Below are 54,545 nucleotides of genomic sequence, written 5' to 3'. Positions count from 1 at the left end.
CGAGCACTTCGAGTTCGGGAACGACAACCTGCTCTGCAGCATCAGCCGATTCGGCCGCCGCCGCTGCCGTTGCGGTCTCGGGCACCAGCGTCTCGTCACGCTTCACGAAGACGCGCTTCTTGCGCACTTCGACCTGCACGGTACGCGCACGCCCGGTAGAGTCGGTCGCCTTGATCTCGCTGGTCTGCTTGCGAGTCAGGGTGATCTTCGCCTTCGACGCCGAATCACCGTGGGCGCGACGGAGAAAATCGAGAAGACGATTCTTGTCTTGCTCGGAGAGCAGATCGGTTTCCTTCGCCTTGTCTACGCCAGCCTTCTGCAACTGCTCGAGCAACACGGAGGCCGGCATCTTAAGTTCGCCGGCAAATTGTGTAACGGTTGTCTGTCCCATCTTGATGAACCTCCGGGTATTACTCGAACCAGTGCGCGCGCGCCTTGGTAATCAGATTCTTCGCCCGCTCTTCGTCCAGCCCCGACATTTCCATCAGTTCATCCACTGCCAGATCGGCCAACTCATCACGGGTATGCACACCGCCCTGGGCCAGCTTGGCTGCCAGGGGCTTGTCCATCCCCTCCAACCCCAGCATGTCCTCAGCGACGGACTCCAACTGCTCTTCGGTCACGATGGCTTCGGTCAGGAGCACATTACGAGCGCGATTGCGCAGCTCATTGACCGTGTCTTCGTCGAACGACTCGATTTCCAGCATTTCAGCCAGCGGCACGTAGGCGATCTCCTCGAGGGACGAAAAACCTTCGTCGATCAGGATGTCGGCCACTTCCTCGTCCACGTCCAGCTTGGAAATGAACAACTGGCGAACCGTGCTGTGCTCAGCCTCGGACTTCCGCTCCGATTCAGCTTCGGTCATCAGGTTGATGGTCCAGCCAGTCAACTCGGAAGCCAGCTTCACATTTTGGCCGTTGCGCCCGATGGCGATAGCCAGATTGTTCTCATCGACGACCACATCCATCGCGTGGGCTTCCTCGTCAACGACGATCGATGACACCTCCGCGGGTTGCAGCGCGCCGATAACAAACTGGGCCGGTTCGGGCGACCACAGCACGATGTCGATGTTTTCACCGCCGATCTCGTTGCGGACCGCCGTCACGCGCGAACCGCGCAGGCCAACGCAGGTGCCGATTGGATCGATGCGGGGATCGTTGGACTTTACGCCGATCTTGGCGCGCAGGCCGGGATCACGAGCGCAAGCCTTGATCTCGAGCAAGCCGTCGTCGATCTCCGGCACTTCGAGCTCGAACAGCCGGATCACGAATTCGGGCGCAGTACGCGACAGGATCAGCTGCGGACCACGAGCACCGCGGTCGATACGAAGCAGATAAGCCTTGACCCGGTCGCCAACACGCAGATTTTCCTTGGGAATCATCTGGTCACGGGGCAGCACTGCCTCCAGACGACCCACTTCGATGATAGCGTTACCACGCTCCATGCGCTTGATGGCGCCGGAGATGATGAACTCCTTACGTTCCAGGAAGTCGCTGAGGATCTGCTCGCGCTCGGCATCGCGCACCTTCTGCAGGATGACCTGCTTGGCAGCCTGTGCACCGATGCGGCCAAAGTCGATGGGCTCCAGAGCCTCCTCGACATAGTCACCCACCTGGATTTCCGGGTACTCTTCACGGGCGTCGATCAGACCCATCTGGGCCTCGTCATTGTCCACATCCTCATCGGGCAGCACCTGCCAGCGACGGAAGGACTCGTAATCGCCGGTTTCCCGGTCGATGGACACACGCACGTCGGCTTCGTCGTGAATACGCTTCTTGGTTGCCTGAGCGAGCGCGGATTCCAGCGCAGAGAAAACGATTTCCTTCGAAACGTTCTTCTCGCGGGCCAGCGCGTCAACCAACAGCAAAATTTCGCGGCTCATACCTGCAAACCTCCAAATCCCTTAAAACCTGGGTACCAGGCGGGCCTTTTCAATTTCTTCAAACGGGATCTCCATCAACCCCTTTTCCGTCTCGATGACGACGGCGCCATCCTTCAGACCTTGCAACACGCCGGCAAAATTGCGCTGATTGGCGATCGGCATGCTCAGCCGCAACTGCACATCCTGCCCGGCAAAACGTTCAAAGTCGGCAGGCTTCTTGAGAGCGCGATCCAATCCGGGCGAGGACACCTCGAGACGGTCGTAATCGATATTCTCGACCTCAAAAATCCGGGTCAGCTGATTGCTCACAGTGGCACAGTCATCCACCGTGATTCCATTCGGCGAATCAATGAACACCCGCATCAGGCGCCCACGGGGCGAGGTTTCGAAGTCGACCAGCTCATAGCCAAGGCCTTCCGCGGTCTGTTCGATAAGTTTCAGCAACTCCATTTCCTAGCCCACAAATGAAAAATGGGCGAAACGCCCATCCCTGTTTAAATTCGACCGGATGTCGGTTCTTTCGAACCGGTAAAACGAAAGGAGTATACCAGCCCGCCGAAGCGGGCGCAATTTCAACTCTACGTCAACGGGACGAAGGCGCCTGGCGGCGGGGCTGGCGAACCGGCTTGCGCCCCTTGCCCCCCGCATCAACGGGCTTCGGCAGGCCGGCCAGTGCACAAACATCCGCCACCGGCATGTCTTCCCACATGCCACGTTTGAGTCGCGACGGCAGCACAACCGGACCGTAACGAACCCGCATCAGGCGACTGACCGTCAGGCCAAGAGCCTCGAACATCCGCCGCACTTCCCTGTTGCGACCTTCCGACAAGGTCACCCGATACCAGTGGTTGGCACCCTCACCACCTGCGTCGAGCAGGGTGTTGAACTTGGCCGGACCATCCTCCAGTTCGATCCCATCCAGCAGCGCACTCCGCTGCGCTTCGTCGAGTTCGCCGAGAATACGCACTGCGTACTCACGATCAAGCTCGTAGCGTGGGTGCATCAACTTGTTCGCGAGGTCACCGTCATTGACGAACAGCAGAAGCCCGGAGGTGTTGAAGTCCAGCCGGCCGACCGCGATCCAGCGCCCCTTGCGCAGCACCGGCAGATGGTCGAACACCGTCGGCCGACCTTCCGGATCATCCCGGGAAACGATTTCCCCTTCCGGCTTGTGGTAAAGCACCACGCGCGGAATCCGCGGCGCAAAGCGCAAGGGCATCAGCTTGCCATTGACGCGCACCCGATCTCCCGGCCCGACCTTCTGCCCCACATCGGCAGGCTCGCCATTGACGGAGATGCGGCCAGCAACGATCCACTCCTCGATCTCGCGGCGGGACCCCACTCCAGCAGCCGCCAGCACCTTGTGCAGGCGCTGCGGTTCGGTATAGGTCGTGTCCTGGGGTTTGCGGCGCCGCTCCCCCTCCTGTTGCGGCAGCAGTTCGCTACTCGCCAGCGGATAGGTATCAGCAGCGCCTGGAGCGGAACGCCGACCGCGCCAGCTCCCGCGCGCACCGCCGAGGTCGCTCAAGCCAATAGCCGAGGCATTGCTCTTCGGTTGGCGCCCGCCATCTTGCTCGGACTCACTCCGGGCGCGCCGTGGCGCCTCCGTGGAAGGCCCGCGCCCTCGACGCCCACCTGCAGGCGAGCCGTCCGGCGCTCCCGCCGGACGGCCAGCAGCCCCCGGCTTGCCGGTCTTGGGCCTAAACGGCCGGTTCTTCGGTTTTTGGGAGGTCGACAAGATCCATGATCCTTTCGATTTCAGTCAGCGGAGGCAGCTCGGTGAGACTTCTCAAACCGAGATCCTCCAGGAATTTTCTGGTCGTGGCGTACAAGCCGGGCCGCCCTGGCGTATCCCGGTACCCCACCACGTCCACCCACCCTCGGGATTCGAGGGTCTTCAATACACTGCTCGACACCATGACACCGCGAATATCCTCAATGTCGCCGCGTGTCACCGGTTGCCGGTAGGCGATGATTGCCAGTGTTTCCAGCACCGCCCGGGAGTACTTGGGCGGCCGTTCCTGCTTAAGCCGATCGAGGTACACCTGGAATTCCAGCCGGGTCTGAAACCGCCAGCCACCGGCGGTCTGCACCAGCTCCACGCCACGTCCCTGCCAAGCTTCCACCAGTTCAGCCAACAAGCGGCGGATCATGTCCGCCCCCGGATCCGGCTCAAACAGTTGCCTCAGCTCGCTTATCCGCAAAGGCGACGTTGCTGCCAGCAAAGCCGTTTCAAGCACCAGCTTGAAGTCCTCAGGCGTCTTCACGCTCACTATAGGCACGCTTCACGTAAATCGGCGCAAAGGCCTCGTTCTGGGTCACCACCACCAGGCGCTCCTTTACCAATTCAAGTGTCGCCAGAAAACTGACCACCAGTCCCGCGACACCCAGCCCAGGATCGAACAGGGATTCAAATACAACAAATGCGTCGTCCTGCAACTTGCGCAGGATCAAGCTCATGTGCTCGCGCACCGACAGCTCTTCCCGCTGGATCGTGTGATTCCGACGCAAGCGACTCTGCCGGGCGATCTTTAGCCAAGCCAGCTGCAGGTCATGCAAACTCACTTCGGGCAGGCGCTCAATGACTTTCTCGGCCACGAACACACCCACCCACTCGAAATCGCGCTCCACCCGCGGCATGGCGTCCAGCCTCACGGCCGCCACCTTGACCTGCTCGTACTCAAGCAGCCGGCGCACCAACTCCGCCCGCGGATCAATCTCTTCCGCCTCATCCTCCCGCGGAGGCCGGGGCAGCAGCATCCGCGACTTGATCTCCAGCAGCGTCGCCGCCATCAACAAGTAGTCGGCCGCGAGCTCCAGGTTGTGCTGGCGCATCGCCTCCACATATTCCAGATACTGAGCCGTCAACGGCACCATCGGAATGTCGAGGACGTTGATGTTGGCCTTGCGGATCAGGTACAGCAGCAGATCCAGCGGCCCCTCGAAGGCCTCGAGGATAACCTCGAGGGCATCGGGTGGAATGTACAGATCCTTGGGGAGGGCGAAGATCGGCTGGCCATACATCCGGCCAATCACCCCTTCCAGGGGGTCCGCGACAAGCGCCAGATCGAGCGGCGCGCTCAGCTCCCCGCCCATGCTGTGCACCTTAGCACGCCGGGGATACGCCCCCCAAGCCAGCCGCAGCCCCGCTTCGGCACCACCATCAGCTGTAGCTCAAGCCCATTGAATCGCGTACTTCGCGCATAGTCTCCTGGGCCAGCTTGCGAGCCTTGTCGCAACCGTCGGCAACAATGGCACGCACCAGCGAAGGATCGTCCAGATAGGGCTGGGCACGCTCGCGCATCACCTCCTGCTCCTTCAGCACCGCGTCGATGACCGGTTGCTTGCACTCGATGCAGCCGATGCCGGCGCTGGTGCATCCCTCGGTCACCCAATTGCGGGTCACATCGTCGGAGTAGATCACATGGAACTGCCACACCGGGCACTTCTCCGGATTACCGGGGTCGGTGCGCCGCACGCGCGCCGGATCAGTCTGCATGGTGCGGATCTTCTTGGACACCGAATCGGTTTCCTCACGCAGGAAAATCGTGTTCCCATAGGACTTGGACATCTTCTGTCCATCCAGGCCGGGCATCCGCGAAGCCTCGGTGAGGAGCGCATCGGGCTCAACAAGGATCACCTTGCCGCTACCTTCCAGATAACCGTACAGCCGCTCCCGGTCACCCAGCGACAGGTTCTGGGTCTCCTCCAGCAAGGCCTTGCCGAGGGCCAGACCTTCCTCGTCACCATTCTGCTGGAAGCGGGTACGGAATTCTTCGTACAGCTTGGCACGCTTGGAACCCAGCTTCTTGACCGCCTCCTTGGCCTTTTCCTCGAAGCCGGGCTCACGGCCATACATATGATTGAAACGACGGGCCAGCTCGCGCGTGAATTCCACGTGGGGCAGCTGGTCCTCGCCAACCGGCACCTTGTCGGCGCGGTAGATCAGGATATCGGCGCTCATCAGCAGCGGATAGCCGAGGAAGCCGTAGGTGGACAGATCCTTGTGCACCAGCTTCTCCTGCTGGTCCTTGTAAGTCGGCACCCGCTCCAGCCAGCCCAGCGGTGTCATCATCGACATCAGCAAATGCAGCTCGGCATGCTCGGGCACACGGGACTGGATGAAGATCGTCGCTTGGGACGGATCGACACCTGCCGCCAGCCAGTCGACGATCATGTCCCACACGCTGTTTTCGATGCCACGGGGATTGTCGTAATCAGTGGTCAGCGCATGCCAGTCGGCCGCGAAGAACAGGCAGGGATACTCGGCCTGCAGCTTGACCCAGTTTTTCAGCACACCGTGGTAGTGGCCGAGGTGGAGTCGCCCGGTTGGGCGCATGCCGGAAAGGACGCGTTCAGCGAACATGGGATATCAGAGTCCAAAAACGATTGCGATAGCAAAACGGAACAGGGCCACAAGCGGCCCGAGAATGTCGCCAAGGATACCGGTGAATAGCAACAACAGCAGGATCGGGAAACCATAGGGTTCGATCTGCGCAAACTTGTACGCTGATCGCGCCGGCAGCAGGCTGACCATGATCCGGCCGCCATCCAGCGGCGGCAGCGGAAGCAGGTTCAGGAACATCAGCACCGCGTTGATCTGAATGCCCGCATCGGCCATTTTTGCCATTGGCAACGCATAGACGTTTTCAGGCGCAGTCACCGCCAACCTGAAGAGCAGCGCCCAGCCCAGCACCATCGCCAGATTCGCCAGCGGCCCAGCCGCCGCGACCCACAGCATGTCTGCCTTCGGATTGCGCAGTCGCCCGAAGTTGACCGGCACCGGCTTGGCCCAGCCGAAGAGCATCGGCGAACCACCCGCCAACGCACTCACCGCAACGATCAATCCCGGCACCAGAACCGTCCCAACCGGATCAATGTGCCGCAGGGGATTCAAGCTGATCCGCCCGGCCAACTCCGCCGTCGCATCACCAAAGTGACGTGCCGCGTAGCCGTGCGCAGCTTCATGCAGCGTAATGGCGAACAGAACGGGCAAGGCCCAGATGGTCAGGGTGGAAATCAGTTCTTGCATGGTTCAGAACGCCAACGGCCGGCGATTCTATCAGAGCCGGACGCCGTCACCGGCCCCGCACACACGGCAAGGTCGGAACCCGGCTCCCGCCCACGACTCACAGACCGAAGGGCTCAAGACTGCCCCGCCCTTCGCGCACCAGTTCCGGCGCCCCGCTGGTCAGGTCGATGACCGTCGTCGCCTCCCCACGACAGGCGCCCGCCTCGATCACCAAATCGACATCCTTCTCGAGTCGGTCGCGGATCTCCTCGGCATCGGTCAGCGGATGCTCCTCGTCGGGCAGCAGCAAGGTCGAACTCAGCATCGGTTCTCCCAACTCAGCCAGCAGCGCCGACACCACGGGATGATCCGGAATGCGGATGCCGATCGTCTTCCGCTTAGGGTGAAGAACCCGGCGCGGCAATTCCTTCGTACCTTCAAGAATGAAGGTATAGGGCCCTGGCGTAGTGGCCTTGAGCAGACGGTACTGGGTGTTATCTACGCGGGCATAGGTGGCGATTTCCGACAGGTCACGGCACAGCAGCGTGAACTGGTGACGCTCGTCCACGTCGCGAATGCGTCGGATACGAGCCAGCAGCGGGCTGTCGCCAGTGCGCCCACCGAGGGCGTAGGCGGAATCGGTGGGAAAGGCGATGAGACCGCCATCCCGCATGATCTGCGCGGCCTGCTTGATCAGCCGCTGCTGGGGTTGTTCAGGGTGAACAGAAAAGAACTGAGCCATGATTCAGACTAGGACAATGAGATTTACTGCAGGCGCGTCCACACCGGAGTGAGGTCAGGAGGCAGAGGGGGGGCACGCCCCAGATCAATAGGGCTGTCTTCCGGCCCATGAAAGTCGGAAGCCCGCGATGCCAGCAGACCGAACTTCCGGGCGAGGCGCGCGAAGGCCAACACCTGCCCACCATCGTGAGCACCGCACGACACCTCCACGGCATCTCCCCCCTGGTCGCGGAAGGTCTCGAGCAAGATATCCATCTCCGCATGGCTCAGGCGATAGCGCCCCGGGTGCGCGATCACCGCCAATCCGCCAGCGCCCTTGATCCAGCCGAGGGCATCTTCCAGCGTAGCCCACACGTGCTCCACATAGCCCGGTTTGCCGCGGGCCAGATAGTGCAGGAATACGTCATGGACGTTCTTGGCACAACCTTTCTCGACAAGGAAGCGGGCAAAATGGGCTCGACTTAACAGCGCTGGATTGCCGGCGTAGGCGAGCGCACCTTCAAGTGCCCCAGGAATACCGATCCGCTCCAGTTCGGCAGCGATGCGCGCAGCACGGCCGTCCCGCCCGCCGCGCACCTGGGCCAGCCCCGCGATGAGTGCCGAGTTGGCGGGGTCGATGCCAAGCCCCACAATATGCAACGTCTGGTCCAGCCAGGACACCGATATCTCCACGCCAGGCACGAAACGCAGGCCGATTTCACGAGCCTCGGTCTCAGCTTCGTCAAGCCCCAGCAATTCGTCGTGGTCAGTCAGCGCAAGGAGGTCCACACCATTGGCCTTGGCGCGGCGAATAACGTCCGCCGGCGCCAGCGTGCCGTCGGACGCAGTGGAGTGACAATGCAGATCGGCGTTAAGAGCATTCATGGCTTGTTCGACAACAAAAAGGTCTCGATGATCCGCGCGACGAGTTCCGGCTGATCATGGTGCAGGTTGTGGCCGGAGTCGGAAATCTCGACCTCCTGAAAGGACCGGAAGCAGGCCTTGCCTTCCGCATGAGCCACATCGCTGACGCCGAGCCGATGGCGAAGAACGGGGTCGGCCGGCTCGACCCACAGGGTCGCAGCGGTCACGCGACGCCAGCATGCAAGAACTTCTGTCCTGCGATAAGGAATCGGATTGACCCGGCGATGGGCAGGGTCTCCCGCCATTCGGATACCACCCGCGCCATCAGGCTCGCCAAGGTGTCGGGCCAGGAACTCAGCCCTTTCCGGCGTGAGTCGTGGGTTGTCCGCCTGCAGCCTAGCAGCCAGCGCCTCCCGGTTAGGATAGCCGCGAAAGGTAGAGAGGTGCTCAAGCTGCGACAACCATTTTTCCATCCGCCCCGGCGCATCGTCCGCCCGGCTGTCTGCCAGGCCGAAGGCATCGAGAGCGATGAGCAAGGCGACCCGGCCAGGCCGAACGCCCGCATACTGGCAGGCGACATTGCCACCAAGACTATGGCCAATGAGATTGACCGGCTGATCAGGAGAAACGATGCGCAAGATCGCGTCTAAGTCGGCCAGATAGTCCGGATACCAATAGGCATCGCCCCCCGACCATTCCGTCTCCCCGAAACCGCGCCAGTCCGGGGCGATCACATGCCACTCGGCCTGCAACGCATCGACGATGAACTGGAAGGAGGCGGACACATCCATCCAGCCATGCAGAATGACGAGCTTGGGAGCGCCCTCGCGCCCCCATTCGCGCAGGTGGTAGCGCAGGCCGCGAATGCCGACGAAACGGCTTCTGGAAGGGATCATCTTTAATAGTGTATCAGACCCTTGTCGCGCCTCGCCCTCGATGGTAAGGTGCGCGCCGTCGTGTGGGAGAGCGTTCGCTGGCCTATTGCCGCGAACCGCCGAAGGCGCAACCCCCGGAACCGCTCAGGCAAAAGGACCGCCGACGAATCAAGAATCTGGAGAGCGATGCGGCCTGCCCAATGCGCAGGCCGCATCCACCGAAGGGGCACGCAGAGGGTCAAGACCGCTGCAATCTCTCAGGTACAAAGGACAGATGGGGCCGAGGCGAATTCACGTCGCATCGGCCCCTTTGCTTTTCTACACTGGAACGATTGTCACGGAGAGCCCCATGGCCCAACAAACCCCGCTTCACGCCTCCCATATTGCCGCCGGCGCCCGCATGGTCGATTTTGCCGGCTGGGACATGCCCGTTAATTACGGCTCGCAGATCGAGGAACACCACGCGGTGCGCCGCGACGCCGGCATGTTCGACGTCTCCCACATGCTTGCCCTCGACCTGGAGGGAGCCGACGCCAAGGCTTTCCTGCGCGGCCTGATCGCCAACGATGTGGCCAAGCTCACCGAACCCGGCAAGGCGCTGTACTCCTGCATGCTCAACGAACAGGGTGGCGTCATCGACGACCTGATCGTCTATTTCCTGTCCGACACGAGCTACCGCATCGTCGTCAATGCTGGTACCGCCGACAAGGACGTGGCATGGATGCAGCAGCGTCTGGCCGCCACCGGCACGCAGGCTACGCTCGCCGTGCGCCGTGACCTGGCGATGATCGCCGTGCAAGGCCCCAACGCACGCGCCAAGACCTGGGCGGCCCTCCCCGGCGCCGAGGCTGCATCCGCCGGCCTCAAAGTGTTCCAGGCCGCCGCGTTCGGCGACATCTTCATCGCCCGCACGGGCTACACCGGCGAGGATGGTTTCGAGCTGACCCTGCCGGCCACCAAGGCCGTCGCCGCCTGGGACGCCCTCGTCGCGGCTGGCGTCAAGCCCTGCGGCCTCGGCGCCCGCGACACCCTGCGCCTGGAAGCCGGCATGGCCCTCTACGGCAACGACATGGACGACTCCGTTTCCCCGCTGGATGCCGGACTGGCCTGGACGGTGGACTTCAAGGATGAAAACCGCAACTTTGTCGGCAAGGCAGCCCTCGTCGCCGACGGCGCCGGCAAGCAGACCCTCGGCCTGATCCTCGAAGACAAGGGCGTGCTGCGCTCGCACCAGAAGGTGATCACCGCCCAGGGCGAAGGCGAAACCACCAGCGGCACCTTCTCACCGACGCTGGAAAAATCCATCGCGCTGGCCCGCCTGCCCCTTGGAGTAGCGGCAGGCGACGCGGTCGAGGTCGAGATCCGCGGCAAGCGCCTCAAGGCGCGTGTGGTAAAAGCCCCCTTTGCCCGCAACGGCAAAGCGCTGGCCTGACGCCCGGCTCCGAACTTCATTCCCCAATTCTCTTCATCGACTTGAACAAGGACATACCATGAACACTCCCGCGAACCTGCGCTACACCGCCTCCCATGAATGGGTCCGCGTCGAAGCGGACGGCAGCCTCACTGTCGGCGTCACCGACCACGCCCAGGAAGCCCTCGGCGACGTGGTCTTCCTCGAGCTGCCGGAAGCCGGCCGCCTCGTGGCCAAGGAAGAGGCCATTGCCGTGATCGAGTCCGTCAAGGCTGCCTCCGACATCTACGCCCCTGTCGCCGGCGAGATCCTCGAAGCCAACCAGGCCGCCGTGGACGCCCCCGAGTCCGTCAATGCCGATGCCTACGCCGCCTGGCTGTTCAAGATCAAGCCGGCCAACCCCGCCGACGTGGACGGTCTGCTGGACGCCGCCGGCTACGAAGCCGCCATCGGCTGATCACCCCTTCGCGGGCGCGCCCGGTCGGCGCGCCCCACCCTGCTGTTGCTGTATCCCAACCCGAGTTTCTCCCATGTCGAAGACCCTTCTTTCCGCCCCGCTCGCCACGCTCGAACAGGGCGACGACTTCATTCGCCGTCATCTGGGCCCCTGTGCCAACGAGCTGCCGGCCATGCTCGCCGCCGTCGGCGTCGACTCTCTGGACACCCTGGTCGCCCAGACGGTGCCCGCAGGCATCCGCCTGCCGGCCCCGCTGGCGCTCGGCGAGCCGATGCCGGAACACGTCGCCCTCGCCAAGCTCAAGAGCATCGCCGGCAAGAACGTACTGAAGAAGTCCCTCATCGGCATGGGCTACTACGACACCATCACGCCGAAGGTCATCCTCCGCAACGTGATGGAAAACCCGGGCTGGTACACCGCCTACACGCCTTACCAGGCGGAGATCGCCCAGGGCCGACTGGAGGCGCTCCTGAATTTCCAGCAGATGGTCATCGACCTCACCGGCCTGGAGCTTGCCAACGCTTCCCTGCTCGACGAAGCCACCGCGGCAGCCGAAGCCATGGCGATGGCACGCCGTATCTCCAAGGTGAAGAGCCAGGCCTTCTTCGTGGATGAAGGCGTCTTCCCGCAGACTCTCGACGTGGTGCGCACTCGCGCCGCCTACTTCGGCTTCGAGCTGATCGTCGGCCCGGTGGCCGACGCCGCCCGCCACGAAGTCTTCGGCGCCCTGCTGCAATACCCCAATGAGCGCGGTGAAGTTGCCGACATCTCTGGCTCCATCGCTGGCCTCAAGGCCAAGGGTGCCGTCGTGGCCGTCGCCTCCGACCTGCTGGCGCTGGTACTCCTCAAGTCGCCCGGCGAATTGGGCGCTGACATCGCCCTCGGCTCGGCTCAACGCTTCGGCGTACCACTCGGGTTCGGTGGCCCCCACGCCGCGTTCTTCGCCACCCGCCAGGCTCACGTGCGCTCCATGCCGGGCCGCATCATCGGCGTATCGAAGGATGTCCGCGGCAAGACCGCCCTGCGCATGACGCTGCAGACCCGCGAACAGCACATCCGCCGCGAGAAGGCCAACTCCAACATCTGCACGTCTCAGGTGCTGCTGGCCAACATGGCCGGCATGTACGCTGTCTACCACGGCCCCGAGGGCCTTCGCACCATCGCCGCCCGCGTCCATCGCCTGGCTGCACTGCTGGCTGAAGGCCTCCAGCAGGCCGGCTTCGAACTCGCCTCCGACAGCTTCTTCGACACCCTGCAAGTAACGACCGGCGAACGCAGCGGCGCCATCTACACCGCCGCCCAGGCTGCCGGCTACAACCTGCGCCACGTGGACGGCAAGGGACTCGGTATCTCCATTGACGAGAAGACCACCCTCGCCGACATCGCTGCGCTGCTCGAAGCCTTTGGCGCCAAGGCCGACGTTGCAGCACTGGACGCCCAAGTCGCCAGCCGTGGCGGCAACCTGCCGGAAGCCCTGCTGCGCAGCGACGCCATCCTGTCCCATCCGGTGTTCAACACCCACCACACTGAGCACGAGATGCTGCGCTACCTCAAGCGCCTGCAGAACCGTGACCTGGCCCTCGACCATTCGATGATCTCCCTGGGCTCGTGCACGATGAAGCTCAACGCCACCAGCGAGATGATTCCGGTCACCTGGCCCGAGTTTGCCGACATCCATCCCTTCGCGCCGGCCGACCAGACCGCCGGCTACCTGGAGATGATCGACGGCCTCGCCGCGCAACTGCGTGAGATCACCGGCTTCGACGCCATCTGCATGCAGCCCAACTCCGGCGCGCAAGGCGAATACGCCGGCCTGGTGGCGATCCGCCGCTACCACGCGTCCCGTGGCGAACAGCACCGCAACGTATGCCTGATTCCCAAATCGGCCCACGGCACCAACCCGGCCACCGCACAGATGTGCGGCATGGACGTGGTGGTCGTCAATTGCGACGACAACGGCAACGTGGACCTGGCCGACCTGGAGGCCAAGGCCGCCCAGCACGCTGACAAGCTGGCCGCGCTGATGATCACCTACCCGTCTACCCACGGTGTTTTCGAGGAAGCCATCCGCGAGATCTGCGCCAGCGTGCACCAGCATGGCGGCCAGGTTTACATGGACGGCGCCAACCTCAACGCCCAGGTCGGTCTCACCTCCCCCGCCACCATCGGCGCGGACGTGAGCCACATGAACCTGCACAAGACCTTCTGCATCCCCCATGGCGGCGGCGGCCCGGGCATGGGTCCGATCGGCCTGAAGGCCCACCTGGCGCCGTTCATGGCCGACCATGCAGTCGCCCCGACCGGCACCGAGGACCGCCCCAACGCCGGCCAGGGCGCCGTGTCGGCCACCCAGTTTGGCTCCGCGAGCATCCTGCCAATCTCCTGGATGTACATCACGATGATGGGCGGCCGCGGCCTCAAGCGCGCCACCGAAGTGGCTATCCTCAACGCCAACTACGTGGCCAGCCAACTGAGCGCCCATTACCCTGTGCTGTACACCGGTAGCCAAGGCCGCGTCGCCCACGAGTGCATCCTCGACATCCGCCCGATCAAGGCCGTCACCGGCATCAGCGAAGTGGACATCGCCAAGCGCCTGATGGACTACGGTTTCCACGCCCCGACAATGTCCTTCCCGGTGGCTGGCACGATCATGGTCGAGCCCACCGAGTCCGAGGACAAGGGTGAGCTGGACCGCTTCATCGCCGCCATGGTGAGCATCCGCGCCGAGATCTGCGCAATCGAGGAAGGCCGCGTGCCGGCGGACAATAATCCGCTGAAGAACGCCCCCCACACTCAGGCCGATTTCCTCGGCGACTGGGATCGTCCCTACTCCCGTCAGGAAGCTGCCTTCCCGCTGCCGTGGGTCGGCGACAACAAGTTCTGGCCGAGTGTGAACCGCATTGACGACGTTTATGGCGACCGCAACCTGTTCTGTTCCTGCGTGCCGATGGACGCACTAGGCTGATGAGCGGCCAGAGCCTGGCACAGATACCGCCGGGCTCTCGTTAAAAGTCCCCTGCCCCGCGCACGAATTGCGCCGAGCAGGGCTTTTTTTGAGCCTCGCTCAGCCTCTCGCATACAATTCCAATCTGATTCGACTACTGCTGATGTCCGACTCCATGAACGCCGATCCCGCCGAACTGCAAAAATTCAGTGACCTTGCCCACCGCTGGTGGGACCCGGAGTCCGAATTCAAGCCCCTCCACCAGATCAACCCCCTCCGCCTCGACTGGATCGATGCAGCCACCGGCCTGACGGGGAAGCGCGTCGTGGACATTGGTTGCGGCGGCGGCATCCTGGCCGAGTCCATGGCGGCCCGCGGCGCTCAGGTCACCGGAGTGGACCTCTCCGAGAAAGCGCTTGGCGTCGCCCGCCTTCATCTTTACGAGAGCGGCCAGACCGTCGATTACCGACTCATTTCCGCCGAAGAAATGGCCCGCGAAAATCCTGAAGGTTTCGACGTCGTAACCTGCATGGAAATGCTTGAGCATGTTCCCGATCCCGCGAGCACCATCCGCGCTTGTGCAGCACTAGTCAAACCCGGTGGTCATGTGTTCTTCTCCACTCTCAACCGTAACCTCAAGTCCTACCTGATGGCGGTCGTCGGCGCGGAGTACATCCTCAAGCTGCTCCCCAAGGGCACCCACGAATACGCCAAGTTCATCAAACCGTCCGAACTTGCTCGCTACGTGCGCGAAGCCGGACTGGATGTGGAAGACTTGACCGGGATGCATTACAACCCCCTCAGCCAAGTCTATTCCCTCGGCCCCAATACAGACGTGAACTACCTAATGCGGACCTCCAAGCGTGGCTGAAGCCGTTTTTTTCGACCTAGATGGCACCCTCGCCGACACGGCACCTGATCTTATAGGTACGCTGCATCGCCTCCAGGTCGAAAACGGGCTACCGGAAACACCATTTGGGAAGTTGCGCCCGATGGTCTCCAATGGCGTGCGCGGCCTGCTCGGCTTAGGCTTCGGACTGACGCCAGATATGCCCGAATATCCGCAGATGGCCAAGCGCTTCCTGGACCTCTATGCCGACGCCCTGTGCATCGAGACCCGCCTCTTTGCCGGTATGGCTGAACTTCTCGATGCACTGGACGCCCATGGGCTCTCCTGGGGGGTCGTCACCAACAAGGCCGAGCGTTTCGCACGCCCCATCGTTGACACCCTTGGCCTCACCGCGCGCTGCAGCTGCGTCGTTGGCGGAGACACCGCTGCCCGCGCCAAGCCCCACCCGGATCCCCTGCTGCACGCCTGCCAGGTTTCCGGTACGAACCCACTGAATTGCCTCTATGTCGGTGACGACATCCGGGATATCACCGCAGGCCGCGCCGCTGGCATGAAGACCATTGCGGCGGCCTACGGCTATCTCGGCAATGGTGTTGAAATCAGCGCTTGGAATGCTGATGTAATCATTCAGCACCCATTGGAAATCCTGGAACTACTCGGCTCATCTTGAGTTTGTGATAGGATGTGGAACTTCTCAGGCTAGGCTGTGACTAACGCATGTAACAAAACTGGGGCCGACCTGGCTTCGACGTGGGTTACAAAGCAGATCAGTGCATACCGAGGACCAGTTACCTCGTAAATCCACTGGAAAACTACAAACGCCAACGACGAGCGTTTCGCTCTGGCCGCTTAAGGCCTAAGCCACTGCACTGATTCGTTCCTGGGTCAGGTGGGGTCAAACCCAATGCAGTGTCATTTACAGGAACTAGCAACAGATCGGGTTACTTGGTCTCGCGCGAAACTCTAGGTGACTCGCCCGTAGTCGGCCCGCCGACTGGCTAAACTCCGGGTTAAATTCAAATTAGTCGGCTAAGTATGTAGAACTGACTGTAGAGGGCTTGCGGACGGGGGTTCGATTCCCCCCGGCTCCACCAGAATCGAGTCCGGGATGTTCCGGAGAAGGCCAAGAAACCTAGTAAAATCAGGGTTCTTGGCCTTTTTTACGTCCATAGTAGTCCGGTGCAGACCATTGCAAGCCGGTACTCTTTGGGGGAACATCCAGGGGAACATGGAGCAACTGGCAATCCTTGTCCCCCCACATGCCTTTGGATGACTCTCAAATCGCATCACTGATGCCGGCAACCAAGCCCTACAAGATCGCAGATGGCTTAGGGCTGTACCTGGCTGTTTCCCCCAGCGGCGCCAAGCTTTGGAGGCTCAAATACCGTTTCAGCGGCAAGGAGGGAACGCTCTCGTTTGGCGCGTATCCTGAAACGGGGATAGATGCGGCCCGGCAAAAGCGAGACGAGGCCCGCCGTCTCTTGGCCGAGGGGATCAACCCCAGCGAACACACCAAGGCGATTCGCGCTCGTGAGCTTGCCGAACAGGAACAACAGCAGGCCGCCCGCTTCAGCCTTTCGAACGACGGGGCTCTATACATCCACTTGGGAAAGCGCCATGCCTACCTGACCCCATCCGAAACGGCGGAGCTACGCGACTTCCTTGACGCAACGCGAGCAGTAACGATGGAGGGCTGAAGCCATGCCGCTGACTGACACTGCAATCAAGAGCGCCAAGCCCACGGACAAGGCTCAAAAACTGGCCGACGAGAAAGGGCTGTTCCTGCTGCTTCACCCCAATGGTTCGAAGTACTGGCGGATGAAGTACCGATTCGAAGGTCGGGAGAAGGGCCTAGCGTTTGGCGTGTACCCCGATGTTTCTCTCAAGGCGGCACGCGACCGCCGCGACGAAGCCCGCCGCCTCCTGGCTGAAGGTATCGACCCGGGCGAGCACAAGAAGGTCCACAAGAACGCCCGCGCCGATGCCATGGCCAACAGCTTCGAGACAGTGGCCCGCGAGTGGTTCACCAAGATGCTCCCCACCTGGAGCCCCGACCACGCCGACAAGATCATCAAGCGCCTGGAGCGCGACGTGTTCCCGTGGATCGGCGGAAAGCCCATTGCCGACCTGAATGCCCCCGAGGTGCTGACCACGATCCGCCGCATTGAAGCCCGCGGACGGCTGGAGACGGCCCACCGTGCCCTGCAGAACTGCGGGCAGGTCTTCCGCTACGCAGTCGCGACCGGACGCGCCGAACGCGACCCGACCGGTGACCTACGCGGCGCCCTGCCCCCGACCCGTGAAAAGCACATGGCCGCGATCACCGCCCCGGCCGAAGTGGGCGCCCTACTCCGCGCCATCGACGCCTTCCGGGGCACCCTGATCGTTCAATCGGCCCTCAAGCTGTCGGCACTGGTGTTCGTCCGGCCTGGCGAACTGCGGCAGGCTGAGTGGGCTGAAATCGATCTGGACAAAGGCGAATGGAACATTCCGGCCAGCCGGATGAAGGGGTGGGCCCGCAAAGGCATCACGACGCCGCACCTGGTCCCGCTGGCGCCCCAGGCCGTGGCGATCCTGCGCGACCTGCAGCCACTGACCGGACGCGGACGGTTCGTGTTCTCCGGCCGCGATCCGAAGAAGTGCATGAGCAACGCTGCTGTGAATGCCGCGCTGCGCCGCATGGGCTACGACACCAAAACCGAGATGACCGGGCACGGCTTCCGTGCGATGGCCCGGACGATCCTGCACGAAGAATTGGGCGTCGACCGCGAAGCCATCGAGCACCAGCTTGCGCACGCCGTCCCTGATGCGCTCGGCACAGCCTACAACCGGACGAAGTTCATCAAGGAACGCCGGGTGATGATGCAGCGGTGGGCCGACTACCTGGAGAAGCTGAAGGCCGGCGCCGACGTGGTGAACATGCCGACACGGGCAGCCTGATCAACCGAGTTTGCCGCGCCTACTCCGACGGGAGGAAAACCGGGGTCCCTTGCCCGGCCGGCGCGGCACTTATCACAAAGGGCGGTGCCGAAGGGGGCGCAAATGGAACCACTGGACTACTGGCGACTGCTGGACGAGATGAGCGTTAAGCAGGCTGCGCTTCTGGCTGTTGGCGTTGATCCTGCGAGCGAAGACGGTACGTGTTGCGAGGGATGGAAGCCGCACGAGCGCCCGAGTGGTTACGAGGCGGTAAAGGCGGGTATATGCGTTGCGCTCATGCGCGGGAGAATCAAAGGCACCTTCGTGCCAATCTATGATTACGACATCAACGGGAACATAGTCGGGGAGGTCCCGGACTCCGTTGATGTCGATTCCGCCAAAGTCGACGTTGATTCTCTTCGTTCATGGTTCTCTGTGCGCGGCTTCCGTCCTGCGTTCTTCTTTCCTGAGACCACAGACACACCTGACTATCTTGACCCGAGCCATTCCAGGTATTCATCAAAACTCGCTGCGGCAGTGAAGCTGTGGCAGGCGATGGATGATGACAACCTACTCCGAGGCAAAGCCCCAACGGTCGCAATGCGTGAATGGCTTGAATCGAGATACCGTGACCTGGGCCTAATCTGGAACGGAGACATGAACAAACAGGGCATGGACGACGTTATCAAGGTGGCGAACTGGAAGGTTACGGGTGGCGCAACGGCTACTCCTGGCGAGTAGCCCACCCACCCCCAAAAACCGCGCCAATACTGGCTTATAGGCATAGAGCGCCGGATAACCCACCCACCCCGCCCGGGGAAACCTACCCACCCCACCCCCCATTTCCAGGGGGTGGGTTTTCTGAACCTGCCCGGCTATTCGCCGGCCGCCAGATGTAAAAAATAGCGAGCCATGCCGGTACGTTCCGGCGACTGCTACGGAGTTTTGAGCATGGCCGCACAACAGCAATCCCCCCTCACCATCCTGCGTCGCAAGCAGGTTGAAGCCCGCACCGGACTCGCACGGTCCACCATCTACGACCATGTCAGAGCCGGCACTTTCCCGGCCCCCATCTCCCTCGGCGGGAAGGCCGTCGGCTGGATCGAATCCGAGATTGACGCCTGGCTGACTGCCCAGGTCGAGAAGAGCCGCAAGGCCGCTTGAGGGGTGTTCGCCATGCAGTTCGAACACGCTACAGGCGTTCCGGGTGTTCTCATTTTTCAGGACACGTCCGATGGCGAGTGCTTGACGGGTACCAGTGCATTCGTGCAACATAAAGTCTGCCTCGAAACAGAGAGGCGCGGGCTTGGCAGCCTGAATAACACTGGCGGACGTATCCGCCATCAGAGCGGATTTTTTACGTCCACTTCGCATTGCTGCGCCAGTTCAATGGTGGGCCGTGTGGGGAGGTCGAAAGACCTGCCGGTTCCAGTGTTCCGGTCTGCCAACCCCACATGCGCCCGCCCCCCAGCTTGGCAGCTGGGAGCGGGGTTTATACCGCAAACACTGGAGCAGTAACCATGCACAACTCCCATGCAGGCGCAGCCGCGCCTCGTCGCGTCACCGCCCGAACCCGCCTCACCCTCTACCGCACCTTGCGCCGCTTCACGGGTGCTGCCCTGGCCTACCGCCTGGCGTTTGCCGGGAGGGCCGAGGCATGAGCACCACCACCGGCTTCAAGCCCATCCCCATGAACGACGTGGAAGGCTGCCTGAACAGCTGCGCCGATGCGTTCGCCCAGCTCGCCGCCCTGCTGCAGGCCATCAAGGAAAAGGCGCCGGAATTCTCCGATGCCGCCAAGCTGGCCGCCCTGGGCTGGTCCGTCGCCTGCGACATGGAGAACTTCGCCGGCTCCACCCTGGAGAAGATGCAGGAAGGCGGGGTGAAGCAATGATCCGCGCCCTCATTTCCGGCGAACTGGTAGCCGCACCAATCGAGCGCACCAGCAGGAACGGCCGCCCTTATGCCCTGGCCCGCCTGTCCGTCCCCCAAGGCGATGAAGGCCGGGTGTTCTGCTCGGTGATCGCCTTCCAGGACGATGCCGTGGCCCGACTGCTGCAGCTCAAGGCCGGCGCCTCGGTGAGCCTGGCCGGCGCGCTCAAGGTCTCCACCTGGCAGGCGAAGGACGGCACCACCCGCCCCGGCCTGGATCTGCAGGCCGACGAGGTGGCCAGCACCACGCCGCGCCCCCGCAAGCGCAAGAGCAGGCCGGACAGCCCTGCAGACGGGCATTCGTTCGACGACCTGCCCGGCGCGGGTGATCTCGATTGGCTGGGAGCATGAGCATGGGACACACCAACCACCGCGCCCCCTTCCCGTCCTCGCATCAGACCTGGAGACCGGCCGGCTGGCCGCGCACTGCCGGTCCGGCCTTGCCGGCGCTGACGATCCAATTCCATGCGCCCGTCCACTACCCCGCTATCCGCGGCCTCTACGGCTTCACCTTCCAGCTTGAGGCGCCCGCCATCTACTGGGGGCGGAACGGCCGCTGCTTCGCGTTCCTGCACGACCTGACGCCTGAGGCTCTAGCCAGGGTGATGGACGACTGCCGAGGTGCGACGCATGACCGTCGGCAGCCGTGGGGAGCGTAGCGCCGTGGGCGAGATTTTCAGCATGGTCCCGCTCGAGGTCTGGGCCGACAAACGCCTGACACTCAAGCAGATCCGCGTCCTTGGCGTGCTGTTCTCATTCCAAAACGACGGCTCTCGCGTGGTTTGTCCGTCCCGGGCGCAGATCGCCGAACGCTGCGGAATGAGCGTGTGCCACGTTTCAACAGCAACAACCGGACTCGAGCAGTTGGGTTGGCTCCGCAAGGAAGGCAATGGAGGGCGTTGTGAATCGGCCACCTACACCCTCATGGCCCCCCATCTTGCGGAGGGAGACTGAGGTTCCCATGACGACTCCTTTCACGGTCGTTCCGAATGAGGTCTGGGCGGATCGCAGGCTCACGCTTGAACAGCTGCGCGTTCTCGGTGCCCTGCTCAGTTTCTGCACCCCCGGCAATCTGACCTGCTGGCCTCGCCGGCAGCAACTCGCCGAGCGGTCGGGTGTGCATATTGCAAATGTATCGAGCGCGACAACCTGCCTTGAGGCGCTGGGGTGGATCACAAAAGATGGCAAGGGCGGCCATTCAAAGGCAACCCGCTACACCATCCATGTGCCCCAAACCGTCGCCTATCGGGCAACGGTTGCCGAATCGGCGACGGTAGCCCAACAGGCAACGGTTGCCGATCAGGCTACACGCATGCCCCTAGCCGATTCGGCAACGGTAGCCCCATCGGCAACGGTTGCCGAATCGGCTACTTCAACGGTAGCCGATTCGGCTACACGCAAAGAAGAAACCAGTGAACAAACCAATACCCCCTTAGCCCCCAAGCAGCGACGACGGAGAAACGCACAAACGCTCCGCAGCTTCCTCGAGGACTGCAGACAGCAGAACATCAAACCGATCGACGGTGACGATCCTATCTTCGACTACGCGGAGAAGGTCGGGATCAGCGAGGAGATGCTTGTCGCAGCTTGGGCTGAGTTCAAAGCCCAGTTCCTGGGAAGGGATTCGACCCAGAAGGATTGGCGAGCGCACTATCGCAACGCCGTCAAACGCAACTGGTTCAACCTCTGGTACCTGAAGGAGGGTGAAAACGCCCGATGGACGACCGCCGGCGAACAGGCACGAAGAGCAGCAGCATGAACGCCCCCGACCTGCGCAACCTACCCCCCCACTCCCTCGAAGCGGAACAGGGCCTGCTCGGCGCGATCCTCTGCGACGGCGCCCGGGTGCTCGACCACATCGAGGGTGTCGTCCGTGCCGGCGACCTCTACCGTGCCGACCACCGCCTGGTCTTCTCGGCAGCCAAGGCCCTGCACGATGCCGGCCGCGCCGTGGATCTGCTGACGGTCTGGAGCACGCTGGAGGCACGCAACGAAGGCGAACAGGCCGGCGGCTTCGCGTACCTCGCCGAGCTGGCTGACAGCGGCTTTGTCGCCAGCAACGTCCGTCAGTACGCAGAGACCATCCGCCAGCGGGCAACCCTGCGCGGGCTGCAGCAGATCGGCGCCGACGTGCTGGCGGCCTGCGCCACCCCTGCCGGACGGACGCCCGCCGAGATTGCGGCCGACGCCGAGGCCGGGATGCTGGCCCTGCTGGACCGGACGGACAGCGATCCCGTTCGCCTGCAGGATGCCCTGTGCGACGTGCTGGCGGACATCGATCTCCGCCGGGAACGTGGCGGCGACCTGGCCGGCCTGGCGACGGGATTCCGGCGCTTCGACGGCATGACCGGCGGACTGGAGCCTGGGCAACTGGTGATCATTGCGGCCCGCCCCAGCGTCGGCAAGACCGTCGCCGGCTGCAACATCGCTACCCATGCCGCCCAGTCCGGCGTACCGGTGGTGTTCTTCACGCTCGAGATGGGACGGCAGGAAATCGCCTCCCGCATCCTGGCCGCCCGCTCCGGTGTCACGGTGCAGGCCCAGCGCGCGGGAACAGCCGATCCCCACGACTGGCAGCAGATGAGCGATGCGACCGCCGCATCGGCCGCCTGGCAGATGTTCATCGACGACACGCCGGCCGTCACCGTGGCCTATGTCCGCGCCAAGGCCCGCCGCATCCAGCGCGCCCACGGCCTGGGCCTGGTGGTGATCGATTACCTCGGCCTGATGCGTGGCACCGGCGACAACCGGGCGCAGGAAGTCGGCTCCATCTCCCGCGGGCTGAAGGCCCTGGCCAAGGAACTGCAGGTGCCAGTGATCGCCCTGGCCCAGCTCAACCGAGCCAGCGAGGGACGGCTGGACAAGAAGCCCACGCTGGCCGACCTGCGCGACTCCGGCGAGATCGAGCAGGACGCGGACATCGTGGTCATGCTCCACCGTGAGTCCATGCACAGGGACGCCCCGGAGTGGGAAGGCCTCGCCCATCTGCTGATCCGGAAGAACCGCAACGGTCCGACCGGCGAATGCCTGCTCGCCCTCGACGGACCGCGAATGCGCTTCACCGACCATGAGGGCCCCTACCCCGTGGCAGCGCAATCCGAAAGAAAAGGCCGTAGGAGCGGTTTTGATGGCTAGGTGCCACTCACCCCGCAGCCGCCCCCTGATCGTTCAATGGCGGTGCATTCTCGCAAGCCGCAGGGGCATTCACGACCTCGGCGGGCGCCGGACTTTCGCGGGTCCTCCCGGGCCTCTCAGCACACGGGGACGGAGAGCCCCGAGCTTCGACAGTTTTCCGGGGTCCTAGGGTTGTTGTTTATGTCGATGCAAACGGTCTTTTCTCGGTCTTGCCGCCCTCTCGCCTTCTCCGCCTGGAGCAGCCGTCTATGAACGCCCCAACCCTACCGCCCGTCGCCGCGTCCGAACGCCTCTCTCTGCTCCAGGTGCTGACCGAAACAATCCAGTCCGACGCCGGCCTAGAGGAACGTGCCGCCCGGGCCCTGGCGGCGAAGATCGTCGGGAAGGTCCGGCATCGCATGTGCGGGGAGGCGCTCTACATCGCCAAGCAGGACCCGGAAGCGCACGCCGAGCGCGATACAGCCATCCGCCGAGACTACGACGGTAGCCGGGCCAGCCGGGAGCGCCTGCAGCTGCGGTGGAACATCAGCCGGGCGACGTTCTACCGGATTCTCCGAGAGCCATCCTGAGGCCGTTCGCCTGTCGAACGGTAGAACTCCCAACGCCCAGATTGAAGCCCGGCCACTCGCCGGGCTTCTTGTTTTTGTCTCACGCCACCCCCTGAAAATGAGACTGGCCCGCCGGCACCATGCGTTTTCTATCGAAATCAACGGAAACGTACGGAGTCGGCCACATGCCCACACCTTCCTTCCCCAGTCCCAGCCACACGCTGACCACCGCTGAATTCGCCCGTCAAAACGGAGTTGCCCCGAACTCCGTCCTGCGGGCTCTTAGCGTGCGGGGTTCGTACTTTGGCGCCGTCCCCATTCGTCGCCCGAACGGCCGCCTCCTGTGGCCGTCGGCGTCGCCCGAAGTCTGCCCCCCGCGGTCGTAACCCCTCATTCCCTACCAGGAACCCAACCATGAAACCCATCGACACCCTCAAAGCCCTGAAGGATCTCGAGGCACAACGTGCCCGGGCCCAAACCATCGTCGAGCAGTCGGCGTCCGAAATTACGGCCCTCCAAACGGAGATCGTCGAGGCAACCGCCCGCATGCATGAGGTGCAGGCCGCGTATATCCGTGGGCTCGCCAACGAGAAGGACGTGATGGCCGCCCGAACGGCGATGGAGTCCAGCCGAGAGCGCCTGAAAGAAAAGCAGCAGGTCAGCGAGGCCGCCCGCGACGTTCAACCGAAGATCGATCAGGAGGTTTACGCAGCGACCCACGCCCACAACGCGGCCCTTCGAGCCCGTTCCGAAGAGCTGATCGCACCGATCAGGGCGCGCATTGCCGGTGACAAGAAGATCCGCGCCGCTCTCGTCGAGATCTTCGGCCTTACCGCCAATAGCAACATGACTCCGTTCTGCGTGGATTGGGAAGGGATGGTCTCGGACTGCTTCCCGGACATCACCAGTGAAGAAGCCGCCGCGGCAATGGCTGCCGGCAAGACCGCCATTCTGTCCTGAAGGAATCATCGACATGCCTACTGCAAACCAGATCCAGACCATCGAAGACGAGACCGACAAGCGCCGCGATGCCGTTGCCGCAGCCCTGATGGTGCGCACGGGTGTCGCCTCGGCCGAGGTCCGCGCCTCCATGGCCAGCAACCCGTATCGCGGTGACAGCCTGATGGATCTCGCCCGGGCGTCGCTGGACCGCGCCGGCTGGGACCATCGCGGCCGCGACAAGATGGAGATCGTCGGCGCCGCCTTCACGCAAGCTACCAGCGACTTCCCGATCCTGCTGGAAAACGCCATGCACAAGACGCTGCAGGCGGCCTACGCGATTGCAGCCGACACCTGGCGCCGCTTTTGCGCCGTCGGGGCCGTGTCCGACTTCCGCGACCATCCGCGCTACCGCCTGGCTGCGTTGCAGAACCTGCAGCCGGTCAACGAGCTGGGCGAGTTCGTGAATGGCACGATTCCGGATAGCGAACGGGCCCGGGTCCGGATCGGCACCAAGGGGCTGATCATCACGCTGTCCCGCCAGGCCATCATCAACGATGATGCGGGCGCCTTCATGGGGCTGTCAGCCCAGCTCGGCCGCTCCGCTGCGCGCACCATCGAGACCGACGTTTATTCGATCCTGCTGCTGAATTCTGGCCTCGGCCCGGTCCTGGACGACGGCTACACGCTGTTCCATGCCAACCACGGCAACATCGGCACCAGTGCTGCGCTGTCCCAGGATTCCGTCGACGCGGACCGCGTGCTGATGACCCAGCAGAAGGAACCCGGCAGCGGGGACTACCTCGCGCTCCAGCCGTCCGTCCTGCTCGTTCCGGCCGGCCTGCGCGCCAAAGCCATCGAGGTGAACGGGGCGGAGTTCAATGAACTCGCGAGCAAGCCCGCGGGTGACCGCCGTCCCAACTCCGTTCGCGGCCTGTACGCCGACATCGTTGATTCCCCGCGCCTCACTGGAACGCGCCGCTACAGCTTTGCCAATCCTGTGGAAGCCCCCGTCCTCGAGGTCGCATTCCTCGATGGCAACGAAGAGCCCGTGCTTGAGCGGGAAACCGGTTTCTCCGTCGATGGCACCCGCTTCAAGGTTCGCCACGACTTCGGCGTGTCCGCCGTGGATTACCGCGGCGTCGTGAGCAACGCCGGGGCCTGATTCTCCGAAAGGGGCTTCGGCCCCACCCGCGCCGACTAACGGGTGAAGGTCGGCGCACGCGCACCAGGGACGCCATCGGGAGTGGCTGTGAGGTGCGCACCTCCCCACACTATTGAGAACGTCCCCATGAAGATCACAGGCATTGAAAAACTCGCGAAGCTCGCCGCCAAGGTTCGCAGCGTGCCAGCGGTTGGCGAGCGGGCGATGTACCGCGCGTTGAATCAGACAGGTGCCAAGGTCCGCACCTTGGCGATCAAGGAGGTTACGAGCGAGCTCAACCTCAAGACTGCGTATGTACGCGACAAGATCTGGATGCTCAAAGCTGGGCCGGGGCGTTTGCAGGTCGACATCATCGCTGAGCGTGATGACATTCGGCTCACGAACTACGACGCCAGGCAGGTGACCGCACCGGCCGTGCGCGCCAAAGGGGATTCCCTGCGCGGAATTCCAGGCGGCAGGAAGCAAGCGGGGGTTTCGGTCAGGGTCGGCAAGGGCGCTCCCCGCAAGACGATCAAGAGCGCATTCCTGCTCCCCCTTCGGGCCGGCAAGACAAGCGGCGGCAATGGCTTGGGCGTTTTCGTTCGCGGGAGCGATCTGGGTGGCGTGGGGAAGATTGGCAGCGTGACGCCGACCACCCGCGGCGGCTCCCGTTTCAACTGGAAAAAGGGCGAGTTCAAACAGCTCTACGGGCCGGCTGTATACCAAGTATTTCGGCGGTTCAAGAAACACGTCCTCGGCGAACAGGGGGACTTGTTCGGCCCCAGCGTGAATGTCCAGCAAATGCTGGCTGATGCCTTCAGAGAGCAGCTGCGCTACGAACTCACTGGAAGCCGCAAGGTGTGAGCCGACCAGCTTCCGACAGCCCCGCTCGCCCGTTGCTGGGGAAGCTGCATCCCGAGCCTAATCCTAAGTCTTGCTGATCGAGGCCGGGCACTAAGGGAAGTATCCCTGCCTCTCCTTCCACAGGCGATTTACCTCCGCCTGGAGGCTTTCCGTCTGGCCTTTCAGGTCCCTTATGGTCTGCTCAAGCTCCGCGATGCGCTCCCGATCAGCGCGCCGTCGATCAAGGCAGGAGGCACGCTCCGCGGCGGCCTCCTGGACGCAGCTTGCACCGGCCTCAGTAGATCGCGTAACGCCACGCGCCTGGGGCGAATACAGGGGCTGAACCGTCGGAGTGGGAGCCACATAACGCGGCGGCGAGTATCCGGAGCGGTGGCAGTGATAATCGCCGGTGCGCCGGTTGAAGTGGCACCCCTCCGCATTGAGCCCGCCACCGTGTGCCCACACCGATGATGCGGGAACGAACACGGCTGCGAGAGCGGCCCACCTGCGAATGCCCTTCTGAAATGTCCCCATGGCTGCATGCGGAGCTCCTGCGCCCCGTCTGATCGTTCCAATGAAGCGGGCAAGGCTCTCACACGACGGACGGCCCTCCTATGATCGCTGCCCATAATGCTCAGTGCACCACCGCACATCCTTGAGGACGGGAGAATCGGCACCCTCCCCACCATCGAACCGCAACAGACTTGAGCCCCGCCTCTGCGTGGGATACCTTTATGTCGTATCTCAAACGCATCCCCAGACGCAGAGGGAGCCCATGCATTCACCCCGCACCAAGCCGAGAGCTGCAGGATCCTCGATCCAGCCCTACGCCGCCGTAACGGCCCAGATCGCGGCGGACAAGTCGATCACGCGGGAACTGATGCCGTCGAACGTCAGCGGCAACACAGCGCAGAGCCTGATGGAGACGATCATCCCGGCCGGCGCTCGGACCATGCTGCACCGACACCGCGTCAGCATGAAGCTTTGCCACGTCACCCATGGCAAGGGAGTCATGACCCTGGGTAGGGAAATCATCCCTGTGAAGGCCGGCGACACCCTTCACATTCCACCCGGCACCCCTCATTGCATCGAGGCGACCGGCCGCCGGTCGTTACGCATCCTGTCCTGCAGCGCTCCAGCCCACTCACAGGCCGACACCGAAATCCTCGAGGAGGCGCCCAGGGTCCCCGCCACAGAACTGAATGCGGAGGCCACCCCGGGAAAGCCGAACAAGTTCGCTCAGTCACCGGTATTCGGAAAGCTGGCGATGTCGGGCCCCGAGATCGTGAGACTCCGGCAGCGCAGCGGGCTTATCCAGAAGCAGTTCTGGGGGCGGCTCTCCGTCACCCAGAGCGGGGGCAGTCGTTATGAATCCGGGCGCGATGTACCAGAGCACGTTCTGGCGTTGCTCCACCTGGCGTATGGACCGGTCGACGAGGCTCAAGCGCTACTGATGAAGCTGAGAGAACCCGGCCTGAGTGTTCCAAGACCGAAAGTGGCATTGCTGCAGGCTGCCAAGACCGGATTTGGGGCTGCAGCCCTGCGGGATGCGCTGCGCCTGAACCAGACCAAGTTCTGGGGCCTTGTGGGCTTCACTCAATCGGGCGGTAGCCGGTACGAATCGGGGCGGGATCTTCCGCCTGCATTGCCGATCCTGCTGCACCTGGTATTTGGGACGGAGCAGAACGCGCGTGCCACGCTGGAAGCGCTGCGGGGATCACCTGGGAACGGGAAGTAGATAACCTCCCTTTAAGATCGTGTCCAGGAGCCCACGGCTCCTAGATCACCATCTGCAGCAGCAATATCTACAGGGGATTTCTCGACACGATGTTTGAGCTGCCTACCTCAGATGACGTTTGATCGACAACCAAACATTCAATTTTATTATGCAATTGATCTAAATCGGAAAGAAGAACCTGTAAATCAACACCCCCAAAATGGCATGATGAAATATATATATCCTTTCCCTCCCGAACCATATTTTTAGCGTTTTCTGCACGCTCCTCAAGCTTGAAAATAGCGACAGAAAAAGACTCGATTTCATTCAAAACAGAGCGCGGCAATGCTGAGTAGACCTCCCTCCCAAACAACTTGGAAAAATCCTCACCAATCTTTCGGCCGTGAACACTTAGCGATGCCAGGGTATTTGAATGCTCATATTGATCCTGAGACAGAAAGAAGACACGACCTCTTATTTGATTGACAAGCGAAAGAGCCAATCCAACATACCTCTGCCTCTCATCTATATCGGCCTCGAACCTCTCTCTATCTCTGCGAGCCTCTTGCCTGTAGGCAATATGTAACGCCGCAATCGCTGCAGCGATTGATCCCAATCCAGAAACCCATGATCCGACAGCATTCCAGACATTAACGCTCTTCTCGACCAAATCCGGAGAGCTCGCCAAAAAAGAACGTGCACCAAAACAATACGCAATCCCTGCCACAACTACCGTCACCGCAAGCCAAGACATTAGGAAAATATTTCTCTTCATCGAGCACGCTTCTCTTATGGTGTTGAGTTTGAGATTGCAAGCCTATCGCCTGAATGGAGAGCCCTCTGGATCGGGGCGCGCCACCCCGGGGAGTTGCCGTGCATCCTCAACGACATCCAAGCCAGCCGTGGTCAGCCTGACCACCGAAAACGCTTCTTGCCTCGTCAACCTAATCAGCTCGACGTCCTCAAGCCACGCGAGCTCGGCCGCCAGAACGTGGGCCGACGTTACATGCCCCACCGTCTTCAAGAGCTCCTTTAGCAGCGCAGAGTTGGACATGTAGCCGTTACTCCACTCCAGCGCCTGGAGGATTCTCAGCCTTCGATCCTCCGCGGCGACCTGGCGCAAAACATTCGGCTCTGCAGTGCTCATCGGGGCTACCTCGGCTTCGGCGCACACTTGCCGTTCGCCAACCGGAAGCCTCCCCCACCACGACACCCGCAGCCCTTACAGACCTTGATGAGTTTCCCGACCTCCTTCGGGGCGGGGGTGAAGATGGAACGACGCTGTGCAGACGGACTCTCGCCGGCATGGGCGATACCCGCGACAAACAGAACCAGGGCTGCAAGTGCAGATGAGCGCATTTCGTCGCCTCGGCTTTGACGGAAGAAGCCCATATATTTCACCCATAACGGGTATATGCGATACGGCAAATCACCAGCGTCGATGTGATGCAGTTCAATCGCGTGGGACCGCCGCGGGGCTTGATAGCAGGCAACACGACAGGCTCCCGCGTCACTGCGGTTACACTTCAGGGGATGCGTTACCTTGCCTTGCTAATCGCCAGTGTTCTGGCCGGCTGCCATGCAGCCAACACCACGCCACGCCCCCACTCCTCCCCGGCCCGTAGTTCATCACCTGCCGCAGCACCGGCGCCCGCCGCTCCGTCGCCGGATCTGGTCAACAGCGTTCGTACCGTAGGGCACCGAGACTTTGCCAACGCCAAGAAGGTGCTCCCCAAAGTCTTCGATGGGCTCGAGGAGGATTTCTACTGCGGTTGCCGCTACGTCCGCACAGTCGTGAATTTCGGGAGCTGCGGTTACGCGCCCAGAAAGAACGCCTTGCGCGCCGGCCGGATCGAGTGGGAGCACGTTGTTCCTGCCTGGGTGCTGGGCCACCAGCGCCAGTGCTGGCAGGACGGCGGACGAAAGAACTGCACGGATACCGATCCCGCCTTCCAGAGGGCGGAAGGCGATCTGAACAACCTGGTGCCGGCTGTCGGCGAGGTCAATGGCGACCGGAACAACTTCGCCTACAGCGCCTGGACGCGAGAGCGCTCCAGCATGTACGGCGAGTGCCAGACCATCGTCGACTTCAAGGGAAAGCGCGTGCAGCCCCGCGAGGAAGTCCGGGGACGGGCAGCCCGGATCACGCTCTACATGTACGAGACCTATAGCCTGCGGATGAGCGCACAGGACAAGAAGCTGATGTGTGCCTGGGCCAAGGCCTACCCAGTGGATGCCTGGGAGCGGGAGCGAGACGCCCGGATCGTCCGATGGCAGGGGGAAGGAAATCCGTTCGTGTCAGATCCGGCGAGGCTGAAGAGCGCCTGCAGGTAGATCGCTGTGTAGCCTCCCCTGTCTAGGGCATGGGCTAGAGCATCTTGGAGTGTATCTGCCGCAGAGGGCTACAGGTTCGCCAACGAAATCGGGTAGCCCTGTGCTGCCATTTCCTTTGCCAGAAGCGGACCGGCGTCTTTCTGCAAGTTGTCCTTGAACGGGATATAGAGCAATCCTTGAATGTCGGATGGGCGCTCCATGTTGTCCTGTTGCTTCATAAGGATGGCAACGTTCTTGCGACCGAGCAGCGTAAGCATCATGCCCAATTCCATTACAACGTTTTGTCGTGCACGGAATGCCCTCTCATCCTCGTGTCCGGCACGGTGGCCCTCATCATCAGGTGTGGCCAACACGACAGCAAACTTCACATCTGCCGTGTACTTCTCCAGCTTTTCGATGATGGTCTGGCCCTCGGATGGAAGCTGGTCCAAGATCAACGGCTCAAGCCTCCAGCGGCGCAGCATCGCTTCAAGCTCCGTGCGCGCTGCTGTGTCATGCCCATAGACGACGAACACCTTGCTGAGCATTGGCTTAGCAGCCGCGCCATTTTGTAGTGCAGTTGCTGCCGCAGCCTGCGCGGGCTGCACGCCAAGGCATGCCTTCACAGCATCTTGGTTCTTGCCCTGAACGTTGAATCTGCCGGTGTGGTAACTATTGACGATCGCCTCATTCTGCAATCGAAACTGACTGCCAGTTCCGTTTGGCAGCACGGCTTCGCTTGCAATCTTGAAGCCCCCTGCTTGGAGGCAAGCCCTAATTTCGTCAAGTGTCATCGGCATTCCTTCTAGGCTCCCCAAATCGCCTTCTTGGCGGCTTCGCTAAGCACATCGACAACAATGTCGCGCACTCCAGACGCAATAGAGGTTCCAACTTTTGCCATTACCTTCTTGAAACGAAGGGAGGCCACCTGTGTCTTGGGACTGTCCTTGGTCAGCTCTGTCAGATCCGCGCGGAACTGTTCAAGTTCTTCAACTGGAAGATCGGCACCGACCTCGACCAACTCAATAGCGCTCGCAATCTTGCGCTCAGTCCAAGGAAATCGGCTACCGCAGTTGTGGCAGAAGGCTGGGGGCTCGTAGTGTCCGCCGAATCCGAATACGCCCTCAACATAGTAATCGCCGCGGATGGAAGCGCTGCATTTCGGGCACTGCATGATGGTTGCTTCACCGCAGCGGGAGCAGAAGGCTTCCCGCAACTCCGCGTATTGGTCTGCTGCGCTCGTTGCAACGTGCCCATTGGGGCAAACCTGTGCGACTCGATACGTGCCCATTGCGTTCCCTTCGCTTCATGTTCATGTATGTGACGGTGGATCCGGGATGCGAACCCGTAAGGGATCGTTCCCATTCTCGTTTTCAAGACCAGTGTCCGAAACCGCTCGGCCGCGTTTCCTAAATCGCCTTCAGGTCTGCGGATGCCAATCAAATCATGGATTCTATGACAACGCGGTCGTCCAGGCAGCTTCTTTGAGGCGTAGCCGGTCTAGCTGTGTGGTGCTCCACAGGGACAACATGCGCTGAATGGTCAGGTCGCCTGACGCTTTGCGGGTTTTCGTTTTCCTCTACCGCGGGCAACCCTCGGCACATGGGGGCATATTTGGGGGCACAATGAAAATCGAAGAACAGAAAACCCAGTATTTATGCGGCTTTCAGACCGAAGTTAGATAGCCCCCGGCCCATATACAAGGGCTCGGATAGTCTCCGGGCCCTTTTTCTTGCCTGAAATCACCGCGTGGCGCGGGGTTCCGGCTACCTGTGCTGCGGGTGGCCACCAGCCGAAACGCCCGAAATCGGCCGCTTTCTCTGCCAGAGCCGTCTCTTTTCTCTGTTTGGCCTGCGGGTATGCGCAGATCAGGCTCTATAAAAATCAACAACTTACGCGCGGCGGTTCGTTGTCAACCAAGGCCACCGGTCAGGCATCGAACGCCACTCACACAGTGGCAAACGTTCCCATCTTGCTCTATCATGAAGCATCAAGATGAATCATGATGGAGAGAACCATGACCGCTGCCGTCCGCGAGAAATTTTCTTCCCAGGCCGCGCCCGACGTGCTCGCGGCGTTGCGCCAGATCGCAGAGAGCCAGGGACGCCAGTTCCAGGCGGTGCTGGATGACGCACTGCGCGACTACATCGACCGGCAACAGAAGGAACGTCCCCGTCGCCACGTCATGGCCTCGTTCGCGTCAAGCCTGGATGAGTTCGACAGCCTCTACCGTGAACTGGCCAAGTAAGCCGTGCGGCGCGATTACTTGACCGTGGCCGATGTGCTCGGCATGCACACCGTGCTGATGCAGCGTTACGGCGGCGCACCGGGTGTGCGTGATCCGGGTGCGCTGGAGGCCGCCTTGTTCCGCCCGCAGACCGGCTACTACGACGACATCGTGGCTGAAGCGGCCGCGCTGCTGGAAAGCTTGGCAATCAACCATCCATTCGTGGATGGCAACAAACGCATCGCCTTCGCCGCTGCCGACGTGTTTCTGCGCATCAATGGCTGGCGCTTGCATCGTGCTCCGATGCAGATTCACGCCGAGATGATCGAGATGTTCGAGACCGGAACATTTGACATCGCACACCTTGATCCCTGGTTGCGGAGTTTTGCCAAGGGTGAAGGAACCTGACGTGACGGATCAGAAATCCCTGGCGACCGACGGGACTCGAATTACGCTGCGGCTGACCCCTGCACAGAAGGATTTGTTGCGCCGGGCGGCGGATGTGGCAGGGATGCCTGTGTCGGCCTTCGTTCTCCAGACTGCAGCGCAGGCGGCAGAGCAACTGTTGGGAGATCCATCACCAGCAGCATTGGTGAAGGGTGTTGAACACCTTCCGACCTTCACCAAGCCAGCCCGCCAGCGCTGGGAATCGCTTCCCGCCGACATCCGCCAGCGACTGCTGTCCAACGTCTGGTGCGCTCATTGCAGCCACGAAACGACCATCACCAACTTCACCGGAACCCTCAAGGGCGGCGACTTGCTGCTGGTGGGCAAGTGCGCCGAATGCCAAGGTGACGTGGCCCGGGTCATCGAGGGCTCGTAACCCGATCATGCATCGAACCCGGCCACCACCTCCCGCTGTGCCACCCAGTCGGTCGGCAGCGGATTGCGCTGGAACCACAGCAGGCTCATACACCGGGCTTGTTGCCCGGCCAGGATGCTCTGGATGATGGCGGGCTCCAGCAGGGTCAAGCGCAGTAACTCATTGACCGTCGAGTGGTGCAGGCCTTCGCGCTGGGCGATCTCGCTGCCACTGCCGACCACGCCGTCGTCGAGCAATTGCTGCCAGTAGAAGGCTCGCGTCAAGGCCACCAGCAAGGGCTGGTCGATCTGGCTGGTGACCTTGCCCGGTGACTCAACCGCCCCATCCGGCCGCACCACCACCTTGCTGCCGCCACGCTTGCGGATCTTCAGCGGTATGAAGGTCGACAGCTTAACTTGGCCGCCATCCCGGCGTTCGCGGGCGACGGGACGGCCCAAAGTCTGCATCTTTGGTTTCATGCCGCCACCTCCTGCTGCTCCCATTCCTGCAATTCCGCGCCGATGGTGCCAGGCAGCAGTTCCCCGGCCAGTTCCTGCCAGCCCTGGTCGCGCCAGATGATCTCCAGTCCGCCATCGGCAATCACCACGCGCTCGATCAGCAACTGCGCCAGTCGACACTGTTCGGCGGGGAACAACTGGTGCCACAGGCCAGCCAGATTTCGCATCGGCAATACCACCTCGGGCTCCGAAATTTCCGGTCTGGTTTCCCGAATCCGATCCCACACCGCCTGCACCAGATGGGGGGCTGAGAGGGCCGCCACGATCTGCTCGGTCACCAGTTCTTCGACCGGCAGCGCAGGCAACGCACCGTGGCTGCTGGCCCACGCACCAAACCGTCGGTGCTTGATTGGGCTGTAATAGCGGTAGGTCTTACCTTTCTTCTTCGTGTAGCTGGGCACCAGCCGTTCGCCATCGGACGTGAACAGCAGGCCACGCAGCAGAACCGGTTCACTCTGGCGGTCATTGGTCTCACGCCGCCGCTCGATGCCATCGGTGGCGATCAGCGCGTGCGCCGCATCCCACTGTGCCTGGGTGACGATGGCCTGATGCTGGCCGGGGAAGGATTGGCCCTTGTGGACGATCTCGCCCAGGTACATCCGGTTGTGCAGCATCTTGTAGATGGTCTGCTTGGTGAAGGGCTTGCCGCCCTTGGTGACCACGCCTTCAGCGCCATAGGCCTTGGCCATCAGCGTGGCCGAACGCATCGTCACGAAATCATCGAAGATGCGTCGCACCAGCCGGGCCTCGACCTCGTTGATGACCAGCAGGCGGTTTTCGACGTCGTACCCGAGCGGCAGTGGCCCGCCCATCCACATCCCCTTGGCCTTGCTGGCGGCGATCTTGTCGCGGATGCGTTCGCTGGTGACCTCGCGCTCAAACTGTGCAAAGGACAGCAGGACGTTGAGCATCAGCCGACCCATCGACGTAGCCGAGTTGATCTGCTGCGTGACCGCGCTGAAGCTGACCCGGTGGCGGTCGAACACATCGACCATTCGCGCGAAATCCGCCAGCGAGCGTGACAGCCGGTCGATCTTGTAGACCACCACGATGTCGATCTTGCCCATCTGGATGTCCGCCATCAGGCGTTTCAAGGCAGGCCGGTCCATGTTGCCGCCCGAGAAGCCGCCATCGTCGTAATCATCGGCCACGGCAATCCAGCCCTCGTGGCTCTGGCTCTTGATGAAGGCGTGCCCGGCTTCTTTCTGGGCATCAATGGAATTGAAGGACTGGTCCAAACGTTCGTCGCTGGAAACGCGGCAGTACACCGCGCAGCGCTTGGGCGGAACGAGCAACGGCGCGTTCATTGTTGAGCCCCCTTGCCGCTGCGCAGACCAAAGAACTTCGGGCCGTTCCATTGGGTGCCCGTGATGTGGCGCGCCGCCGCCGACAGGCTCCTGAACACCTGGCCATCCAGGGCGTAGAGGCCATCGGGCGTGACCGTCACACGGTACTCGCGCTCATCCCATTCCCGGATCAGGGTCGTGCCGGGCATCAGCAGGGTTTGCGTGCTGCGTCCGGCGGCGGTTTTGATCTTGGAATGCTTGGCCCCGGCCTCCACCAGCATCTTGCGGATGTTGGTGGGCAGCGCGCCGTGGGCCAGCTCCTGGATGCGGTAGGCCAGACGCGATTCCACGTAGTTGCGGTTGCGATGGCTGGGCCGTCGGGGGAAGTGCTGGTCCCACAGCGCCCAGAGTTCGGGCATCGGCAGGGAGGGCAGTGTGGCCAACTGGGCCGAGATGCTGCCGTTGTGGGTGTCTGTCATTTCAAATGCTCCTGTGGTTGAGACAGGTCCATGAACGCGCTGTGGCGACCAGAAGCCAAGTCAAACCGCGCTCGGTTCGGGGTCGTCGGCTTGCCCTGTCGCAACATCGACACGCTCTCCCAACAGCGTCTGCGGTTTGCCAGTGCGCCGGTCCTTGATGCCCAGGATGTAGATCTGACCGTCCCACACCCCGCAGGCCACATCGGTGTCGTGGGCCGTGGCCGGCATCAACCAGCCGGTGATGCCGTTGGGCAACTGCAGCAGTTCTTCCATATGGTGGATGGGCCAGCGCATCGCCTCCTGGTAATGGTCGGCAAACTCCAAGAGTTGCTGGGGCACGTCCGGGAAGTTTTCTTGGCTGAGGATGGGAATCCAGACCAGCGGCTGGCCGCTGGCAAACCAGCTTTGCACGCGCTGCTCGACTTCCGGGTGGTAGTGCTGCAGGCGTTCAACGGGCACTTGGCGGGCGTAATCGCTGGCTTGGGGTTCTGTTGTGTGGTTCATCAAAGGCTCCTTGCGTGGTAACCCGGCGCGGTGCCGGGCGGTAACCGGTGTGGTAACTGGTAACCCTGTTTCGGGTTCTGTCGGTAGCGGGGCAGCGCGCTCGCGCCCCCCGTATTGCTTTATGGCGAGGAAGGACCCATTTCGCCTGGGGGGTTGTGCTTCAGGTCTGGATCGTGACCACGGTGGCACCGCCGTAGGGCGACTCCGGTGGCCGCTTGCGCGGCGGGTTCGGATCGGGCGCGTAGATCGGACGGTCGTCACTGGCAGCGCCGGGGTGATACACACGCAGCGTCCCCGCAGGAATTCCGGCTTGAGTCAGTTGCTGATTGATCTGGCGCGACAGCACATCGTCACCACGGCGGAACTGGCGATTCAGGTCCACCAGGTCGTCGTAAGCAACGCCTTCGATCAGGTTGGGCAGCAGGTCGCCATCGTTGGCCTTGCCGATCAAGGACATCTCGTAACCGCTACGGCGATCACCCTGGACGCTGTAGTGGGTCAGCTGAAACGCGCTCTTGAGGCTGGACTCGACCGTCCTCATCTCGCGCCACGCCTGCACGAAGGCCTGCGCGGCGGTCAGCATCCGCTGCGCGCTGGGCTCGAACAACCGCTTCATCTCCGCGAAGATGAAGCTCTCATCGACATCACGCGCCATCTCAGCGGCCAGGTCGGTGATGTACTGTTCCAGGGCCTTGACCCGTGCCGGTGCCTCCAGCGCCTGCTGGGTGGCCGCGTGGCGTGCGGCCTGCTCGGCGGCGACGTCTTGCGAGTGGTCGCGGTCAAACCGCGCCAGGGCATCCTGGTTATCCATCGCCACCAGCACTTCGCGGCGCACCGACCAGATCAATTCGGGTTCGGGCTTCGGGTCCCAGCCGTTGACGACACGGCGTGCGGCGACCAAGGCATCGATGGCACGCTGGTACTGCTGATTGCGGGTCTGCAATTGCTGCAGCATTACGGCCAGGGTCTCCAGATCGCAGATATCGTCGGCAGGACTGGTTGGCACAAATTCCGAGGTTGCGGGCGTCGGGGGCTCAATGGCCGGAACGGCGGGCTTGGCAGGCGACTTCTTGACGGTGGTTTTGAGTTGGGAAAGCAGGCTCATAGTGGCTCCAGTGGGTTGAGGTTTCAGACTTGCAGGGCGGATGGGTAGCGCGGGTCGCCGGGACGCACCGTCGTGCTGATCCACAGGTGTGGACCGACCTGCTTCTTGATGCCGACCGGCGCGCCGGGACGTGGATTGACGGCAGCGATGACTTGCCAGCCGTCTGTTGCTTCGGGTGTCGTGACCGAGGCGTTTGCTGGCTTGGACGGCAACACTGACGATGACGGCGTTGGAACGCCGAGGGCCTTGGCCCAGAGCGGGTGCAAGGCGTGCTGGTTGGAATTACTCACGGTGAGCTCCATATCGAGTGCCACCCTCGATGCCGGGTGGCGTGGCAGGATGGGTTTGGGAACGGGTCTGGGCAATGCGCCAGCGCGCCCCCTCGCGGCTGTGGCCGAGGTGGGTGATGTCGATGCCTTTGGCGCGGTAGGCTGGTGCGATGCGGCGCAATTGATCCGACAAACCCTTGGGTGACCGCGGCCAACTGCTGCGGTCGGGGATGCTGTGGGTGTTCAGCAGGTCATAGAGCTGGCCAGCGGTGCCCTGCCAGTTGATGGGCAGCACGCGCTCGGCGAGGTACTTGTCGAGGGCCTGCGCAACGGCATTGCTCTCCAGTGCCCGGTCAATGCCCGCGCGCACGAGTTCGGCGTACTGCTGCTGGAATTCACCGGGAGCAAAGCCCAAGGCGCGTGCCACCGCTTCGCCCAGCCGTTCGTAATCGGCCATGCGCTGTTTGTGGGTGAGCTTGACCGTCGGCAGGACGGCCAGCGCCGCAGAGAACAAATCGAGCAGCCCGGCAAACACCGTGGCTTGATCACGTTCCCAGCCCGAATGCGTGTCGGCATCGTCTCGCCGGGCTTCGGCGGCAATCGTCGGCAGATCGACGTGGATCACCCGGTCGATCAGGTCGGGGCGTGTGGCGACCACGGCGATGCCGTTGAGCACCACTGGGCGCTTGGTCTCCATCACGTGCTCTTCGCCATTGGTGTAGAGCTGGCGCGAGGCAAAGCCGCCGCCGGTGGCCAGGGTGCAAAAGGCGTCCTGCTGTTCGGGCGTGAGGCCGGAGAGGTTCTCGTAGCTGACCAGCCAGTTGTTGGCGGCGGCGACGAACACGTCCTCCACCGTCTTGGGGCGGCCACGCAGCATCACCTTGTTGGGTTCGACCAGGCTGCGCAGCACGGACTGCGTGGTGGACTTGGCCGAGCCTTGCTCGCCCACCAGCTCCAGTACCGGGAAAGGCGTGTCCGGACGGAAGCATTCCAGCAACCATGCCAGCACCATCACGCGGCTGTGTGCCGGGATGTTGGTGTGTTGCCAAAGCAAGCCGACATCGCCATGCGCGACAGGCATCGGCAGCGGACGCATCGAGGGCGTGCGGGTGAAGTACACCGGCGACTCGTTGACCACGCGCCAGCCCTGCGGGGTGACGTGGATGGCCTGCCACTGCTCATCGGCCAGATCGATCAGGTAGCCATCGTCAAAGCGGGCAGCGCGGACGTGGACTTCGATCTCCTCGCCATCGTTGATGCCTGCGGCGGCGAGCGTGGCCAGGGCCGACTTCATCGTGGTCTCGGGCACACCCATTTCCTTGGCACGCCAGTAGGCGGCACGCAGCCAGTCCTCGAAGCCGGAGGAATACACACGCCAGACTTCGCGCCGACTGGTCATCGGGATTACAGCCACCGCGTTGCGATCGGCGTCGTGGTGTAACTGGCATTGCGCCCGTGCCAGGGCGACCAGTTCATCGAGCGCGCTGGCGTCGTCATCGCTGGCGGGCAATTCGGCGCGCACCAGTTTGTCGAGCACCGTCACCGAACAACCGCGATTGGCTTTCTTGGCAGCGTGGCGCAGGCGCAAGTAACTGGGCAGGTCCGTGGCCTTCAGGATCGAGAAGGCGCGCACCACGTCGTCTTCGGCCAGCACGCCCACGTCATCCACCAGACGGGCCAGCGCCGCCTCGATCACCGCGATGGGATCAGCATCCGGCGTGGGGCTGGGCTCGCCACTGACGTCATCAACGACCACGGCCTCGCCAGCCACCTCGACCGTGTGATGGTCGTGATGGTGGTGACGGTCGTTGTCTACTGCTCCGTCCGGAGAAGGAATGGACGCGCTCATCATCACCGCCCGAATCAGCGCGAGCGTTCGATGAGATGGCGAATATCCTCAGCGCGCCAGACCGTGGTCTTGCTGCCGAGCTTGATACCTTGGGGGAATTTGCCTTCCCGGATGCCCGCCCACCAGGCCGAGCGGCTGATGGGGATCAGGGACAGAATCTGCGGTAACCGTACAAAGCCGGTTTCGGGCAGGGTTGGGCGAGAGAGCTTCATGGCGGACATCCGTGGTGATTGATGGATGTCGCCAGTCTGGTTCAGACGGGTATGGCAACCCGCCGAACTTCAGCTTAGTTTCCTGAAGTTCAGGAATCGCGCAAACGCTGCGGGATTTCCTTCGAAAAGGTTTTGAGGGCAGCGCCGACTTTCTTATGGAAAGATGCGTAGCCACGTACCTCCTCGCCAAAGAACTGCTTGGCCAGATCGTTGACGGCTTGGCCAATGGCTTCTGAATTCGGGCGCTCGCCTGCCCGGTATTTGCCTGCTGAGGCTGCCAGCAGATGTGCCATCAGCGCGATGGCCTTCAGGCTGTTCATCTCCGCCGCCTCACTGCCATCGGGCAGCACCGCTTGGCGGGCCTCGTCGAACAGGAAGGCTGGGCGATCCTCGAAGGGCAGTTGCTCGAACCAGCGGCGCAGGCTGGCCTTGTTGATCACCAACCGATCTTTCTCCAGCAACTCGTCGATGGGTGCGCCTTTGAACACCTGGCCGCGCGCAGTGACGATGCCCAGATCTTCGTATTCCAAGCGTTCCGTGCGCAGGGCTGCCACCAGTGCCGCGCGCTTGGCGCTCATGCACTGGGTCTCGAAGTTCAGGCTGGCGAGCTCGGCGGGCTCTACCCCGCACCACAGGGCAATGGCGTCATCGATCCGGATGTGATCGGCCAGATCCCAGTAGCGCAGGCAGTTGTTCGGGTTGGGCATGGATGCCTTCTTTCGGTATGGTGGAATACGGGTCTTGCCAAATTTTGCCAAAGAACCCACACTTGCGCGATGAGCACGATGAACATCTCCCTTCCTGACACGCTGAAGTCCTTCGTGGATGAGCAGGTAAGCCAGCGCGGCTACGGCACGAGCAGCGAGTACGTGCGCGAGTTGATCCGCAAGGACCAGGATCGCCTGCAACTGCGTGGCTTGTTGTTGGCCGGTGCGGCATCCAACCCGGCGGCACCCGCCGATGCCAGCTACTTCGAGGGGCTGCGGGATCGGGTACGCAAGGCTGCCAAAACCAACGCCAAGGCGTGAAGCGCAAACCTGTCGTCCCGCGTGAGCAGGCCAACCGGGATGTCGATGAGGCCGTTGCCTACTATCTGACTGAAGCTAATGAGGCCGTGGCGCTCGGCTTCATCGATGCGCTCGAGAAGGCCTACGGCTACATTGCCCGCCATCCGGCAACGGGCTCACCTCGCTACGGGCACGAACTCAACTTGCCTGGCCTGCGCGCCTGGTCACTGACACGCTACCCGTACATCGTGTTCTACGTCGAGCGCCCCGATCACATCGACGTCTGGCGCGTGCTGCACGGCCAGCGTGATATCCCGGCGTGGATGCAGGAGCCCGACGCAGTGTGACGGTCGGACCGTCGGTCAATATCTGTCTGCTCGCCGGTGTAAACAATAAGCGACGACCATCACAACCATCACCATCGTCACGAGCAGCCACCGATCCGTGATGGTTGTGACGGTGGTGACGGTCACTGCCTATTGTTCTGGTCGGCGCACACGTACATGCCCCAGGCAAGAGGGGTCCTTCCTGGCGATAGCCCAATACGGGAGGCGCCAGCGCAGCATTGCGCTACCGACCGACCAGAAAACAAGGTTTGCAGGGTTTGCGGTTCGCACCCGGTGGGTCGAGTAGCGCTTCAGTGCTGGCGTGTGCGGGTTGGCAATGAATTCAGAAGGTGCGAACCTTGGTGCGTACCAGGTTCGCAGGTTTGCACCCTGTCCCACACGAAAAACGGCCAGGGAAGAAAACTCAATACTGGCGCGGGTTTGCGGCCGATTCGCCACATGGATTGAAGAAATCGGCCCACAAACGCGATCAACACCGTCTGACGCAGCGGACACAGGTTATCGAAACTTTCCGTGAGGCGCGCACATGCGCACGCGTATAGAGAGTTACGTGGCACTGCGTCAGCTGCGTCAGACGCGTCGGCGCAGCGGTAAGGGCCTCCAGAGACTAGACACCCCCGAGCAGCAGATCAGACTACGCGATACACCCGCTCGCCGGTGTCGTTGTGTGCCAGCACCACGTTCAGGCCGAGCTTCTTGCGCAGCATCCCGGAAATCGCACCTCGCACGGTGTGGGCCTGCCAGCCGGTGCTGGCCATCATCTGAGTGATGGTTGCGCCGCCGGGGTGGCGCATTGCCTTGACGATTGCGGCTAGTTTGGTACCGGGGCGAATGGTGGGCGCGGTGGCCTCCAATTTCTGGAGGGCGTGGGTGACCTCGCTTTTCGTGAGGGCATCGGGGGCGTCCATTTTCTGGACCCCGTTGGGAACGAGACGACGTTTGCCGACAGCGGCATAGCCGGCATCTGTGAGTAGATGGTGGCCGTCGGCATCAACGACCAACCCTCGGGCAAGCAGGCCCTCGATGACCTTCGTGCGGGCGCCACCGCGCAAGGTGGCCGGCAGAGGTGCGATGTTGCCGTCCGGTCGGCTGGCGGCAGCCTTGAGGATGGCGGTCTGGGTATCGGTGAGTTTGGCTTGGGCGGTCATGGTGATCTCCGGTGGTCGGTGGGCGTCGTCATTCGTCGTCGCCGAAGATCGCCAGCAGTTCGTTCAGCCCCGCCTCCACCCGCCCGAGGTCGCCAACGTGGCCCCAATGGATGGCATCGGGGTCATGACCGAAGTGGTCGTCGGCGAGTTGCTGTAGCCGTTCCAACTTGGCGTGGATGGCGGCGGTGCGAGCGAGGTAGATATCGAGGGCGGTTGGCTTGGTGTTCATCGTGGGCTCTGGGATGTGATTGACGACGCCACCATGAACGCGCTGTTCGATCAGGAAGCCAAGCAATTTTCTGGCTTCTCGGCACCTATCGATGTGACACATTACGTCGCAGCAACCCGGATGATGGTTTCCATCAACAAGGAGAAACCATCATGGCAATACGTCGTTCGCGTTACACCGAAAATGCGGTTGATCCCGATCCCATCATTCTTCTCTGGTTGCTGCGCATTCTGGTGCCGCTGGGTGGGCATCGTGAATTCGTACGCTCTCACGGCTTCAACAACGATACGTTGGCTGAGGTGATTGGCCTGGGGCATTGGATCGACCCGTCTCCCAATGATTTTGACCTCAAGGCCGTTCAATCAGAGCTGCGGATGCTGCATCAGAAGGCGGAAAAACAATGGGCAAAAGCCCCTCTGCCTGCTTGCCTTCGCAACAACGTTGGACAACTGTCCGATCTGGTCGGTCTCAGTACAACCGATTGCAGAATCCTGGAGTTCGCCGTGTCGATCCACAATGAACGGCTCTTGGACGACACTGCCGACTGGCTTGGCCAGATTTCATCAGTCAAAGTCTTTCATGCCCTCTCGGCGATTCTTAGTCTGCCCGAGCCAGAAATTCGTGCATCGCTGAACGCACAGGGCATTCTCGCCCGCTCCGGCTTGGTTTCAGTCGACCGTAGCGGCACCAGCACGCTACGCGGCAAGTTGGATTTGCTCTCCGATGGATTCGCCGATCTGATGGCATCTTCGGAGGCTGATCCGATCAGCCTGCTGCGCGGCACCGTATCCGCCGCAGGCCCGTCACAACTCAAACTGGCCGATTACAGTCACATCGCCCCTTCTCTTGAAATTCTGCGCCCGTATCTACAGCATGCGGCCACAACGGGGCGGCGCGGCGTCAACATCTTCTTGCATGGCGCACCGGGCACGGGCAAAAGCCAGCTAGCACGCGCCTTGGCTGACGAACTGGGATGTGAACTATTTGAGGTGGCTAGCGAGGATGCCGATGGTGACCCAGTGAATGGCGAACGCCGTCTGCGCGCCTTTCGCGCCGCGCAGAGCTTTTTCGCACAACGTCAGGCACTCATCGCTTTCGACGAGGTGGAAGATGTCTTTAATGACGGGGACAGTTTCTTCGGTCGCAAGAGTACTGCCCAGGTGCGCAAGGCATGGATCAACCGAATGCTCGAAGAAAATCCAGTACCGACGCTTTGGTTGTCCAACTCCATTGATGGACTCGATCCGGCCTTTATTCGCCGTTTTGACATGGTGTTCGAATTGCCCGTGCCGCCGAAAAAGCAGCGTGAGCGGATTCTGCAGGAAAGTTGTGGCGACCTGATCGATGCCGCCAGTGTTTCTCGGATTGCCGAGGCCGAATCTCTGGCACCAGCCGTGGTGGCCAAGGCAAGCTCCGTCGTTCGCTCGATACGTGATGATCTTGGCCAAAAGGGTTGCGCCGCAGCATTTGAACGGTTAATCAGCAACACTCTTGAAGCACAGGGACATCGCCCTCTTGTCCAGAACGATCCAAATCGGCTGCCGGAAATCTACGATCCAGGCTTTATCCATGCCGATGCCGACCTGGCTAGTGTTGCTGCTGGCCTGGTTGCAGTGCGGACTGGACGGCTTTGCTTGTACGGCCCGCCCGGGACCGGCAAGACCGCCTATGGGCGGTGGCTGGCTGAACAACTCGGTATTCCACTTCTGATCAAGCGCGCTTCCGATTTGATGTCCATGTGGGTTGGGGAGAACGAGAAGAACATTGCGCGGGCCTTCCGTCAGGCAGATCAGGATGGGGCGCTGCTACTGATCGACGAGGTCGACAGTTTTCTCCAGGATCGTCGTGGGGCGCAGCGTGGTTGGGAAGTGAGCATGGTCAATGAGATGCTCACCCAGATGGAATCGTTCTCCGGCGTATTCATCGCCTCGACAAACTTGATGACAGGTCTGGATCAGGCTGCGCTGCGTCGGTTCGACCTCAAGGTGAAGTTCGACTTTCTGCGGCCAGAACAGGCCTGGGAACTAGTGCGTTGTTACTGCAAACAACTCAACCTCCCTGCTCCACAGCCCGATCTGCTGACAAGGACGATGCGTCTAGAACGGCTGACTCCAGGCGATTTTGCCGCCGTGCTGCGTCAACACCGATTCCGCCCCATCGAATCTCCGGCCACACTGGTTTCGGCCTTGGAAGCGGAATGTGCCGTGAAAGAGGGTGGAAAGGCATCGATTGGGTTTCTCTGACCATCAGCCGCATGGGATAATTTGACAAAAAGGGGAGGATCAATGCGCACGCTCTCGAAGTCCAAACTACTTGCTTACAGGCAATGCCCCAAGCGACTATGGCTTGAGGTACATAGCCCCAAGTTGCGCGAGGATTCTGCAGCCACCCAGGCCAGTTTTACCGTGGGGCATCAAGTCGGCGACATCGCGCGGCGATTGTATGATCCCAAGGGGAAGGGCGTTCTGATCGATCCGCAATCGGACGGCTTTGATGCTGCTTTTGCCCGAACCCAGGAACTTCTACAGTCAGCCCAGCCGATCTTCGAAGCGGGTTTCCGTGCAGAAGGGGCGTTGGCTCTTGCAGACGTAATGTTGCCGGTTAGAAAAGGCGGCAAACTTGCCTGGCGCATGATCGAGGTGAAATCTTCCACCTCAGTCAAGGACTACCATCGTGACGATGCGGCGGTGCAATCCTTCGTCGCCCGCTCGTCCGGTGTTCCGCTCACAAAAATTGCACTCGCACATATCAATAGCGATTGGGTCTACCCCGGCAACGAGGATTACGACGGGCTATTGCTGGAAAACGACCTGACGGATGAAGTTTTCGGCCGGGGAGAAGAGGTTCGCGGCTGGATTGCCGAGGCGCAACAGATCGTCGCCAAGAAAAGTGAGCCTCGCATCGCTACGGGCAAGCACTGCGGCAGTCCCTATGAGTGCGGATTTCTTGCCTATTGCCAAAGCCAGGAACCGCAGGCAGAGCAGCCGATCAAGTGGCTGCCTGGTCGCTTGAGCAACGGGCTTCAGGCACACATCGAGGCGCACGGCCTGACAGAACTTCGTAACTTGCCTGATGAACTGCTTAACGACAAGCAGCAACGCGTCAAGGCGGTCACCCTCTCCGGCAAACCTTATTTCGACCAGCGGGCGACCGCACAAGTGCTTGCCGCTTACAAGCTGCCCGCCTATTTCCTGGACTTTGAAACCATCCAATTCGCCGTACCGATCTGGAAAGGTACACGGCCCTACCAGCAGATTCCTTTCCAGTTCAGTGTCCACCGCCTCTCACGTACAGGCAAGCTCGATCAGCAAGCATTTCTCGATCTCACAGGCAGCGATCCATCCAAGGCATTTGCCGAAGCCTTGATTGCCGCGTGCGGCGAGCGAGGTCCCATATTCGTCTACAACGCCGGTTTCGAAACGGCCCGTATCCGCGAGTTGTCTGAGCGCTTTCCTCGTATGGCCTATCCACTGCTGGCATTGAACGAGCGTGTGGTGGATCTGTTGCCGGTGGCTCGAGACCATTACTACCACCCCGGCCAACAAGGCAGTTGGAGCATCAAGGCCGTGCTGCCGGCTCTCTGCCCGGACTTGGATTACGGAGATCTCGATGGTGTTCAGGATGGCGGAATGGCCATGGATGCCTTCCTGGAGGCGCTGGCACCGCAAACCAATAAGGCACGCAAGAGCGAAATCGAGCAACAATTGTCGACCTACTGCGCGCTTGACACCTATGCCATGGTTCGCTTGTGGTCGGTCTTCACAGGGGCGGCATTGAAGGTCTGAGATGGCAAAGCGCTCCGACACACTCGAAACCGTATTGCTTGCCGTCGAGTTACTGCGCCGTATTCCGCGCGGCCGAAAGGTGACCGCCAGTGAACTGCATCGGCAACTCAAGGATGCCGGCATCGACAGGGATCTGCGCACCATCCAGCGACAACTGGAAATGCTCAGCGAGCATTTTGAGATTGAGCGTGACGACCGAAGCAAACCCTATGGTTATCGTTGGCTCGAACAGGCAAAAGCGCTGGCGGTACCCAATCTCACACCTCAGGAATCGCTTCTTCTCCAACTGGCAGAGGAGCACCTGAAGAATCTTTTGCCAGCCCGGTTGATGAAATCCATGGAAGGGTTCTTCAGTCAGGCCAAACGAAACCTTGGGCCCGAAAGCACTGCGCGGCTGGAGCGTGAGTGGCCCGGCAAGGTGAGGGTCGTGGCAACCAGCCAGCCATTGTTGCCGCCCAAGATTGTTCCAGGCGTCTTCGAGATCGTCAGTGAGGCCCTGTACAACAATCGTTGGCTTCATCTCGATTACCGAAACTCGGGTGGAAAACGGAGCAAGGTGGAAGTAATGCCCTTGGGCCTCGTCCAGCAAGGGCCTCGTCTTTATCTTGTTTGCCGCTATCGCGGCTATGACAACGAGAGAAATCTGGCGCTACACCGCATATTGTCGGCCGAGATATCGACACTGACATTCGATAGACCCAAGGAGTTTGACCTCAAAAAGTATGACGACGATGGGCGTTTCGGTTTCGGCGAAGGAGAAAAGGTTCGTCTGTCCTTCCGCATTGAACGCAATGCCGGCCTGCACATGCTGGAGACTCCATTGTCGAGTGATCAGCAAGTGGTCGAAATCAATGACAGGCAGACGGAGATCACGGCAACCGTCATCGACAGCGCCATGCTGGAATGGTGGCTGCGAGGGTTTGGGAAGAGTGTGTGTGCGGTACGTAAGATGCCCTTGAATACCAACGAGAAATAACACGATGAACTGTAAACTGGAATACAAAACCATTGGGTTCGGATATGACCCGGCTACGGGCGAGGAAACCCAAGGAATCAAGGGGCACTTCTTCATTCCCGCTTACCAACGGGGTTACCGTTGGACACGAGATGAAGTAAATAAATTGCTCGACGATATTTCCGAGAGTATCGACAAGAAAAACGATCACTATAGCCTTCAGCCAGTTGTCGTGAAAAAACTTGATGACGACAACTGGGAACTAATTGATGGGCAACAGCGGTTGACTACGCTATGGTTGATCTTTAATTACATGCGCAAAGGCGGATACAAGCCCTCCGGTGCCTCCTACAGCCTAGCCTATGAAACCCGACCCGGCAGCGAAGGGTATCTTGAATCCCTGGATGCCAAGGAAGCATTGGAAAACATTGATTACTTTCACCTACATCAAGCATTTGCAACGATTAGCGAGTGGTTCGATGCCAAGGCCAGCAACCCTCAGATGAAAGTACGCCTGGTCGATCGGATTCACGGATATCTTTGTGACTCAGTGCGTGTGATTTGGTATGAAGCCTCCAGCACAGTTTCCTCCATTCCACTCTTCACTCGCCTGAATCGGGGACGTATTCCCCTTACCGATGCCGAACTGATCAAGGCGGTATTGCTGACCCAAGTACAAGTCACAAAGCCCGGGCGAGAAACCGAAATCGCGGCCCAATGGGATGGAATAGAACGGGATTTGCAGCGCGATGAAATCTGGGCATTTGTGGCAGGTAGTAACGCATACCAGAATCAGCATCACGGCCCTCGCATCGGGATGCTGCTTGACACGCTGGCGCACAAGCCTGCCAAAGGAGCCCATCGTTACCATACCTTTGATGTGCTTCACCCGCGGATTGCAACTGATAGCCTGGCCTTCTGGGACGAAGTGGTCGCCCTGCACGCGCAAATCCTAGGCTGGTTCGAAACCCCACACCTATACAACAAAATTGGTTTTTTGACCGCCTGCGGCACACGCATGGGGGAAATTCAGGCCTTAGCACAAGGGCAAAACAAAAGTGCATTTGACGAATTGCTGGTCAGTCACATCAAGCGGACGCTTGATGTTCAGGCGGAAGAACTGGAGGACAACGGCCTAAGTTACCAAGATGCCAAGCGCGGGTATCTCAAGTTGCAGCAATTGTTACTGCTCTTCAATGTGCAAATCTGCCGTGAGCGCTTTTCGTTCGACAAACACATAGGACAGGATTGGACGCTGGAACACATCCACGCACAAAACGCGCAAAGCCTGACTCGTGCCGATCAATGGGCCGCCTGGCTAACAGAACATCGCCAGGCCTTGGACGCCATCAAAACGCGGGATAACAAGGCAGAGACAGAAACCTTGTGTAAGGAAATCGACAACGCATTGCCTGACACCCACTCACCGGGGTTTGGCGAACGCTTCGCCACCCTGGCAGCCCGCGTACAAATGGCCCTACAGCCTGCAGGCGAGGCGGCAGGAGCTGATCACAGCATCGCCAACCTGGCTTTATTGTCACACGGTGCCAATGCTGCCCTGAGCAATGCCGTGTTTGAGGTCAAGCGGCAAAAGGTACTAGCCATGGATAGGGCTGGGGAGTATGTCCCGGTAGCCACACGCAATGTCTTTCTGAAATACTACACCGATCCAAAACATCTGCAACCACACTTCTGGGGCGAAGCCGACAAAACTGCATATCTATCGGAAATCAAAAAGCGATTGGAGTGTTACCTGAAATGACATATGCCGCCATGACAAACACTTCGCTCGTCTCTGCAGGCAATCCAGACAGTGCCGCCGTCCATACTAGCCTGGCCCAGTTGTTTAACAGCGCCAAAATTCAAGCCATTGAAATTCCACTAATTCAGCGCGACTATGCCCAAGGGCGCCGTGGCATGCCGGTGGATGCCATTCGTGAGCAGTTCCTCGACAGCCTGTGCAGTGCGTTGCAGAACCCAGAGGGCATTGACCTAGACTTCGTGTTTGGTGACGTAGTCGACGGTACGCTGTATCCGCTGGACGGCCAACAGCGTTTGACCACTCTGTTCCTGCTGCACTGCTACCTGGCTTGGCATCTGCCTGAAACGATAGGCATCCACCAGCCATGGCACGCCTTCCACTACGCCACTCGCCCCGGAGCACGAGCGTTTTGCTGTTTTTTGTCCCAATGCCGCCCCGACATGGCCCAAGGAAAACTATCGCATTGGCTGCAAGATCAGGCCACTTACCTGCCCACATGGAAGCATGATCCAACCATCCAAGGAATGCTGGTGGTGCTGGATGATTTACACCTGCGCTACCGAGAAACCCCACCCGAGGATCTGCGTGCTGCATGGCTGCGCCTGATCGACCCGCAGCAGCCTGCCATCCGTTTTCACCTTCTGCCCATCCGGGCAAACCACTTGGACAACTCGTTGTACGTAAAGATGAATTCGCGGGGTAAACCGCTCACCGCATTCGAAAATTTCAAGGCGGAATTGGAAGGGCTGTTGCATGACAGCAGTCACATTCCCCGCGACAAAGTGGACGATTTCTCGCGCAAGATCGACACGGAGTGGGCCGATCTATTTTGGCACTACCGAGGCAATAACGACCTGATTGATGAGGAGGTCACACGTTATCTGCGTTTTCTCTTCGAAGTGCTGGCTTGGAATCATAACGTCAAGGTAAATCACCTATCTTCCAATGACGCGCAAGAACTGGCTCGCCTGGCCAATGAGTTGCTCGGCCCAGGATCGAAAAGGGGGAGCGAATGTTTGGACTGGATCACCCAGGCACTGAATATTTGGTTAGACGCTGCGGTGGACGGGGTACGCAAGCCGCGCCCTATCAAGCAACTCTTCGAGCAACTTTTTACACGCTCTAGCAGTGCGGATACCCTGCCACTGCGAGTTTTCAACTTTCGGGATTTCGATGAAACGCAGATTGGTGTGGATATGTTCCGAGCCTGCTGCGATCTCTACGGTACGCGTGCTTGGCGCTTGGCGCACACTTTACTGTTCTACGGCGTGCTACGCGGGCTAATTGTTTCGATTCCGCAGGAAGATTTTCATTTCCGCTTACGCCAACTGCGCAATCTGATCGAAGCGTCTCAAGACGAAATTCGTGCCGGCGAGCGCAACAACATGCCCACTTTGCTGAGTGAAGTGGAAAAAATCATGGCCGGGGGGCCATTGACGGAGATTTTGACCTTCAACCAAGTGCAAGTGGCCAACGAGCAGGCAAAGCAATCCTTTTTGGCAGCTCATCCCACGTTGCAGGACAATTTGCATCGGCTCGAAGACCATGCATTGCTACGCGGCGGCCTGACAGTCTTTGACCTCGATCCCACCACATTCACGCATCGTGCTCAGCAATTTTCTATCCTGTTTGCAGAGCCCTATGACCAGGTCACGGGTGCCCTGATGGCAAAGGGTAACGACGGACGCAGTGTACAGCGTACCTCAACGTACCGGCTGACCTATCTGGGTGCTCCCAGGCAATCCGAACCATGGGAAGATTTATTTCGAGCTAGAAAGGGCGAGAAACCACATCCCACCACAGCACCACTGATGGCATTGCTGGACGATATGGCTGCTGGGGAATCGCCGAAATCCATTATGGATGCGTTTCTGAATCATCCAGATACCCCCAAGGATTGGCGCTACTACATTGTGAAGTATGAAATGATGCGCCGTGGGGAGTCAGGTTGCCATGTAATTTCGCCGACTGCGGGATATTCTATGTGCATGCTACGGGGAAATTCTTGTGATGACCGTAGTTACCACTACGACCCCTATCTTATGGCATTGGTTGAGCAGGTTCAGATTGCATCTGACAAAATCGGAAATCCAGGCTGGCCACGCTGTTTCCCCGGGTATGAAACCAATGCTCGCTATTTGACGCTACGCCAAAGCGGCCTGAAGATTCGTTGTATTGAAAATGGCTGGCTGTGGGACACAACTGGACTAGATGTTGCTCAATTGAGCGCTTTCGCACAGTTAGCTGGTCAATTCAGTACTCACGGCATCCCGGGCAGCCCTTCTGAATGGATAACCTCGGTCGCACAGCAAAATGGGATAGATACGGAGGATCGCATCGTCAAGGGATCCGCACTTATGAAAGCCTTGATCGGCGCTGGAATGTAACCAATATGTCCCTTGTAGCTTTGGCAACACAATCTCATTTACCTTCAATCCACTCCTTCTCGAAAATCAAGGCCTCGGTGGTTGGCAGCACTAATCGATCAGAGAGAGTGGCCTGATGCCAGGCTTGATAAGCGGTCTCGAGTTAGTTGAAGCAATGATCTCCAGTGGCGAGAAAGCTGTAGCAGATTTTTTCCACATTAGCGGCGGAGAGTGGTTTGACGAGGCGCCCGAGTATTTTCTATCAACTTATGTAGCACGGTCAGCTGGCAATCACGCAAATACTTTTGCACTGCTAGAAGTCCCGGTAGACATAACCAGAAGGGAGGCTGGAGCGTCTCGTCGTGGTCGGGCGGCAAGTCACGAACGTAGAAATGGACGGTTTGACGTTGTTCTGTATTGGGCGAATGGAAACCCTCGTGCAGCAGTTGAAATCAAATCCCCCATTTGGTCTGCCACAGGGCAACAGATTCACCCAGATATCGACAGGCTATGTTCCGCCTTGCTCGCCAATAGCGATTCAACATTTCAGTTTGGGGCCTTCTTCTTTTACGCCTCTGTGGGCAAGCCGAAACGTAAGCACGATAACGCTACTCAGCGTATGCGCGACTTACTTGCACGGATCGAGGAAAAAGCTATTGAGCGAGCAGCCGTGCGAGGTGCAGAGGCCATTCTGATACCGGGTTCGGTTCACAGGGGAAAGGAAGATGAGGATGGTGCCTGGTCTATTGCATCGTTGGTAATTACTCGGGCGGGCGGGAAGCGATCCTTTTTGACGAAATGAGCAATGGAACACCCGCAGGAAGCCGCACACGTGCTCATTGGCCCCAATAGCGCGTAGTTCGGTAGTAAACTACGCACCACCACTATTTGAAAAACCAACCGTTCTCGGTTGGTTTTTTTTCGCCCGTTCCCCCCAGTGTTGGCACGGTTTTCGGGCCTGGCCTCGCGAGCGCCGCCCCTGCGAAGTCGTCTTTTTTGCCCCCACCGACGCCTCTCTGTTCTCCGTTTTCTCTGGTGGCCACGCGAGCGTTCTCGACGCCATTTCCTTTGCTGGCGCGGGTTTAGAGGCGGTCGGTTGTGGTTGGCAACTCCTGTAGCGATGGCGACCGAGTGCCAAGCGGCCACAAAAAAACCGCCCGCAGGCGGTTGCTGGCGCTGGGCGCGACGCGCTCACCCAGGTGGCGCGAGCACCCGCATCTGGTCGCCCCACACGTTGGGCCAGGGGCGGCGCATCACCTTCTCCAGCACTGCGTCGGGCGAGCCCGCCAGCCGTTCCACGACCTCCGGGGCCAGGAGCGTCAGCCGCATGACCCGGCGCACCTGCGTCACGTCCATGCCTTCGGCCTCGGCAATCTCGGCCACCGACGCCGCCCGCTGCTCGTCCAGCAGGCGTTGCCAGTGGTGGGCCAGTCCAAGCGCCCGCATCAACGCGGTGTCCTGCGCGGCCGACCGTGTCTCCCGCTCTCGGGTGGCCTCGGACAGGAACTCTTGCGGCGCGTCCAAGGGCGTGATGACCTGCTTCTTCAGCCCCCGCTTCACCAGCGTCCAAGGCACAAAGGTTTCCAGTTGCGCACCGCCAGCCGGGCTCGGCAGTTGATAGGTGACCGGATCACCCTTGAACCGGCCCCGGTGCTTCTTGCTCATTTCTCCTCCTCAAAACGCTTCACGATCTGCCGCTGCGCCTCCCAGTCCACCGGCACCGGGTTGCGCTGGAACCAGATCAGGTTCATACGGCGCGGCTGCCGTCCGGCCATCAGCAGTTCGAGGATGTCGGGCGCGAGCAGGGTCAGACGCATCAGCTCGTTGGGCACCGATGGGTGCAGTCCTTCGGCCCGGGCAATGTCTGACCCACTCTTCATCACGCCGGTGTCCACGAGGTGCTGCCAGTAGAAACCGCGTGCCACCCCTTCCAGCAGTGTTACGTCGTGAACGTGGCGGTCGTCGGCGGCCACCCGCCGCGCGCCCCGGCGGCGAAACGTCAGGGGCACGAAGGTTTCCAGTGTGTCGTCCATCAGACCTCGACCTCCACCAGTTCTGCGCCGATCCCCCTCGGGGCAAACTCACCGATCAGGGCGTCCCAGCCCAGTTCCCGCCACTTCACCCTGATGCCCTGCACCTCGCCAACGTGGACGAGGTCAATGCGCTCGATCATCAGGTTGGCGATACGGTGGCGCTCGACCGGGAACAACTGATCCCACACGTCGTTGAGCCGTCCCATCGCCATTACCGTGGTGGCCTCGTCGACCTGTCCACCGTTGCGTTGGATCTGGCGCACCACCGATGCGATGGATTCCGGGCTGGTCAGCACCGTGCGGATCTGGGCCACCACTGCCGCCTCAATCTCCGGTGCGGGCAGGCGTTCATAGCTCTTGCCCGGTGCGCCGAACCGGCTTTCCGACTTGGACACGTAGTAGTGGTACTTGCGCCCGTTCTTGCGCGAGTAGGTCGGGTACATCCGCTCGCCCGAGGGGGCGTACAGCAGGCCGCGCAGCAGGGCGTCGGTGCGCGAACGGATCTTGGTCTCCACCGACCGGGCGTGCCCGTCCCTGGCCAGCACCGCGTGAACCTTGTCCCAAAGCTCCTGGTCGATGATCGGCGGGTGCGCGCCGGGGTACCAGTTCCCCTTGTGCGACAACTCCCCCAGGTAGATGCAGTTGCGCAGCAGCTTGTGCAGGTACTTCTTGTCGATGCGCGTACCGTTGCGGGTCTGGCCCTCCTGCGTCGTCCAGGCCTTGGTCGTGATGCCGTCGGCGGTGAGGTTGACGGCGATCTGGGTTGGAGAACCGATGGTCAGCATCTCCTCGAAGATGCGACGCACCACCGCCGCCTCGGCCTCGTTGATGACCAGCAGGCGGTTGTCGACGTCGTAACCCAGGGGCGGGACGCCACCCATCCACATCACTTTGCGCTTGGCAGCGGCGATCTTGTCGCGGATGCGCTCGCCGGTGACCTCGCGCTCAAACTGGGCAAACGACAGCAGGACGTTGAGCATCAGCCGACCCATCGAGGTGGTGGTGTTGAACTGCTGGGTGACCGATACGAAGGACACCTCGTGACGCTCGAACACTTCGACCATCTTGGAGAAGTCGGCCAAGCTGCGCGTCAGGCGGTCGATTGTTGTTGCCGACCGAAAACTGAGCCAGGAGTGAAGGTTCTGCCGATGTAAAAC

Annotated in this window: 63 protein-coding genes, 1 other RNA gene and 1 riboswitch (1 of these 65 running past the window's edge); of the genes, 34 read left to right on the top strand and 30 right to left on the bottom strand. The window is 61.1% G+C overall.

Going from position 1 to position 54,545, the window contains the following annotated elements; translation table 11 throughout:
* From infB to ACE3RX_RS01375, 11 genes are all read right to left on the bottom strand, one after another.
* On the bottom strand, nucleotides 1-391 hold the beginning of the coding sequence (gene infB, locus ACE3RX_RS01425; RefSeq protein WP_374479541.1) for a translation initiation factor IF-2. 2,456 nt of this gene lie to the left of the window's left edge; only the first 391 of its 2,847 coding nucleotides appear in the window; it begins with the start codon at nucleotides 389-391; the stop codon falls past the left edge of the window.
* A gap of 19 nt (nucleotides 392-410) precedes the next feature.
* Entirely contained in the window at nucleotides 411-1,883 is a 1,473-nt protein-coding gene (nusA, locus tag ACE3RX_RS01420; protein WP_374479539.1) for a transcription termination factor NusA, read from the bottom strand.
* Between the two features lie 21 nt (nucleotides 1,884-1,904).
* Nucleotides 1,905-2,333: a ribosome maturation factor RimP gene (gene rimP, locus ACE3RX_RS01415; protein ID WP_374479537.1), complete on the bottom strand. Its 429-nt coding sequence runs from the start codon at nucleotides 2,331-2,333 to the stop codon at nucleotides 1,905-1,907.
* A gap of 133 nt (nucleotides 2,334-2,466) precedes the next feature.
* Nucleotides 2,467-3,621 (bottom strand): 23S rRNA pseudouridine(2605) synthase RluB, encoded by a 1,155-nt coding sequence (rluB, locus tag ACE3RX_RS01410; protein WP_374479535.1) that lies wholly within the window; start codon nucleotides 3,619-3,621, stop codon nucleotides 2,467-2,469.
* Nucleotides 3,584-4,159 (bottom strand): SMC-Scp complex subunit ScpB, encoded by a 576-nt coding sequence (gene scpB / locus ACE3RX_RS01405; protein WP_374479895.1) that lies wholly within the window; start codon nucleotides 4,157-4,159, stop codon nucleotides 3,584-3,586. Before scpB ends, rluB begins: the two co-directional genes overlap by 38 nt.
* Nucleotides 4,137-4,967, bottom strand: coding sequence for a ScpA family protein (locus ACE3RX_RS01400; protein WP_374479893.1), 831 nt, complete (start codon nucleotides 4,965-4,967; stop codon nucleotides 4,137-4,139). Before ACE3RX_RS01400 ends, scpB begins: the two co-directional genes overlap by 23 nt.
* 79 nt (nucleotides 4,968-5,046) lie before the next feature.
* Nucleotides 5,047-6,249: a tryptophan--tRNA ligase gene (locus ACE3RX_RS01395; protein ID WP_374479533.1), complete on the bottom strand. Its 1,203-nt coding sequence runs from the start codon at nucleotides 6,247-6,249 to the stop codon at nucleotides 5,047-5,049.
* A 6-nt stretch (nucleotides 6,250-6,255) separates the two neighbouring features.
* Nucleotides 6,256-6,915 carry a site-2 protease family protein gene (locus ACE3RX_RS01390; protein ID WP_374479531.1) on the bottom strand — a complete coding sequence of 220 codons (660 nt, stop codon included), beginning with the start codon at nucleotides 6,913-6,915 and terminating at the stop codon, nucleotides 6,256-6,258.
* Nucleotides 6,916-7,012: 97 nt separating this feature from the next.
* The gene (locus ACE3RX_RS01385) at nucleotides 7,013-7,636 is read right to left on the bottom strand and encodes an L-threonylcarbamoyladenylate synthase (RefSeq protein ID WP_374479529.1); all 624 of its coding nucleotides are present in this window, start codon (nucleotides 7,634-7,636) and stop codon (nucleotides 7,013-7,015) included.
* A 23-nt stretch (nucleotides 7,637-7,659) separates the two neighbouring features.
* Nucleotides 7,660-8,499: a 3',5'-nucleoside bisphosphate phosphatase gene (locus ACE3RX_RS01380; RefSeq protein WP_374479527.1), complete on the bottom strand. Its 840-nt coding sequence runs from the start codon at nucleotides 8,497-8,499 to the stop codon at nucleotides 7,660-7,662.
* Nucleotides 8,496-9,374, bottom strand: coding sequence for an alpha/beta fold hydrolase (locus tag ACE3RX_RS01375; protein ID WP_374479525.1), 879 nt, complete (start codon nucleotides 9,372-9,374; stop codon nucleotides 8,496-8,498). Before ACE3RX_RS01375 ends, ACE3RX_RS01380 begins: the two co-directional genes overlap by 4 nt.
* Before the next feature lie 53 nt (nucleotides 9,375-9,427).
* Nucleotides 9,428-9,522: riboswitch (glycine riboswitch) on the top strand.
* 180 nt (nucleotides 9,523-9,702) lie between these two features.
* Here ACE3RX_RS01375 and gcvT point away from each other — a divergent pair.
* From gcvT to ACE3RX_RS01270, 21 genes are all read left to right on the top strand, one after another.
* Entirely contained in the window at nucleotides 9,703-10,785 is a 1,083-nt protein-coding gene (gene gcvT, locus ACE3RX_RS01370) for a glycine cleavage system aminomethyltransferase GcvT (RefSeq protein ID WP_374479523.1), read from the top strand.
* 58 nt (nucleotides 10,786-10,843) lie between these two features.
* The gene (gene gcvH / locus ACE3RX_RS01365) at nucleotides 10,844-11,221 is read left to right on the top strand and encodes a glycine cleavage system protein GcvH (protein WP_374479521.1); all 378 of its coding nucleotides are present in this window, start codon (nucleotides 10,844-10,846) and stop codon (nucleotides 11,219-11,221) included.
* Nucleotides 11,222-11,294: 73 nt separating this feature from the next.
* Entirely contained in the window at nucleotides 11,295-14,186 is a 2,892-nt protein-coding gene (gcvP, locus tag ACE3RX_RS01360) for an aminomethyl-transferring glycine dehydrogenase (protein ID WP_374479519.1), read from the top strand.
* 142 nt (nucleotides 14,187-14,328) lie between these two features.
* Complete coding sequence (gene ubiG / locus ACE3RX_RS01355) at nucleotides 14,329-15,036, top strand: bifunctional 2-polyprenyl-6-hydroxyphenol methylase/3-demethylubiquinol 3-O-methyltransferase UbiG (protein ID WP_374479517.1); 708 nt, start codon at nucleotides 14,329-14,331, stop codon at nucleotides 15,034-15,036.
* Nucleotides 15,029-15,685, top strand: a complete 657-nt coding sequence (locus ACE3RX_RS01350) for an HAD-IA family hydrolase (RefSeq protein WP_374479515.1) — start codon at nucleotides 15,029-15,031, stop codon at nucleotides 15,683-15,685. Before ubiG ends, ACE3RX_RS01350 begins: the two co-directional genes overlap by 8 nt.
* 60 nt (nucleotides 15,686-15,745) lie before the next feature.
* Nucleotides 15,746-16,109: a transfer-messenger RNA gene (gene ssrA, locus ACE3RX_RS01345) on the top strand.
* A gap of 165 nt (nucleotides 16,110-16,274) precedes the next feature.
* A complete protein-coding gene (locus ACE3RX_RS01340; RefSeq protein WP_374479513.1) occupies nucleotides 16,275-16,712 on the top strand; it encodes an Arm DNA-binding domain-containing protein in 438 nt (145 codons plus the stop codon).
* 4 nt (nucleotides 16,713-16,716) lie between these two features.
* Nucleotides 16,717-17,955, top strand: coding sequence for a tyrosine-type recombinase/integrase (locus ACE3RX_RS01335; RefSeq protein ID WP_374479511.1), 1,239 nt, complete (start codon nucleotides 16,717-16,719; stop codon nucleotides 17,953-17,955).
* Nucleotides 17,956-18,057: 102 nt separating this feature from the next.
* A complete protein-coding gene (locus ACE3RX_RS01330; RefSeq protein ID WP_374479509.1) occupies nucleotides 18,058-18,675 on the top strand; it encodes a hypothetical protein in 618 nt (205 codons plus the stop codon).
* 210 nt (nucleotides 18,676-18,885) lie between these two features.
* Nucleotides 18,886-19,098 (top strand): helix-turn-helix transcriptional regulator, encoded by a 213-nt coding sequence (locus ACE3RX_RS01325; RefSeq protein ID WP_374479507.1) that lies wholly within the window; start codon nucleotides 18,886-18,888, stop codon nucleotides 19,096-19,098.
* A 356-nt stretch (nucleotides 19,099-19,454) separates the two neighbouring features.
* A complete protein-coding gene (locus ACE3RX_RS01320; RefSeq protein WP_374479505.1) occupies nucleotides 19,455-19,595 on the top strand; it encodes a hypothetical protein in 141 nt (46 codons plus the stop codon).
* Nucleotides 19,592-19,828, top strand: coding sequence for a hypothetical protein (locus tag ACE3RX_RS01315; protein ID WP_374479503.1), 237 nt, complete (start codon nucleotides 19,592-19,594; stop codon nucleotides 19,826-19,828). Before ACE3RX_RS01320 ends, ACE3RX_RS01315 begins: the two co-directional genes overlap by 4 nt.
* Nucleotides 19,825-20,217 carry a single-stranded DNA-binding protein gene (locus tag ACE3RX_RS01310; protein WP_374479501.1) on the top strand — a complete coding sequence of 131 codons (393 nt, stop codon included), beginning with the start codon at nucleotides 19,825-19,827 and terminating at the stop codon, nucleotides 20,215-20,217. The genes ACE3RX_RS01315 and ACE3RX_RS01310 overlap by 4 nt, the downstream gene beginning before the upstream one ends.
* A complete protein-coding gene (locus tag ACE3RX_RS01305) occupies nucleotides 20,214-20,525 on the top strand; it encodes a hypothetical protein (RefSeq protein ID WP_374479499.1) in 312 nt (103 codons plus the stop codon). The genes ACE3RX_RS01310 and ACE3RX_RS01305 overlap by 4 nt, the downstream gene beginning before the upstream one ends.
* Nucleotides 20,497-20,820, top strand: a complete 324-nt coding sequence (locus ACE3RX_RS01300) for a helix-turn-helix domain-containing protein (protein ID WP_374479497.1) — start codon at nucleotides 20,497-20,499, stop codon at nucleotides 20,818-20,820. The genes ACE3RX_RS01305 and ACE3RX_RS01300 overlap by 29 nt, the downstream gene beginning before the upstream one ends.
* 7 nt (nucleotides 20,821-20,827) lie before the next feature.
* Nucleotides 20,828-21,625, top strand: a complete 798-nt coding sequence (locus ACE3RX_RS01295; protein WP_374479495.1) for a helix-turn-helix domain-containing protein — start codon at nucleotides 20,828-20,830, stop codon at nucleotides 21,623-21,625.
* Nucleotides 21,622-23,001 carry a replicative DNA helicase gene (dnaB, locus tag ACE3RX_RS01290; RefSeq protein WP_374479492.1) on the top strand — a complete coding sequence of 460 codons (1,380 nt, stop codon included), beginning with the start codon at nucleotides 21,622-21,624 and terminating at the stop codon, nucleotides 22,999-23,001. The genes ACE3RX_RS01295 and dnaB overlap by 4 nt, the downstream gene beginning before the upstream one ends.
* A gap of 248 nt (nucleotides 23,002-23,249) precedes the next feature.
* A complete protein-coding gene (locus tag ACE3RX_RS01285) occupies nucleotides 23,250-23,570 on the top strand; it encodes a Mor transcription activator family protein (protein ID WP_374479490.1) in 321 nt (106 codons plus the stop codon).
* A 393-nt stretch (nucleotides 23,571-23,963) separates the two neighbouring features.
* Nucleotides 23,964-24,509: a hypothetical protein gene (locus tag ACE3RX_RS01280; protein WP_374479488.1), complete on the top strand. Its 546-nt coding sequence runs from the start codon at nucleotides 23,964-23,966 to the stop codon at nucleotides 24,507-24,509.
* 13 nt (nucleotides 24,510-24,522) lie between these two features.
* A complete protein-coding gene (locus tag ACE3RX_RS01275) occupies nucleotides 24,523-25,653 on the top strand; it encodes a hypothetical protein (RefSeq protein ID WP_374479486.1) in 1,131 nt (376 codons plus the stop codon).
* A 126-nt stretch (nucleotides 25,654-25,779) separates the two neighbouring features.
* On the top strand, nucleotides 25,780-26,496 hold the full coding sequence (locus tag ACE3RX_RS01270; RefSeq protein WP_374479484.1) for a phage tail protein: 717 nt from the start codon (nucleotides 25,780-25,782) through the stop codon (nucleotides 26,494-26,496).
* Between the two features lie 90 nt (nucleotides 26,497-26,586).
* On the opposite strand, the gene ACE3RX_RS01265 is transcribed toward ACE3RX_RS01270, so the two are convergent.
* Entirely contained in the window at nucleotides 26,587-27,009 is a 423-nt protein-coding gene (locus ACE3RX_RS01265) for a YHYH domain-containing protein (protein WP_374479482.1), read from the bottom strand.
* 241 nt (nucleotides 27,010-27,250) lie between these two features.
* On the opposite strand from ACE3RX_RS01265, the gene ACE3RX_RS01260 reads away from it, so the two are divergent.
* Nucleotides 27,251-28,213 (top strand): cupin domain-containing protein, encoded by a 963-nt coding sequence (locus ACE3RX_RS01260; RefSeq protein ID WP_374479480.1) that lies wholly within the window; start codon nucleotides 27,251-27,253, stop codon nucleotides 28,211-28,213.
* Between the two features lie 67 nt (nucleotides 28,214-28,280).
* Here the strand turns inward: ACE3RX_RS01260 and ACE3RX_RS01255 are convergent, their stop codons facing one another.
* On the bottom strand, nucleotides 28,281-28,967 hold the full coding sequence (locus ACE3RX_RS01255) for a hypothetical protein (RefSeq protein ID WP_374479479.1): 687 nt from the start codon (nucleotides 28,965-28,967) through the stop codon (nucleotides 28,281-28,283).
* Between the two features lie 42 nt (nucleotides 28,968-29,009).
* Nucleotides 29,010-29,339, bottom strand: a complete 330-nt coding sequence (locus ACE3RX_RS01250; RefSeq protein WP_374479477.1) for a hypothetical protein — start codon at nucleotides 29,337-29,339, stop codon at nucleotides 29,010-29,012.
* Between the two features lie 386 nt (nucleotides 29,340-29,725).
* On the opposite strand from ACE3RX_RS01250, the gene ACE3RX_RS01245 reads away from it, so the two are divergent.
* Nucleotides 29,726-30,526 (top strand): endonuclease, encoded by an 801-nt coding sequence (locus tag ACE3RX_RS01245; RefSeq protein WP_374479475.1) that lies wholly within the window; start codon nucleotides 29,726-29,728, stop codon nucleotides 30,524-30,526.
* A gap of 68 nt (nucleotides 30,527-30,594) precedes the next feature.
* Here the strand turns inward: ACE3RX_RS01245 and ACE3RX_RS01240 are convergent, their stop codons facing one another.
* Both ACE3RX_RS01240 and ACE3RX_RS01235 read right to left on the bottom strand, forming a co-directional pair.
* On the bottom strand, nucleotides 30,595-31,299 hold the full coding sequence (locus ACE3RX_RS01240; protein WP_374479473.1) for a TIR domain-containing protein: 705 nt from the start codon (nucleotides 31,297-31,299) through the stop codon (nucleotides 30,595-30,597).
* Between the two features lie 11 nt (nucleotides 31,300-31,310).
* Nucleotides 31,311-31,796, bottom strand: coding sequence for a DUF2321 domain-containing protein (locus ACE3RX_RS01235; protein WP_374479471.1), 486 nt, complete (start codon nucleotides 31,794-31,796; stop codon nucleotides 31,311-31,313).
* Between the two features lie 726 nt (nucleotides 31,797-32,522).
* On the opposite strand from ACE3RX_RS01235, the gene ACE3RX_RS01230 reads away from it, so the two are divergent.
* From ACE3RX_RS01230 to ACE3RX_RS01220, 3 genes are read left to right on the top strand one after another with little or no spacing between them, the layout of a single operon-like run.
* On the top strand, nucleotides 32,523-32,753 hold the full coding sequence (locus ACE3RX_RS01230; RefSeq protein WP_374479469.1) for a hypothetical protein: 231 nt from the start codon (nucleotides 32,523-32,525) through the stop codon (nucleotides 32,751-32,753).
* A 24-nt stretch (nucleotides 32,754-32,777) separates the two neighbouring features.
* Nucleotides 32,778-33,140, top strand: a complete 363-nt coding sequence (locus tag ACE3RX_RS01225) for a type II toxin-antitoxin system death-on-curing family toxin (protein WP_374479891.1) — start codon at nucleotides 32,778-32,780, stop codon at nucleotides 33,138-33,140.
* A 1-nt stretch (nucleotide 33,141) separates the two neighbouring features.
* Nucleotides 33,142-33,555, top strand: a complete 414-nt coding sequence (locus ACE3RX_RS01220; protein ID WP_374479467.1) for a DUF1778 domain-containing protein — start codon at nucleotides 33,142-33,144, stop codon at nucleotides 33,553-33,555.
* Between the two features lie 5 nt (nucleotides 33,556-33,560).
* On the opposite strand, the gene ACE3RX_RS01215 is transcribed toward ACE3RX_RS01220, so the two are convergent.
* The 9 genes from ACE3RX_RS01215 to ACE3RX_RS01175 form a co-directional block, all read right to left on the bottom strand.
* Nucleotides 33,561-34,013, bottom strand: a complete 453-nt coding sequence (locus ACE3RX_RS01215; protein WP_374479465.1) for a site-specific recombinase resolvase — start codon at nucleotides 34,011-34,013, stop codon at nucleotides 33,561-33,563.
* The gene (locus ACE3RX_RS01210) at nucleotides 34,010-35,359 is read right to left on the bottom strand and encodes a recombinase family protein (RefSeq protein WP_374479463.1); all 1,350 of its coding nucleotides are present in this window, start codon (nucleotides 35,357-35,359) and stop codon (nucleotides 34,010-34,012) included. Before ACE3RX_RS01210 ends, ACE3RX_RS01215 begins: the two co-directional genes overlap by 4 nt.
* Nucleotides 35,356-35,817, bottom strand: a complete 462-nt coding sequence (locus ACE3RX_RS01205; RefSeq protein ID WP_374479461.1) for a DUF2924 domain-containing protein — start codon at nucleotides 35,815-35,817, stop codon at nucleotides 35,356-35,358. The genes ACE3RX_RS01210 and ACE3RX_RS01205 overlap by 4 nt, the downstream gene beginning before the upstream one ends.
* A gap of 60 nt (nucleotides 35,818-35,877) precedes the next feature.
* Nucleotides 35,878-36,321 (bottom strand): hypothetical protein, encoded by a 444-nt coding sequence (locus ACE3RX_RS01200; protein ID WP_374479459.1) that lies wholly within the window; start codon nucleotides 36,319-36,321, stop codon nucleotides 35,878-35,880.
* Nucleotides 36,322-36,481: 160 nt separating this feature from the next.
* Nucleotides 36,482-37,426 (bottom strand): hypothetical protein, encoded by a 945-nt coding sequence (locus tag ACE3RX_RS01195; RefSeq protein WP_374479457.1) that lies wholly within the window; start codon nucleotides 37,424-37,426, stop codon nucleotides 36,482-36,484.
* 23 nt (nucleotides 37,427-37,449) lie between these two features.
* A complete protein-coding gene (locus ACE3RX_RS01190; RefSeq protein WP_374479455.1) occupies nucleotides 37,450-37,716 on the bottom strand; it encodes a hypothetical protein in 267 nt (88 codons plus the stop codon).
* Nucleotides 37,709-39,544, bottom strand: coding sequence for a hypothetical protein (locus tag ACE3RX_RS01185; RefSeq protein ID WP_374479453.1), 1,836 nt, complete (start codon nucleotides 39,542-39,544; stop codon nucleotides 37,709-37,711). Before ACE3RX_RS01185 ends, ACE3RX_RS01190 begins: the two co-directional genes overlap by 8 nt.
* A gap of 14 nt (nucleotides 39,545-39,558) precedes the next feature.
* The gene (locus tag ACE3RX_RS01180; RefSeq protein ID WP_108081098.1) at nucleotides 39,559-39,756 is read right to left on the bottom strand and encodes an AlpA family transcriptional regulator; all 198 of its coding nucleotides are present in this window, start codon (nucleotides 39,754-39,756) and stop codon (nucleotides 39,559-39,561) included.
* Between the two features lie 89 nt (nucleotides 39,757-39,845).
* Nucleotides 39,846-40,463, bottom strand: coding sequence for a hypothetical protein (locus ACE3RX_RS01175; RefSeq protein ID WP_374479451.1), 618 nt, complete (start codon nucleotides 40,461-40,463; stop codon nucleotides 39,846-39,848).
* A 78-nt stretch (nucleotides 40,464-40,541) separates the two neighbouring features.
* Here ACE3RX_RS01175 and ACE3RX_RS01170 point away from each other — a divergent pair, with 78 nt between their 5' ends.
* Nucleotides 40,542-40,784 carry a type II toxin-antitoxin system ParD family antitoxin gene (locus ACE3RX_RS01170; protein WP_374479448.1) on the top strand — a complete coding sequence of 81 codons (243 nt, stop codon included), beginning with the start codon at nucleotides 40,542-40,544 and terminating at the stop codon, nucleotides 40,782-40,784.
* Nucleotides 40,781-41,110, top strand: a complete 330-nt coding sequence (locus tag ACE3RX_RS01165) for a type II toxin-antitoxin system RelE/ParE family toxin (RefSeq protein WP_374479446.1) — start codon at nucleotides 40,781-40,783, stop codon at nucleotides 41,108-41,110. The genes ACE3RX_RS01170 and ACE3RX_RS01165 overlap by 4 nt, the downstream gene beginning before the upstream one ends.
* Nucleotides 41,111-41,739: 629 nt before the next feature.
* Here ACE3RX_RS01165 and ACE3RX_RS01160 read toward each other — a convergent pair.
* Nucleotides 41,740-42,258, bottom strand: a complete 519-nt coding sequence (locus tag ACE3RX_RS01160; RefSeq protein WP_374479444.1) for a DUF3489 domain-containing protein — start codon at nucleotides 42,256-42,258, stop codon at nucleotides 41,740-41,742.
* A gap of 28 nt (nucleotides 42,259-42,286) precedes the next feature.
* Nucleotides 42,287-42,487 carry a hypothetical protein gene (locus ACE3RX_RS01155; protein ID WP_374479442.1) on the bottom strand — a complete coding sequence of 67 codons (201 nt, stop codon included), beginning with the start codon at nucleotides 42,485-42,487 and terminating at the stop codon, nucleotides 42,287-42,289.
* A gap of 152 nt (nucleotides 42,488-42,639) precedes the next feature.
* Here ACE3RX_RS01155 and ACE3RX_RS01150 point away from each other — a divergent pair, with 152 nt between their 5' ends.
* The 6 genes from ACE3RX_RS01150 (at nucleotide 42,640) to ACE3RX_RS01125 (ending at nucleotide 52,157) form a co-directional block, all read left to right on the top strand.
* Complete coding sequence (locus ACE3RX_RS01150; RefSeq protein ID WP_374479440.1) at nucleotides 42,640-44,730, top strand: AAA family ATPase; 2,091 nt, start codon at nucleotides 42,640-42,642, stop codon at nucleotides 44,728-44,730.
* A 42-nt stretch (nucleotides 44,731-44,772) separates the two neighbouring features.
* Nucleotides 44,773-46,272, top strand: a complete 1,500-nt coding sequence (locus tag ACE3RX_RS01145; protein WP_374479438.1) for a DUF2779 domain-containing protein — start codon at nucleotides 44,773-44,775, stop codon at nucleotides 46,270-46,272.
* A 1-nt stretch (nucleotide 46,273) separates the two neighbouring features.
* Nucleotides 46,274-47,248, top strand: coding sequence for a helix-turn-helix transcriptional regulator (locus ACE3RX_RS01140; protein ID WP_374479436.1), 975 nt, complete (start codon nucleotides 46,274-46,276; stop codon nucleotides 47,246-47,248).
* Nucleotides 47,249-47,252: 4 nt separating this feature from the next.
* The gene (locus tag ACE3RX_RS01135; RefSeq protein WP_374479434.1) at nucleotides 47,253-48,989 is read left to right on the top strand and encodes a DUF262 domain-containing protein; all 1,737 of its coding nucleotides are present in this window, start codon (nucleotides 47,253-47,255) and stop codon (nucleotides 48,987-48,989) included.
* Nucleotides 48,986-51,376, top strand: a complete 2,391-nt coding sequence (locus ACE3RX_RS01130; protein ID WP_374479432.1) for a DUF262 domain-containing protein — start codon at nucleotides 48,986-48,988, stop codon at nucleotides 51,374-51,376. Before ACE3RX_RS01135 ends, ACE3RX_RS01130 begins: the two co-directional genes overlap by 4 nt.
* Before the next feature lie 115 nt (nucleotides 51,377-51,491).
* Entirely contained in the window at nucleotides 51,492-52,157 is a 666-nt protein-coding gene (locus tag ACE3RX_RS01125; protein ID WP_374479430.1) for a hypothetical protein, read from the top strand.
* A gap of 389 nt (nucleotides 52,158-52,546) precedes the next feature.
* On the opposite strand, the gene ACE3RX_RS01120 is transcribed toward ACE3RX_RS01125, so the two are convergent.
* From ACE3RX_RS01120 to ACE3RX_RS01110, 3 genes are all read right to left on the bottom strand, one after another.
* The gene (locus ACE3RX_RS01120; protein ID WP_374479428.1) at nucleotides 52,547-53,020 is read right to left on the bottom strand and encodes a hypothetical protein; all 474 of its coding nucleotides are present in this window, start codon (nucleotides 53,018-53,020) and stop codon (nucleotides 52,547-52,549) included.
* Nucleotides 53,017-53,388, bottom strand: coding sequence for a site-specific recombinase resolvase (locus ACE3RX_RS01115; RefSeq protein WP_374479426.1), 372 nt, complete (start codon nucleotides 53,386-53,388; stop codon nucleotides 53,017-53,019). The genes ACE3RX_RS01120 and ACE3RX_RS01115 overlap by 4 nt, the downstream gene beginning before the upstream one ends.
* Nucleotides 53,388-54,545: recombinase family protein (locus ACE3RX_RS01110; protein ID WP_374479424.1), on the bottom strand; the 1,158-nt coding region annotated here is incomplete at its 5' end. The genes ACE3RX_RS01110 and ACE3RX_RS01115, both read right to left, overlap by 1 nt.

The sequence above is a fragment of the Zoogloea sp. genome, assembly GCF_041914405.1.
GTDB lineage: Bacteria > Pseudomonadota > Gammaproteobacteria > Burkholderiales > Rhodocyclaceae > Zoogloea.
The sequence above is the reverse complement of the archived record's forward strand: the minus strand, read 5'-3'. Positions and strand labels throughout refer to the sequence as shown.

Coding starts and splice junctions, on each gene's coding strand:
- nusA (WP_374479539.1), bottom strand. CDS start 1,883: ATGAGCCGCGAAATTTTGCTGTTGGTTGACGCGCTGGCCCGCGAGAAG.
- rimP (WP_374479537.1), bottom strand. CDS start 2,333: ATGGAGTTGCTGAAACTTATCGAACAGACCGCGGAAGGCCTTGGCTAT.
- ACE3RX_RS01395 (WP_374479533.1), bottom strand. CDS start 6,249: ATGTTCGCTGAACGCGTCCTTTCCGGCATGCGCCCAACCGGGCGACTC.
- ACE3RX_RS01390 (WP_374479531.1), bottom strand. CDS start 6,915: ATGCAAGAACTGATTTCCACCCTGACCATCTGGGCCTTGCCCGTTCTG.
- ACE3RX_RS01385 (WP_374479529.1), bottom strand. CDS start 7,636: ATGGCTCAGTTCTTTTCTGTTCACCCTGAACAACCCCAGCAGCGGCTG.
- ACE3RX_RS01380 (WP_374479527.1), bottom strand. CDS start 8,499: ATGAATGCTCTTAACGCCGATCTGCATTGTCACTCCACTGCGTCCGAC.
- ACE3RX_RS01375 (WP_374479525.1), bottom strand. CDS start 9,374: ATGATCCCTTCCAGAAGCCGTTTCGTCGGCATTCGCGGCCTGCGCTAC.
- gcvT (WP_374479523.1), top strand. CDS start 9,703: ATGGCCCAACAAACCCCGCTTCACGCCTCCCATATTGCCGCCGGCGCC.
- gcvH (WP_374479521.1), top strand. CDS start 10,844: ATGAACACTCCCGCGAACCTGCGCTACACCGCCTCCCATGAATGGGTC.
- gcvP (WP_374479519.1), top strand. CDS start 11,295: ATGTCGAAGACCCTTCTTTCCGCCCCGCTCGCCACGCTCGAACAGGGC.
- ubiG (WP_374479517.1), top strand. CDS start 14,329: ATGTCCGACTCCATGAACGCCGATCCCGCCGAACTGCAAAAATTCAGT.
- ACE3RX_RS01340 (WP_374479513.1), top strand. CDS start 16,275: ATGCCTTTGGATGACTCTCAAATCGCATCACTGATGCCGGCAACCAAG.
- ACE3RX_RS01335 (WP_374479511.1), top strand. CDS start 16,717: ATGCCGCTGACTGACACTGCAATCAAGAGCGCCAAGCCCACGGACAAG.
- ACE3RX_RS01330 (WP_374479509.1), top strand. CDS start 18,058: ATGGAACCACTGGACTACTGGCGACTGCTGGACGAGATGAGCGTTAAG.
- ACE3RX_RS01325 (WP_374479507.1), top strand. CDS start 18,886: ATGGCCGCACAACAGCAATCCCCCCTCACCATCCTGCGTCGCAAGCAG.
- ACE3RX_RS01320 (WP_374479505.1), top strand. CDS start 19,455: ATGCACAACTCCCATGCAGGCGCAGCCGCGCCTCGTCGCGTCACCGCC.
- ACE3RX_RS01315 (WP_374479503.1), top strand. CDS start 19,592: ATGAGCACCACCACCGGCTTCAAGCCCATCCCCATGAACGACGTGGAA.
- ACE3RX_RS01310 (WP_374479501.1), top strand. CDS start 19,825: ATGATCCGCGCCCTCATTTCCGGCGAACTGGTAGCCGCACCAATCGAG.
- ACE3RX_RS01305 (WP_374479499.1), top strand. CDS start 20,214: ATGAGCATGGGACACACCAACCACCGCGCCCCCTTCCCGTCCTCGCAT.
- ACE3RX_RS01300 (WP_374479497.1), top strand. CDS start 20,497: ATGACCGTCGGCAGCCGTGGGGAGCGTAGCGCCGTGGGCGAGATTTTC.
- ACE3RX_RS01295 (WP_374479495.1), top strand. CDS start 20,828: ATGACGACTCCTTTCACGGTCGTTCCGAATGAGGTCTGGGCGGATCGC.
- dnaB (WP_374479492.1), top strand. CDS start 21,622: ATGAACGCCCCCGACCTGCGCAACCTACCCCCCCACTCCCTCGAAGCG.
- ACE3RX_RS01285 (WP_374479490.1), top strand. CDS start 23,250: ATGAACGCCCCAACCCTACCGCCCGTCGCCGCGTCCGAACGCCTCTCT.
- ACE3RX_RS01280 (WP_374479488.1), top strand. CDS start 23,964: ATGAAACCCATCGACACCCTCAAAGCCCTGAAGGATCTCGAGGCACAA.
- ACE3RX_RS01275 (WP_374479486.1), top strand. CDS start 24,523: ATGCCTACTGCAAACCAGATCCAGACCATCGAAGACGAGACCGACAAG.
- ACE3RX_RS01270 (WP_374479484.1), top strand. CDS start 25,780: ATGAAGATCACAGGCATTGAAAAACTCGCGAAGCTCGCCGCCAAGGTT.
- ACE3RX_RS01265 (WP_374479482.1), bottom strand. CDS start 27,009: ATGGGGACATTTCAGAAGGGCATTCGCAGGTGGGCCGCTCTCGCAGCC.
- ACE3RX_RS01260 (WP_374479480.1), top strand. CDS start 27,251: ATGCATTCACCCCGCACCAAGCCGAGAGCTGCAGGATCCTCGATCCAG.
- ACE3RX_RS01255 (WP_374479479.1), bottom strand. CDS start 28,967: ATGAAGAGAAATATTTTCCTAATGTCTTGGCTTGCGGTGACGGTAGTT.
- ACE3RX_RS01250 (WP_374479477.1), bottom strand. CDS start 29,339: ATGAGCACTGCAGAGCCGAATGTTTTGCGCCAGGTCGCCGCGGAGGAT.
- ACE3RX_RS01245 (WP_374479475.1), top strand. CDS start 29,726: ATGCGTTACCTTGCCTTGCTAATCGCCAGTGTTCTGGCCGGCTGCCAT.
- ACE3RX_RS01240 (WP_374479473.1), bottom strand. CDS start 31,299: ATGACACTTGACGAAATTAGGGCTTGCCTCCAAGCAGGGGGCTTCAAG.
- ACE3RX_RS01235 (WP_374479471.1), bottom strand. CDS start 31,796: ATGGGCACGTATCGAGTCGCACAGGTTTGCCCCAATGGGCACGTTGCA.
- ACE3RX_RS01230 (WP_374479469.1), top strand. CDS start 32,523: ATGACCGCTGCCGTCCGCGAGAAATTTTCTTCCCAGGCCGCGCCCGAC.
- ACE3RX_RS01215 (WP_374479465.1), bottom strand. CDS start 34,013: ATGAAACCAAAGATGCAGACTTTGGGCCGTCCCGTCGCCCGCGAACGC.
- ACE3RX_RS01210 (WP_374479463.1), bottom strand. CDS start 35,359: ATGAACGCGCCGTTGCTCGTTCCGCCCAAGCGCTGCGCGGTGTACTGC.
- ACE3RX_RS01205 (WP_374479461.1), bottom strand. CDS start 35,817: ATGACAGACACCCACAACGGCAGCATCTCGGCCCAGTTGGCCACACTG.
- ACE3RX_RS01200 (WP_374479459.1), bottom strand. CDS start 36,321: ATGAACCACACAACAGAACCCCAAGCCAGCGATTACGCCCGCCAAGTG.
- ACE3RX_RS01195 (WP_374479457.1), bottom strand. CDS start 37,426: ATGAGCCTGCTTTCCCAACTCAAAACCACCGTCAAGAAGTCGCCTGCC.
- ACE3RX_RS01185 (WP_374479453.1), bottom strand. CDS start 39,544: ATGAGCGCGTCCATTCCTTCTCCGGACGGAGCAGTAGACAACGACCGT.
- ACE3RX_RS01180 (WP_108081098.1), bottom strand. CDS start 39,756: ATGAAGCTCTCTCGCCCAACCCTGCCCGAAACCGGCTTTGTACGGTTA.
- ACE3RX_RS01175 (WP_374479451.1), bottom strand. CDS start 40,463: ATGCCCAACCCGAACAACTGCCTGCGCTACTGGGATCTGGCCGATCAC.
- ACE3RX_RS01170 (WP_374479448.1), top strand. CDS start 40,542: ATGAACATCTCCCTTCCTGACACGCTGAAGTCCTTCGTGGATGAGCAG.
- ACE3RX_RS01160 (WP_374479444.1), bottom strand. CDS start 42,258: ATGACCGCCCAAGCCAAACTCACCGATACCCAGACCGCCATCCTCAAG.
- ACE3RX_RS01155 (WP_374479442.1), bottom strand. CDS start 42,487: ATGAACACCAAGCCAACCGCCCTCGATATCTACCTCGCTCGCACCGCC.
- ACE3RX_RS01150 (WP_374479440.1), top strand. CDS start 42,640: ATGGCAATACGTCGTTCGCGTTACACCGAAAATGCGGTTGATCCCGAT.
- ACE3RX_RS01145 (WP_374479438.1), top strand. CDS start 44,773: ATGCGCACGCTCTCGAAGTCCAAACTACTTGCTTACAGGCAATGCCCC.
- ACE3RX_RS01140 (WP_374479436.1), top strand. CDS start 46,274: ATGGCAAAGCGCTCCGACACACTCGAAACCGTATTGCTTGCCGTCGAG.
- ACE3RX_RS01135 (WP_374479434.1), top strand. CDS start 47,253: ATGAACTGTAAACTGGAATACAAAACCATTGGGTTCGGATATGACCCG.
- ACE3RX_RS01130 (WP_374479432.1), top strand. CDS start 48,986: ATGACATATGCCGCCATGACAAACACTTCGCTCGTCTCTGCAGGCAAT.
- ACE3RX_RS01125 (WP_374479430.1), top strand. CDS start 51,492: ATGCCAGGCTTGATAAGCGGTCTCGAGTTAGTTGAAGCAATGATCTCC.
- ACE3RX_RS01120 (WP_374479428.1), bottom strand. CDS start 53,020: ATGAGCAAGAAGCACCGGGGCCGGTTCAAGGGTGATCCGGTCACCTAT.
- ACE3RX_RS01115 (WP_374479426.1), bottom strand. CDS start 53,388: ATGGACGACACACTGGAAACCTTCGTGCCCCTGACGTTTCGCCGCCGG.